Raw genomic sequence first — 40,641 nt, forward strand, 5'->3', positions numbered from 1 at the left:
ATGGTCACCGCCGTCGAGCGCCGCTTCGGCACGACCAAAGTCCCGCATGCCGTCGAATGGCTGTCAGACAACGGCAGCGCCTATATCGCGAAGGACACCGCCGACACTGCCAGGGCTCTCGGCCTGATTCTGCTCTTCACGCCCGTGCGTAGCCCGGAGTCGAACGGCATGTCCGAGGCCTTCGTCAAAACTCTGAAACGGGACTACGCCAGCATCACCGTCCTGCCCGACGCCGCCACCATCCTCGCCTTGCTCCCCGACTGGATCGAGGATTATTGCGAAGTCCACCCGCACTCAGGCCTGAAGTTCCGCTCGCCTCGCGAGTTCATCAGGCTCAGGGCCTAAACCCAACCGCCGCCTGTCCGGTGAAACGGGGTCCACTCCAGCTGGCAATCGCGCAGGTCACGGCGATTAGGTGGGACGTCCCGCCGAAGAAAGAAGTCCATTTCCCAGACGCGCTCGCATCGAGGAAGGGCGGATCCGGCAGGATTTTGATTTTATCCAGACGCCGAGCGTAACAGAACTGAGCTATGTAAGAGAATCCGCTTGCCAGACCCGCTGCGAACACGCCGGACACAAACCAGAGCACAACTGCCGAGAAGGCGGCAGCTTGTGCAGGCGATTTTTGATAGATGGCACCAGTGAGAACTAGAGAGGCGACGGTGGCGCCGCCGTTGATTAAGGCTGAGGTGCGTATTGCCTCGACACCGAACATGATGACCGATTTGAACGTTTCAAGCTTGAATGAAACAAGCATGTCGTAGGTGCGTCTGACCGCCTCGGCATTCGCATCGTTTGCAACTACGTCAGGCGCTATCGTCTCGCTCTCTTCGGCTGTTACCATCTTGCACGCTCCACGCTCCAAAGCGCTTTCTAAAGTCATCTACCGAAGGCCGATCGTCTGTGCGCCGCTCGTCACAGCTGACGAAATCGATCGCCTCGCTCGGTGATTTCGAACATTGCGCCGGGACGGACAAGGGTGGCCTGCTTCTCCAGGCTTTCCCAGACCGCCAGTACACGCATGAACTGACGATGCATCGGTTTTTGGTAGACGGACTTGCTCAGGAAGAAACCGATCAGGCCAGACGATTTGAAGGCTTGCATCTCCGCCTTATTACGCGTGATGCGCCTATCAGCTGACAAGACGATCCATTCACCATCGTCGCTCAGCGATTTAATCCAGGTCAGATCCTTCACACCTGGGCCAAAATGGTCCCGTATATTGGCGACCTGATGGTCAACGGCGAAGAGTTCCCGAAGAGCACGGGCGAGGTATGGCGAAATACACTCGTCGACCATGACCTTCACGCGGCGAGCAAATCCTCTTCGAAGTGGACGGCATCGCGCACAACGGCCACCGGGACGTCGTAGAGACGAGCGGCGCGGGCTATGCTGCCCTCCGCCTTCGCAGCGTCCGACAAGACCGTTGTTGGTATGCCGAAGCTCGCTGCGATTGGTTGACCGAACGACCGCGTCGGATCGATCACGATCGAGGCCTTGCCCTTGTACGGCCGCCAACGCACGACTGCATCATCCTCAATATCCAGATCCTTGAAGCTTCTCTCGAAAACCTGATTGAAGACGTACTGACGGCTTCTCAGATCGATAAGCTTGGGCTCGTCGCTGCCTTCAAACGTCTGGAGAAAAATCGATCGACCATCCGTTCGAAACCGTTGGGTCGACAGGGGATGATCATCTTCTACGCACTCGCGAGCGCGCTCCAGACAGTTGCGCACTGCGACGAGACCAACCCCTGCCGCTAAGAAAGCCTTGACGAAGCGAAGCTCTACGAGATCGCGAAAGCCGATCTCGAGGTGATCGTTGATCATCGCCAACTGCGGCGTCCAGAGAGGAGGGGAATGCCGACGCTTCTCCTTTGGTCCATGATCGTAGCCCTGCATCCAGCGGCGGATATTCAAGGCCGGAGTGCGCAGCAGACGCGCCGCTTCAACCGCGGTGTAAGAGCCAACGTCTAAGGGAATCGCGGAATGGGTGGCAGCTGCCTGATTCATTGAGACGCAACGTACTCGAAGCTCGAACATCGACAAGACGCAAAAACGCATTGTTGAGATCGCCTGAGGATAGACGATAGCTTCTCGCTGGGCCGCGGTAGGTGCCGGCTCAGGCCCACGAGAGAGAATGGCCTATGGAAGAACCAACTCCACAAGCCTCTTGAGAAGTGCTCCGGTTGCCGCACCTGCCAAGAAGATGCTCGCTGATCCAGCTTTCGCTCTCGCGGCCTGCCATCGGGTAAGAGGCCATTGCGATTGCGGGTAGATCGCGCTGCCTCCCGCATAACCGACAAGGGCTTCGCGGGCCGTCACTTCGAGATGCCGAGCAAGAGTGTTGCTCGCCGCCTGACCGGCAGCGTTGATTTGACTCGATTCACCGAACGCAGCTGCCCCAACGGACCGATCGTTCGCGTACAGAACGAGACCCTTCGTAAAGAAGGCGATTGCATTTGCAGCACGCGGAACTAGCATTTCCGGTCGAAGCGCCTTCGCCCGACAAATCTCCAGAACGTAGGTCCAGCTCTGGTCGACCGCGGCCTTGGTGACATCAGTGAGGTCAGCGAACTCCAGCACGATAGATCGGGAGTTTCCGACTGGACGACCGGCGCGGAGCTCCACCGTTTCGCGCATTACCCGCACCCAGGACTGCTCTATTCGGTACTCAATGTCCGTAACGATCTGACCGTAATCGAGCTTTCGGACGCCTGCCGGCGGTCTTAGGGAGAACCTAGACTTATCCACAAAGCCTCCACACAAGAACCCCATCGGAACCCTGACCCGACAAAGCTCACGTCGATCACTTCGAAGCCAGTGTTTAACTCAGCAAAAACAACTGGTTAGTGGTGAGCGCGGTGGGACTCGAACCCACGACCACATGATTAAAAGTCACGTGCTCTACCAACTGAGCTACGCGCTCTCACCTGCAGCGAGTCATGCTGTGCGATGGCGCGGACCATAGAAAGGGAGTATGGGCCGGTCAACCACAATCGCTCCGCCGGAAACCGGGTGCGGGGCGATGACGCAAGTCGGGAAGCGATCGGGAAGGAGACGCCGCGGGATGATCGAACTGTCCTATACGACGGCGCTCCTCGCCGGCGCGCTGTCGTTTCTGTCGCCCTGCGTTCTGCCGCTCGTTCCTCCCTATCTCTGCTACATGGCCGGCGTTTCGGTCGACGATCTGCGCGGCCAACGGCCGATGCCGGCGCAGGGCTACAGCCGGTTGGTGCTGACGGCGCTGGTCTTCGTGCTCGGCTTCGCGACCGTCTTCGTGGCGCTCGGCGCGGGCGCCTCGACGATCGGGCAGGTGCTTCGGCGCAATCTCGACTGGCTCGGCATTCTCGCCGGCTTAGCGATCATCGTGATGGGCCTCAACTTCCTCGGCGTCTTCCGGGTCGCGTTCCTGTCGCGCGAGGCGCGGATCCGCGCGCCGGATCGACCGCGCTCGATGGGCGGCGCCTATCTCATGGGCCTCGCCTTCGCCTTCGGCTGGACGCCCTGCATCGGGCCCGTGCTCGGCGCGATCCTTGGGCTCGCGGGCACGCGCGCGAGCGTCGGCGAGGGGGCGACGATGTTGGCCTTCTATTCGGCCGGGCTCGGCATTCCCTTCCTGCTCGCGGCGGCCTTCTCGGGTGCCTTCCTGCGCGGCCTCGCCCGGTTCCGCCGGCATTTCGGCGCGGTCGAGAAGGTGATGGGCGGGTTTCTCGTCGTCACCGGCATCCTGTTCCTCACCGGTGGCATGCAGGCGATGTCGTTCTGGCTGCTCGAAACCTTCCCGGCGTTCCAGCGCATTGGATAGGACGGTTGCGCCGGCGGGTTTGCGCCGCTAAGCGCCGGTTCATCGTTCCATCGGGGTGCCGATCCATGTCCAGAACCTGCCTTTCGATCGTGCTGGCCGCCGGCGAGGGCACGCGGATGAAATCCGGCCGCGCTAAGGTGCTGCACGAGGTGGCGGGCCTGCCGATCGTGCTGCATGCCGCGAAGGCGGCGGTGGACGCGGGATCGCAGAAGCTGGCTCTGGTGGTGGGGCGCGACGCCGAGGCCGTGGTCGCGTGCGTGGGCGCGCAGTTTCCGTCGTCCCGTGCCTTCCCTCAGGCGGAGCGGCTGGGAACGGCCCATGCCGTGCTGGCGGCGCGCGCCGCCATTGCGCAAGGCTTCGACGACGTTCTCGTGCTGTTCGGCGACACGCCGCTGGTGAAGCCGGAAACGCTCGTCCGAGCGCGGGCAGAGGTGGCGGCGGGAGCGGCGGTCTGCGTCGTCGGGTTCCGCACCCAGCGCCCCACGGGCTATGGCCGCCTGCTGATGCAGGGTGCCGATCTCGCGGCGATCCGCGAGGAGAAGGACGCGAGCAACGAGGAGCGCCGGGTCGATCTCTGCAACGGCGGGGTGATGGCGTTGGCCGGGAGCGAGGCTCTGGCGCTGCTCGACGAGATCGGAAACGCGAATGCCAAAGGCGAGTTCTACCTGACCGACATCGTCGAGATCGCGCGGGCGCGCGGCCTTGCGGTGCGCGTGGTGGAGGCCGACGAGACCGAGGTGTTGGGGGTCAACACGCGGGTCGAACTCGCGGCCGCGGAAGCGATCTGGCAGGGGCGCCGGCGACGCCAGACGATGCTGGCGGGCGTCACGCTGGTGGCGCCCGACACGGTCTTCTTCGCCCACGACACGCGGATCGAGGCCGATGTCATCGTCGAGCCGAACGTCGTGTTCGGCTCTGGCGTTAGAATCGCCACGGGCGCGGTAATCCATGCGTTCAGCCATCTCGAAGGCGCCGACGTCGGTGCCTGCGCGTCGGTCGGGCCGTTCGCACGGCTGCGGCCGGGAACGCGCCTCGGCGAGGGTGCGAAGGTCGGAAACTTCGTGGAGACGAAGAACGCGGCAGTGGGCGCTGGCGCGAAGGTCAGCCACCTCACCTATCTCGGCGATGCCGTGATCGGCGCGGAAAGCAACATTGGCGCCGGCACGATCACCTGCAACTACGACGGCTACAACAAGTACCGGACGGAGATCGGCGCCTCCGTCTTCATCGGCTCGAACTCCTCGCTCGTGGCTCCCATCCACATTGGCGACGGCGCCTATGTCGGTTCGGGGAGTGTCGTGACCGAGGACGTGCCGCCCGACGCGCTGGCGCTCGGGCGGGCGCGTCAGGTGGTCAAGGCGGGGCGCGGGCGTGAGATCAACGAGCGCAACGCCGCGCGCAAGCGCTCGAAACCGGCCTGAACGCGTCTCGCCTCATGCTTTCTGCGTCGGAAGGCTTCCGTCACCTTCTGCTGGTAGAACCCGGCGACCCCCTGCGCAACGGAGAGTACCCATGTGCGGCATCATCGGCATCATCGGTCGTGAAACCGTGGCCCCGCGTCTGGTGGACGCACTGAAGCGGCTGGAATATCGAGGCTACGATTCCGCCGGCATCGCGACGCTGGAGAACGGGCAACTCGACCGGCGACGCGCCGAGGGCAAGCTGCGCAATCTCGAAGCCCGGCTCGGCGAAGATCCGCTGCCGGGAACGATCGGCATCGGCCACACCCGCTGGGCGACCCATGGCGTGCCCAACGAGGCGAACGCCCACCCCCACGCCACCGCGCGGCTCGCCGTCGTGCACAACGGCATCATCGAGAACTTCCGCGACCTGAAGGCCGACCTCGCCGCCGACGGCTACACGTTCGAGAGCGAGACGGATTCGGAGGTCGTCGCCGTCTACGTCACGCGGCAGATGGACCGTGGCCTCGGTGCGCGCGACGCCGTCTCCTCCACGCTGAAACGGCTGGAGGGTGCGTTCTCCCTTGCGTTCCTCTTCACGGGCGACGAAACGCTGCTCATCGGCGCCCGGCGCGGCAGCCCGCTGGCGATCGGCGAAGGCCGGGGCGAGATGTTCCTCGGCTCCGATGCCATCGCCCTGTCGCCATTCACCGACGCGGTCCGCTACCTCGAAGACGGCGACTGGACGGTGGTGACGCGCGACGGCGCCGAGATCTTCGACGCGCTGGATCGTCCGGTGGAACGTCCGATCCGGCGTTCGGTGGGCAAGGCCTTCTATGTCGACAAGGGCAACCATCGCCACTTCATGCAGAAGGAAATCTACGAGCAGCCGGAAGTGCTGGCGCACACGCTCGGCTCCTTCGTCGACATGACGACCGGGCGCACCCGCCTGCCGCAGGGCCAAGTGCTGGATTTCTCCGGCGTACGCCGGATCGCAATCTCGGCCTGCGGGACCGGCTACTACGCGGCGCTCGTGGGGCGCTACTATTTCGAGCGCTACGCGCGGATCGCCTGCGACCTCGATGTCGCCTCCGAGTTCCGCTACCGCGAAAGTCCGCTCGCCGACGTCGATCTCGCACTCTTCGTCTCACAGTCGGGCGAGACGGCCGACACGCTGGCCTCGCTGCGCTATGCCAAGGAGCAGGGGCTGAAGACGGCCGCGGTCGTCAACGTCCAGGAGTCCACGATCGCCCGCGAGGCGGACGTGGTGTTCCCGACGTTGGCCGGTCCGGAGATCGGCGTGGCCTCGACAAAGGCCTTCACATGCCAGCTCATCGCCTTGGCCGCGTTGGCGATTCGCGCCGGCGTCGATCGCGGCGTGATCGACGGCGAGGGCGAGCTGGAGCTGACCAAGGCGCTCGCCGAGGCGCCGCGCCTCGTCAACGCGGCGCTGCATGCCGAGGGCGCGATCGAGCTTCTGGCGCGGGACATGGCGACCCATCGCCATGCGCTGTTCCTCGGCCGCGGCTTCTCGTATCCGCTGGCCATGGAAGGCGCGCTGAAGCTGAAGGAGATCAGCTACATCCACGCCGAGGGCTATGCGGCCGGCGAACTCAAGCACGGGCCGATCGCCCTGATCGACGAGACGATGCCGGTGGTGGTGATCGCGCCGCACGACCGGGTGTTCGAGAAGACGGTGTCGAACATGCAGGAAGTGGCGGCGCGCGGCGGCAAGATCGTGCTGTTCACCGACGAATCGGGCGCCGCCGCCGGCGCTGTGAAGACGACGCATTCGATCGTGCTGCCGGACATGCCGGAGATCCTGACGCCGATCGTCTATGCCGTGCCGCTGCAGCTGCTGGCCTACCACACGGCCGTGCAGATGGGCACGGACGTCGATCAGCCGCGCAATCTCGCTAAGTCCGTGACCGTCGAATAGCCACTCAGCCCGATCGCAGAAGGCGGATCGCGTCGTCCTTGCCGAAGAGGTAGAGGAGGGCGCGCACCGCCTCGCCCCGCGGCGATTCCAGCTTCGGGTCCGTGGCGAGCAGCAGGCGCGCGTCGTCGCGCGCGATCTCCAGAAGATCGGCATGCGCTTCGAGGTCGGCGATGCGGAAGCTCTGCAGGCCGGACTGACGGGTGCCGAGGAGATCGCCTTCGCCGCGCAGCTTGAGGTCTTCCTCGGCAATGCGGAAGCCGTCCTCGGTCTCGCGCATCACGGCGAGCCGCGCCTTCGCGGTTTCGCCGAGCGGCGCACGGTAGAGGAGGACGCAGGACGAGGCCTTGTCGCCACGCCCCACCCGCCCGCGCAGCTGGTGAAGCTGCGACAGGCCGAAGCGCTCGGCATGCTCGATGACGATGATCGAGGCGTCGGGCACGTCGACGCCGACCTCGATGACGGTGGTGGCGACGACGATGCGGGTGCGGCCGGACTTGAAGTCGGCCATCGCATTGTCCTTCTCGGTGCCGGTCATGCGCCCGTGCACCAGACCGACGCGATCCCCGAAGAACTGCCGCAGCACGTCGGCGCGCTCCTGCGCGGCGGTGAGATCGCTGTTCTCGGTCTCTTCCACCAGCGGGCAGACCCAGTAGAGCTTGTCGCCCTCATCGATGGCGCGCCCGGCGCGCGCGACGATCTCGTCCAGCCGGTCGAACGGCACCGCCACCGTCGCGATCGGCTTGCGCCCGGCCGGCTTGCCGTAGAGGCGCGAGACGTCCATGTCGCCGAAGGCCGCGAGCACCAGCGTGCGGGGAATGGGCGTTGCGGTCATCACGAGGAGGTCGGGCGCCTTGCCCTTTCGGGTGAGCGCCAGGCGCTGGTGCACGCCGAAGCGGTGCTGCTCGTCCACCACGACGAGGCCGAGATCGTGATAGGCGACGTCGTCCTGAAAGAGCGCATGGGTGCCGACGACGATATCCATGTCGCCGTTTGCGATCGCCTCCAGCTTGGCGGCGCGCACCCGGCCGTTGTCGCGCCCGGTCAGGAGCACGATCGTCAGCCCCGCGGCCTCGCAGAAGCGCGACAGGCCGGCGAAGTGTTGGCGCGCGAGGATTTCGGTCGGGGCCAGCAGCGCCGATTGGGCGCCGGACTCCTTGGCCGCCGCCATCGCCAGCAACGCCACCACCGTCTTGCCGGCGCCGACGTCGCCCTGCAGCAGGCGCAGCATCCGGTCGGGCCGCGCCATGTCGGCGTGGATCTCGGTGAGCGCGCCGCGCTGTCCGTCGGTCAGGGTGAAGGGCAGGGCGGCCTCGGCCTTCCGCCGCAGGCCGCCGTCGCCGCCGAGAACGCGACCCGGCTGGCGCTTCGCCCTCTGGCGGGCGAGGGCCAGCGCCATCTGCCCGGCCAGGAACTCGTCATAGGCGAGGCGTCGATAGGCCGGCTTTGCCGGATCGAGGTCGAGCGGATCGGCGGGGTGATGCAGCGCCCGAAGTGCGGCGTCGAAAGGGGGAAACGCCTCGCGCCCGGCGACGCCCGGCTCGATCCATTCGGCCAGCGCCGGCAATCGCTCCAGCGCGCTGTCGATGCCCCGGCGCAGCACCTTGCCCGACAGGCCGGCCGTCATCGGATAGACGGGCTCGATCAACGGGCGGGCGAGGGCCTCCTCCAGCGTGCCCACGAAGTCGGGATGCACCATCTGCGGCCGGCCGTTGAACCACTCGACCTTGCCGGAGACGAGCAGCGTCTCGCCGAGCGGGAACAGCTTCTCGAGCCATTGCGGCTGGGCGCGGAAATAGGTGAGGGCGATCTCGCCGGTGGCGTCCTGCGCCATCACGCGCGCCGGCTGGCTGCGCGCTTCGCGGGACGGCATCACGAACCGATCGATGCGGACCTCCAGCGTCGCGAGCACGCCCTCGGGGGCCGTCGCGATCTCCTCGCGCCGACGTCGGTCCACCACGCCGCTCGGCAGGTGGAACAGAAGATCGCGGACCTTGGCGCCGTCCTCGGCGCCCGGCGGCGCCACCAGCCCGGCGAGGAGCGTGGACACTTTGGGGCCGACGCCGTTGAGCGTCGAGACGGAGGCGAAGAGCGGGTCGAGGGCGGAGGGTCGCATAAGGCTTCGTTTATCGTCTGTTCCCGGCGCGGCAAAGGCTGACAGCCCCTCCGGCGCCGACTATATACCGCAGACGGGAAGGCCGGCGGAACGGCGCTGGTTTTCGGCACGAGCGATCCGTCGTCTCGACACGCCCGGGCGCAACCAGCGGAGAGATCGCGATGACCGGAACCACACGATCGTCGAGCGACCTCGACCCGCGCCGGCGCAAGGCGCTGTTCCGCTCGTGGCACCGGGGCACGCGCGAGATGGATCTGGTGCTCGGACGCTTCGCCGATGCCGAGATCGACAAGCTCGACGACGGCGAGATGGAGATCTTCGAGCTCCTGATGGAAGCGCCCGACCGCGACCTCTTCACCTGGTTGACGGGATCGGCCGAGACCCCGGCGAACTACGACACGCCGGTGTTCCGGCGCATCCGATCCTTCTACGAGCTGCACGGAACCGACGTCGCATGAGCAGTCCTGCCATCCTGAAGAAAGCGCTGGAGAAGGGCGCGGGCCTGCGGATCGGCAACGTCCTCGACGGCTACGAGGCCTTCCTCCTCGCCGACATCGCGCGCCATCGCGGCCGCGACAAGCCGATCGTCTTCGTGATGCGCGACGGCAACCGGATGGGCGAACTGGAAGACGCGCTGCGCTTCGTGGCGCCCGATCTGCCGGTGCTCACCCTGCCGGCCTGGGACTGCCTGCCCTACGACCGCGTCGGCCCCTCCAACGAGGCGGCGGCACGCCGGCTTTCGGCGATGTCGGCGATCGGCGCGCTGCGGCGCGACCCGCACCGCGCGATCATCCTGACCAGCGCCAACGCACTTCTGCAGAAGATGCCGCCGCTGAAGGTGCTCGAAGAGGAGACGATCTCGGCCAAGGTCAGCGGGCGCATCTCGATGGACCACATCGTGCGCGCGCTCCAGCGCGGCGGCTTCGAGCGCGTGACGACAGTGCGCGAGCGCGGCGAGTTCGCGGTGCGCGGCGGCATCCTCGATCTCTTCGCGCCCGGCGACGAAGAGCCGCTGCGGCTCGACTTCTTCGGCGACACGCTGGAATCGATCCGCGCCTTCGATCCCGCCACGCAGCGCACGAGCGGCCAGCGCAAGAGCTTCGAGCTGGCGCCGGTGTCGGAGGTGACGCTGAAGGACGAGACGATCTCGCGCTTCCGCACCAACTACGTGAAGCGGTTCGGCGCGCCCTCGCGCGACGACGCTCTCTACACGTCGATCAGCGACGGACGCCGGTTCTCGGGCATGGAGCACTGGCTGCCGCTCTTCTACGAGACGCTCGACACGCTGTTCGACTACGTCACCGGCTTCCCGGTCGTGCTCGACCATCTCGTGGTCGAGGCGGTGGGCGAGCGTCGCAAGCTGGTGACGGACTATTACGAGGCGCGCCGGCGGGGCGTCGCCGAAAAGAGCGCCGAGGCGGTGCCCTACAATCCGCTGGGACCGCACGAACTCTATCTCGGCGACGACGAACTCGACGGGGCCATCGCCAGCGCCGATCCGATCCGCCTCTCGTCCTACGCGATCACGGATGCGGGCTTCCAGGCCGAGATCGTCAATCTCGACGTGCATCGCGGGCGCAACTTCGCGGCCGAGCGGCAGGCCGGCGACGTCAACGTCTTCGGCGCGGCGGTGGACCACATCTCGCGGTTGCGCGCCGGCGGCAAGCAGGTGGTTCTCGCGGCGTGGTCGGAAGGCTCGCGCGAGCGTCTGACGCAGGTCGTCGAGGAGCACGGGCTCGGCAACGTCAAGCCGGTGGAATCGCTGAAGGCGGCGCTCGAGGTCGGCAAGAACATCGTCGCGACGGTCGTGCTCGGCATTGAGGCCGGCTTCGAGACCGATCGCATGGCGGTGGTCGCCGAGCAGGACATTCTCGGCGATCGCCTCGTGCGGCGTGGCCGGCGCAAGAAACGCGGCTCGGACTTCATCACCGAAGCGACCGGCCTCGACGAGGGCGACATCGTCGTCCATGTCGATCATGGCATCGGGCGGTTCGTCGGCCTGCGCACCATCGAGGCGATGGGCGCGCCGCACGACTGCCTCGAGCTGCGCTATGCCAACGACGACCGGCTGTTCCTGCCGGTCGAGAACATCGAGCTTCTGTCGCGCTATGGCGGCGAGGGCTCGGAGGCGATGCTCGACCGGCTCGGCGGCGGCGCCTGGCAGGCGCGCAAGGCCAAGCTGAAGAAGCGGCTGCTCGACATGGCCGGCGGTCTCATCCGCATCGCGGCCGAACGCGCGACGCGCGGTGCGCCCAAGCTCCTGCCGCCCGACGGGCTCTGGGGCGAGTTCCAGGCGCGCTTCCCCTATGAGGAGACCGAGGACCAGCTGACGGCCATCGATTCCATCGCCGACGATCTGGCGGCCGGGCGGCCGATGGACCGCCTGGTCTGCGGCGACGTCGGCTTCGGCAAGACGGAGGTGGCGCTGCGCGCGGCGTTCATCGCGGCGATGAACGGGCTGCAGGTGGCCGTCGTCGTGCCGACGACGCTGCTGGCGCGCCAGCACTTCAAGACCTTCTCCGAGCGCTTCCGCGGCCTGCCGCTTAACGTGGCGCAGGCTTCGCGCCTCGTCACCGCCAAGGATCTGGCGGCCACGAAGAAGGGCCTGACCGACGCCACGGTGGATATCGTGGTCGGCACCCACGCGCTGCTCGGCAAGGGCGTCACCTTCGGCCGGCTCGGCCTGCTCATCATCGACGAGGAGCAGCATTTCGGCGTGAAGCACAAGGAGCGGCTGAAGGACCTGAAGTCCGACATCCATGTGCTGACCCTTTCTGCGACCCCTATTCCGCGCACGCTTCAGCTGGCGCTGACCGGCGTTCGCGAGCTCTCGCTGATCACGACGCCGCCGGTGGACCGCATGGCCGTGCGCACCTTCGTGGCACCGTTCGATCCGCTGGTTGTGCGCGAGACGCTCTTGCGCGAGCGCTATCGCGGCGGCCAGAGCTTCTACGTTGCGCCGCGGCTGTCGGATCTCGCGGGCATCAAGACCTTTCTCGACGAGCAGGTGCCGGAACTGAAGGTCGCCATCGCCCATGGGCAGATGGCGGCGGGCGAGCTCGACGACATTATGAACGCCTTTTATGAGGGCCAGTACGACGTGCTGCTCTCGACCACGATCGTGGAGTCCGGCCTCGACATTCCCTCGGCCAACACGATGATCGTGCATCGCGCCGACATGTTCGGTCTGGCGCAGCTCTACCAGCTGCGCGGGCGCGTCGGCCGCTCCAAGCAGCGCGCCTATGCGCTGATGACGATCCCCGCCAACAAGACGCCGACCGCCGGGGCCGACCGACGGCTCAAGGTGCTGCAGTCCCTCGACAAGCTCGGCGCCGGCTTCGAACTGGCGAGTCACGATCTCGACCAGCGCGGCGCCGGCAACCTGCTGGGCGACGAGCAGTCCGGTCACATCAAGGAGGTCGGCTTCGAGCTCTACCAGCAGATGCTGGAAGAGGCGGTGGCCGAGATGAAGGGTGTCGAGGTGGAGAGCGACGGCTCGTGGTCGCCGACGATCGCGCTCGGCACGGCGGTGATGATCCCCGAGAGCTACGTGCCCGACCTGCAGCTTCGCATGACACTTTACCGGCGCTTGGCCGACCTGCAGGACGCTCGCGAGATCGACGCGTTCGGCGCCGAGCTGATCGACCGGTTCGGGCCGATGCCGAAGGAGGTGGAGCATCTCCTGAAGGTCGTGTTCATCAAGGCGCTGTGCCGCAAGGCCAACATCGAGAAGCTCGACGCCGGACCGAAGGGCCTCGTCATTAGCTTCCGCGAGAAGAACTTCGCCAATCCCGGCGCGCTCGTGCGCTTCATCGGCGAGCAGGGGCCGGCCGCCAAGATCCGGCCGGATCAGTCGGTGGTTCTGATGCGCGACTGGGAGAAGCCGGAGCAGCGGCTGAACGGCGCCGCCGTGATCGCGACACAGCTCGCCCGCTTCGTCGACGAGGTGCAGAAGAAGGCGGCCTGAACGCCGCCTTCGGCGCGCCTCCTTAGTTCGCGGGGTCGCGCCAGAAGGCGGGCAGGTAATAGCCGGTGATCGGCGTCGCGTCGGGGTGGCGGATGAAGCTCCAGCGCGCCAGCCACTGCTCGCCGATGTAGTAGAGCGGCACCACGTAGTGGCCGCTGATCAGCACCCGGTCGTAGGCATGGACGGCCGAGACGAAGTCCTCGCGCGAGCGGGCCGACACCATGGCGGCGATCATCGCATCGACCGCCGGGCTGGCGACGCCGGCGTAGTTGAACGAGCCCGGCCGATCGCGCGCGGCCGAGCCCCAGCGGTTGAGCTGCTCGGCCCCCGGCGAGAGCGTGCCCGAAAATGCCGAAATCAGCACGTCGTAGTCGAAGGCCGACTTGCGCTTCTGGTACTGTGCGTCGTCCACCTGCCGCACCTTTGCGGTGACGCCGATGCGCGAGAGCGTGCGCGACCAGCCGAGTGCGATCCGCTGCTGCTCGAGCGACTGGACGAGGATTTCGAAGGCGAGGGGCCGCCCTTCGGCATCGACGAGTCGAGAGCCTTCGAAACGGTAGCCGGCGGCCTGGAGAAGCGCGAGCCCCTTGCGCAGGATGGTGCGGTCGCTGCCCGACCCGTCGCTGACCGGCGGCTTCCAGTCTCCGTCGAGCACCGCTGGATCGAGCTGATCGCGATAGGGAGCGAGAAGCGCGCGCTCGCGAGCGTCCTCCGGCAGGCTGAGGCTGGAGAGTTCGGAATTGTCGAAGAAGCCGCCAAGACGGCGATAGGCGCCATAGTAGAGGTTGGCGTTCGCCCATTCGAAGTCGAACAGCATCGCCAGCGCTTCGCGGACCCGCCCATCCGCGAAGGTCTCTCGCCGCGTGTTGAAGAAGAAGGCGGCGAGATTGGCCGGACGCCGGGTCTGGAAGACCTCCTTGATCACGCGACCGTCCGCGACGGCAGGAAAATCGTAGGCGGTGCGCCAGTGGCGCGGGTTGGGCTGCGCGTAGGGATAGACGTAGGTCAGCCCCTTCTTGAACGCCTCGAACTGGGCGTTCTGGTCGCGGTAGTACTCGACGGTGATTTCGTCGTAATTGTCGAGCCCCCGCTTCGTCGGCAGGTCTCTGGCCCAATAGTCCGGGTTGCGGCGATAGACGATGCGTTGTCCCGGCTCCACCCGCTCGATCAGGTAGGGGCCGGAGCCCACCAGCGGCTTGGTCGTGGTGTCGGCGATCGTCTTTTCGGTGAAGTCTCCGGCCGGCAGCACCGGCAGTCCGGCGAGCAGAAGCGGCAGTTCACGGTCGGCTTTCTCGTTGAAGGTGAAGCGGACGCCGCGCTCGCCTGTTTTTTCGACCCTGGCGACCTTCGATAGCCAGTTCGAGTATTGCGGACGCACCGTGCCCTGGACGCGCAGGAGTTCCACCGTCGCCGTCACGTCCTCGGGCCGGATCGGGCGACCGTCCGAGAATTTCGCGCGCGGATCGAGCTGGAATTCGACGAACGTGCGGTCCGCGTCCGTCTCGACGCTTTCGGCGACGAGACCGTAGTAGGTGAACGCTTCGTCGGCGGAGCGCTGCATCAGCGGCTCGAAGACGAGATTGCCGAACTCCGGGTCGGCAAAGATTCCGCGCGCCGTCGTCAGGGCGCCGCGCACGCTGACCGGGTTCAAATTGTCGAAATCGCCGAAGACGCCGTAGACCATGCGGCCGCCCTTCGGGGCCGCCGGATTGGCGTAGGGGAAGTGATCGAAGCCTGCCGGCAAGTTCGGCTCGCCCTGCATCGCGATCCCGTGAGCGGGCGCGGCCTCGGCGCCCGAGACGACGTGCATCGCCATCAGAAGCGCGAAAGAAGCCGCCCCCGCGCTGCGGCGCAAGGCTCGGGACAGGTTGGACGAGGGCATTCGCAGGGTCACTCCATTCGCATTCCCGGCGAAATCTATCGAATCCTCCGGCACTTGCCTACCGCCCGCGGTGCCTCCTCCAGCTTCGCGCAGGTCTTCAAACGGCCGTATTTGCAGAAGACCGCGGAGGTGGTTATGCAGTCGGCGACCCTCGATCAGAGCCGATGCCGTAGAGAAGGATTCCCGTCCCGTGACAAACCGTTTCAAGACCATCGAGCGCACCGCGGCTGTCGTCGGGTTGGCCGCGGTCGCGAGCCTGCTGCCGGTCGCCGGCAGCGCGATGGCGCAGCAGGTGCCCGCCGAATGGTTCAAGGTTTGCTCCCCGCAGGCCGACAACAACATCTGCAACACGCAGTACACGATGATCGCCGACACCCGTCAGCTCATCACGGCGGTGAACCTCATCAACGTGACGGGCAAGGTGAACCAGAAGGTGCTTCAGGCCGTGGTGCCGACGGGCCGCGTCGTGCCGGCCGGCGTGCAGCTGCAGATCGACGAGAACAAGCCACAGACGCTGAACTACTCGGTCTGCTTCCCCGACCGCTGCATCGCCGAGGCCGAGCTTTCCGATGCGCTGATCGCGTCGATGAAGAAGGGCAAGGTTCTGAAGGTCACCTCGGTCAACTTTCAGCGCCAGCCGAACCCGATCAACGTCTCGCTCTCGGGCTTCACGCAGGCCTATGACGGCCCGGCCCGCGCCCAGCCCGAGCTCGCCGAGCGTCAGCAGAAGCTGGACGACGCCCTGAAGAGCCAGGCGGACGCACGTCGCCAGCGCTTCGAGGACGCCCAGAACAAGGCGAAGGCCGAGCCCGCCGCCGCGCAGTAAAGCGCCAGAGCGATAGCGGTGGTGAACGGCGGCTTCGGCCGCCGTTTTCGTTCGGCGCTGCCGGCGGTGTCAGTTTCGACGTTCGCCGCGCAGCTGGTAGGCACCGCCGACCGGGCCGACGAAGATCTCCGCGATCTGCGGGTGGCGCACCGCCTGACCGGACTCGTCGGGAACGAGGTTCTGCTCCGAGACGTAGGCGATGTACTCGCTGTCGGCATTCTCGGCGAACAGATGGTAGAAGGGCTGATCCTTACGCGGCCGAACGTCGGCAGGGATCGACTGATACCACTCCTCGGTGTTGTCGAACTCGGGATCGACGTCGAAGATCACCCCCCTGAACGGGAACAGGCGGTGGCGGACGATCTGCCCGATGAAGAATCGAGCGGTCTGGGATGTGGAAGCGTTCATCCCTTCGATCTACCTCTCCGGCCGTCCGCATCGCAAGACGCCCCGTGCTGCATCGCGATAGACGAGCCGCGTCGCCAGCTCAAACGCCGTCGCGACCGGGGGATATCGACCGGCCATTGCCGAACGGGCGGCGAAAGCCGAGACCGGGACCGGTTCCCTCCCGCATGACCAGACGCCGCAGCGCGCTCGACGACGACAACAGACCGAGGCCGACGTTTCGGAGCGCCTGCACCGGCAGGAACCCGGTGAGGAGCGAGCGGTTCAGCAGATCGACGGCCACGGTGCGCGAGGCGACGTCCGCGCGTCGCCGCGTCTCGTACTCGCGCAGCATGGTCGCCGACCCCGGATCGTCGCGGTGTTGCGCGGCGATCGCGACGAGATCGGCGGCGTCGCGCAGGCCGAGATTGAGGCCTTGTGCGCCGATGGGCGGAAAGACGTGTGCGGCCTCTCCGACGAGCGCCGATCGTTGCCCGCTCATGCGCGCGACCGTCGCTCCGCTCAGCGGAAAGCGCTGGATACCGTCCTCGACCTCGACGGCCCCGAGGATCGAATGCATCCGCTCCTCGACCATGCACGACAGACGACCGCGGTGAACGTCCACCAGGAGGTCCGCAGTCGCGGGCTCCTCGACCCAGACGAGCGAGGAGCGGCGACCGGGCAGGGGCACCTGCGTGAACGGACCGGTGCGGGTGTGGAACTCGGTGGAAGTCGAATGGTGGTCGCGGTCGTGCATGAAGTTCAGCACCACGGCGCTCTGCGGGTAGGCCCACGTCTTGAGGGCGATGGCGGCAGACTGCCGAATCACTGAGTTGCGCCCATCGGCGCCCACTGCGAGATCGGCCCGCACCTCGAGCCCCGCCGACCGGAGCACCACGGCGCCCTGAGTCGGCGTTACATCGAGGATCGGGTCTTCGACCACCGTCAGTCGATCTCCGAGCTGGGCCGCACGCTCCCGCAGCAAGCGCATCAGATCGGCGTTCATCACGTTGACGCCAAACGCGTCGCGCCCGATCTCGCTCGCGCGAAACTCCACGGTCGGCGCCCGCAGCAGCCGGCGCGTGTCGTCGACGAGGCGCATCGTCGTCATGGCTTGTCCGACCGAGCGCAGGTCCGTCCCGAGGCCGAGGCCTTCGATGAAATCGACCGATGGTCCGATCAAGGCCGTGGAGCGTCTGTCGGCGGCGTGGGATGGGGCGAACAGCACGGTGTCGAAGCCGGCCTGCGCGAAGCCGACTGCCGTCGCCCAGCCGGTCAGCCCGCCACCGACGACCGCCACTTCGCGCCTGATCCCGCTCATGTCTTCACTCTCGTGTCATCCATCGGTCACAGACCGACGGCGCCGTGGTCACTCTGGTCTTGCCGTTTCAGATACGGCAACGACAATGGATGGCAATGACGGACCGCCTGCGATACTCACGGAGCGGAACGGGTTCAGGATCAGGCAGGCGACGTGACATCGAATTTCCGGCAGTGGCGGGCCTTCTCCGTCCATCTGCTGACGGCCAGCGGCGCCTTCTGGGCCTTCATGTCCATCATCGCGGCTGCCGACCAGCATTGGGTCCACATGTTCGCGTGGCTAGGCCTCGCGCTGTTCGTGGACGGCATCGACGGGCCGCTCGCCCGGCGCGCGGACGTGAAGACGGTGCTGCCGAACTGGTCCGGCGACATGCTGGACGCCATCATCGATTATTCGACCTACGTGCTGATTCCCGCCTTCGCGCTCTACCAATCCGGCATGATCGGCCGCCCGTGGTCCTTCGTCGCAGCCGGCCTCATCGTCATCACCAGCGCCGTCTACTACGCGGACATGCGCATGAAGACGAAGGACAACTTCTTCCGCGGTTTCCCCGTGACCTGGAACATGGTGGTCTTCACCCTCTTCGCGACCCGGCCCAACGAATGGACGGCGTTCCTCTTCGTGGCCTTCTGCTCGGCCGCCACCTTCCTGCCGATCAAGTTCCTGCACCCCGTGCGCGTCAGCCGGTGGCGCCCGCTCAACCTCGCGATCTTCGCCGTCTGGTCCGTGTGCAGCATCATCGCCCTGCTCGCGAACTTCGAGCCGGCCCCATGGGTGCGGACGGCGATCCTCGTCTCCGGCGTCTACCTCTTCTCGATCGGCGGCATCCTGCAACTCGCCGACCGCATTCGCGGTCGAGGCCCCATCAGCGAACCGAAGGGACATTGAGCATGGCCAACGCAATCGTCGTGGAGCGCCTGGGCGGGCCCGAAGTGCTCGAATGGAAGCCGATGGACAGCCGCGCGCTGGCATCCGGTGAAATCCGCGTCCGCCAGTTCGCCGCCGGGATCAACTTCATCGACGTCTACTTCCGCAACGGCACCTACAAGGCTGCGCAGCTGCCCTTCGTGCCGGGCAAGGAGGGCGTCGGCGAGATCGTCGAGATCGGCCCCGACATCACCGATCTCGGACTTGGCGACCGCGTCGCCTACAACGGCGCCGACGGCGCCTATGCCGAAGAGATCGTGATCGCCGCCGCACTGGTGGCGCGCGTTCCGGACGGGATCTCCAACGAGGTCGCGGCCGCGATCATGCTGAAGGGCATGACGGCCGAGTATCTCCTGCGGCGCACCTTCGCGGTCGGGCCGGGCCATACGATCCTGATCCACGCGGCCGCCGGCGGCGTCGGACTGATCGCGGGGCAGTGGGCCAAGCATCTCGGCGCGACGGTGATCGGCACCGCCGGATCGGCCGAGAAGCGCGCCCTGGCGCTCGAGCACGGCTACGACCACGTCATCAACTACCGGGACGAGGATTTCCCGCGCCGCGTCGCCGAGCTGACCGATGGGCGCAAATGCGACGTCGTCTACGATTCGGTGGGGCAGGACACGTTTCCGGCCAGCCTCGACTGCATCCGGCGCCTCGGCCTCTTCGTCAGCTTCGGGCAGTCGTCCGGCACGATCAAGAATTTCGAGCTGGCTCTCCTCAACCAGAAGGGATCGCTCTTCGCCACCCGGCCGAGCCTGATGGGCTACAACGCCACGAGGGCGGAGTTCGAAGCGTCGGCGGCGGCGCTGTTCGACGTCGTCGGGTCTGGCGCAGTGAAGGTGCGGGTCGATCAGCGCTACGATCTCAAGGATGCCGCGCAGGCGCATCGCGACCTCGAAGCACGCAAGACCACTGGCACGTCGATCCTGACGATCTAAACGACAAGCATGAGCTCGACCGACACCGACGAGCGGGCGGCCAGGCCGGGCGGCGCTTCGATCTTCGACGGCCCGGTCGCGACGGCCGCGAGTCGAGCGGACGGACGCCGCAATCGGAACCTGCAATGGCTGCGCGCCTTCGCGGCGCTCAGCGTGGTGCTCTACCACGCGAGCGTCTATCTCGACCGCTTCGTCGGCGACGACCGCTTCCTGCGCCTGTTCGACGGGCGCTTCGGCCTGCTCGGCGTTGCGATCTTCTTCGCCATCTCCGGTTACCTGATGGCGGAGATCCTGCCGCGAACCGATCCCTGGTCGTTCCTCACGCATCGCGTCGTCCGCATCTATCCGATCTTCCTGATCGTCCTGGGATCGCTGATCGTCGCGCGGGGCAAGTTCGCCGAGTTCGATCTGTGGGCCATGACGCTGGTTCCGGTGGGGGAAGGGCGCATCTACTATCTCGGCGTCGAGTGGACGCTGCTCTTCGAGACGAGTTTCTACGTCTTCCTGTTCGTCTGCTCGCTCATCGGCCTGAAGCGCCATCTCGACGTCGTCGCGCTGATTTGGCTCGGCAGTCTTTCCGTCGCTCCCTTCATAGTTCCGCTCGATCAGACCATCCTGACACCCACAGCCGCGCAGCTGCCGTTCATGGCCGTCAACGCTGCCTTCGCGGGCGGCCTCCTGCTGCCGCGTCTCATTCGTCTGGGGCTGGTGCAGCCGGCCTTGGCGGTGATCGCCGTCGGCTCCATGCTGCTGTCGGGCGCGTTTTCGTTCGGAGGCGACCGCTGGGTCGCCGCCGCGACGGCGGTCTTCCTAGTCGGGTTCGCCGTCGCCTACGATCGTACGTTTCCCGTTCATGATGGGGTCGTCGCTCGCTCGCTCGATCGGTTGGGCGACTGGAGCTACGCCCTTTACCTATGCCACGCGCCCCTGATCATCGGGCTGATGATCTCCCGTCCGCCCATCCCCGCGGAGCTCCTCTGGGTGGCGGGCGTACTCGGACCGCTCTGCGTCGCCATTCCCTACGGAATCATCGACATCCGCCTCTATGCCATCCTGAAGCGGGGCATCGACACGGCGCCCGGACTGGTTCGGATCGCGATCGCCTCGGTCTATGTCGCCGCATTTCTCGCGGTCGCCGGCTTCGCCGCGATCCGGGGAACGGGTGCGACGGCACAGGCCCCCATCGCGCAGCCGGTCGCCGCTCCGCGAGTGCCCTCGACGGAGCCGACCGCACCGACCCTCGTGCCGGTGCCAACGGTGCCCGTCCCGCCACCATTGCGACTGCCGTGACGACCCCTTGCACAAGCCCAACCCCTCGCTTAGAGCGAATGCGCCGGATGGGTGGCCGAGTGGTTTAAGGCAGCGGTCTTGAAAACCGCCGTGCGGGGAACCGTACCGTGAGTTCGAATCTCACCCCATCCGCCAACGACTCCACGATCTCGGTCACGTTTGCGAAGGCCGTGCATGCGCCGGCGGGCGATCGTGTATAGGTGGTGGTTCCCGTTCTCCGTGCGATCGAGTTGCTGATGCCCCGTCTTCCCCAGAACCGTCGGTCCGGGTCTCTCTGGGCCATCGTCACAGCCATCGCGATTCTCGTGGTCCTCTATTTCATGTTCTTCAGCAGCCGCGAGGGGGCGGCGCCGTCCGCCTCGGGTCCGGTGGCGCCGAACGAGACACCAGAGGCGGGATCGCGTGCTCCCGTCCCGTCCGGAGGCGGCGCACCGTCGGGCAACTGAGGCCATCCTCCGGACGTCGGCGATGCGGGAGGTGGCCGACCTCCGCCTCGAGACGCGAACGTCTCGCCGAGCAAGGCGCGCCGTCGACGATCGTTGGTCTGGGGTTCCACGCGATCAAGGACACGCGTGGCGCGTCGGTCACACCCGCTTCCGTAAACGGTGGGAGACGACGTTTTGGCGTGACCGGCGGCATTTTTATCTGTTCGTAATGTTTTTTCGCGAGGAGTAGCGCGTGAGACTCATGCGCCGACCAGTGAAGAGGAACGAACGAATGAAATGGATCGGGGGATCGTTTCGTCGTCCAGCTCAGGTCGCCGCCGTCGTCCTTTGCGCCGCTGCCACGCTGAGCGGCTGCCAGTCCAGTTCCTCGTCGACCCATCAGGGCGAAGAGCTCGCGCCGGAAGGCGACGCTCCGTTCTTCACCTCCGCCATCTTCGGCGTGAAGGCGAGCCCGCGCATGACGCGCTCGAAGGTCGTGCCGAAGGGCGGCGGGCGTGACCAGCTCGGCAAGCCCTATGTCGTGCGGGGCAAGTGGTACTATCCGAAGGAAGAGCCCGGCTACGTGAAAACCGGGACGGCCTCCTGGTACGGCGCCAACTTTCACGGTCGGCTGACCGCGAACGGCGAGATCTACGACATGTATCATCTCTCCGCCGCGCACCCGACCTTTCCGCTGCCATCCTACGCGCGGGTGACCAACCGCAAGAACGGCAGTTCGGTGCTGGTGCGCGTCAACGACCGCGGGCCCTACATGCACGACCGCGTCCTCGACGTGTCGTCGAAGGCAGCCGAGCTTCTGGGGTTCCAGAATGCCGGGGTGGCGGACGTGAAGGTCGAGTATGTCGGGCGGGCGCCCGTCGAAGGCGACGACACGCGGATGCTCATGGCCTCCTATCGCCCCCCGACGGCGCGTGCGGTCGACGACGGGCTCGCATCTGGCGTGATGATCGCCTCGCGGTCCACCAAGTCGCAGTCCATCCTGTCGGCGACCGCCTTCCGGACGCCGTCCAAGGTGCCGTCGCTTCCCGGGGTCAATCCGCGCCCAGCGTCCGTGTCGATCGAGTCGCTCATCGACACCTACGATGTCGGCTCGGCTGCTCCGCCGGCCCGTGTTTCGAAGTCAGCTCTGTCCTATGCACCCGCGGCCGAGCAGGGCGGTTCGGTCGTCGCGCTAGCGGCCATCGTCGCGAATGAGGCGCCGTCACGCCCCTCCAACCGCATCGAAATCGGCGCTCTCGACGACGCCCGTCTCGTGACGGCGATCCGCGATCTCGCCAAGGGTCGGGGCGAACTGAAGGAAGAGCGGGTCGCAGGCGTCCGGTCGTTCTCGCTCGACGTTCAGACCGGCGAAGACGTCGATGGCATGCTGCTGCGTCTTTGGGATGCGGGAGCCGGCAACGCCTTCGTGCTGCGCGACTGATCACGGCTCGCTGGCGGCGTTCATCGCTGCGGCCGATCGCGCGCTCTGATAGAATGGCCGCGACGGGTTGCGCGGGCCGGGCAAGGCGATGATTCTGACGAGGCGAGACTTCTGGGCGACGATGGGCCTGACCGCATGGCTGGTCGCGGCATCGACGGGGCATGGCTTCGCACAGGAGGCAAAGTCCCCCTTCGCGATTGAGACATCGGCCCGCCAGGTGTTCATGATCGACGCCGACACGGGCTCGGTTCTCTACGAGAAGGAAGCCGATACGCCGTTTCCCCCGGCATCGCTCGCCAAGTTGATGACGATCGAGGTCGTTCTCGACGCGCTGGCGACCGGCGAGATTACGTCCGAGACCCCGTATCCGGTGACGAATCACGCTTGGCGCACCGGCGGTGCGCCGTCGCGAACCTCGACCATGTTTGCGGCCGTACGCTCCAGCGTTCCCGTCGATGCGCTCGTGCGGGGGGTGGTGATTCAGGCCGCCAACGACGGGGCGATCGTGCTGGCGGAAGGGCTGGCGGGATCGGAAGAGGCGTTCGCCGCGCGCATGAACGAACGCGCGAAGGCGCTGGGACTGACGAACAGCCATTTCGTCAATCCGACCGGCCTTCCGGCCGAGGGGGCGAATGTATCCGTTCGCGACATGGCGACCCTCGCCCGCCATTTCGCGACGACCTATTCGGACGCGTATCGGCTCTACCGCGAACCGCAGTTCGAGTGGAACAAGATCCTGCAGCGCAATCGCAATCCGCTTCTCGGCCGCGACATCGGCGCGACGGGCATGGCGCTCGGTTTTACCGAGGGGCTCGGCTACTCGATCGTCGGCGTGACCGAGCGGGACGGACGGCGTACGGTTCTGGCGGCTGCCGGCTTCGAGACGGATACGGCCCGGACCACCGAGGCCGTGCGGCTTCTCGCTTGGGCCGAGACGAGCTTCGAACGCCGCACGCTCTTCACCGCCGATACACCGATCGGCACCGCACAGGTGTTCGGCGGGATCGCCTCGACCCTTCCGGTCGTGCTGGGCGGTGACCTTGTCGCCACCGTGCCGGTCGATCCGAGCGTGCTCGGCGCCGCGCTCGTCTACGACGGACCGCTGCGCGCGCCGGTGGCCAAGGGCGACCGCATCGGCCGACTGGATATCCTGATCGACGGCAAGCCCTCGATCTCGCGTCCGTTGCTCGCAGGGAAGGCCGTGGCGGAAGGAACGTTCTCGTCGCGCGCGCTCGACGCCGCGCATGAACTGGCGTTCGGCTGGATCCGAAACCTCTGATGAGCAGTCTTTCGGAAACGGCGGCTCGAGGGCGGTTCATCACCTTCGAAGGGGGCGAGGGCAGCGGGAAGACGACTCAGATCGCGTTGCTGGCGACGCGGCTGCGGGAGGCCGGGCATGAGGTCGTGGCGACCCGCGAGCCCGGCGGTACGCCCGGCGCCAATGCGCTGCGTCACATTATTCTCTCGGGAACCGTCGAGGCGCTCGGCAACGAGATGGAAGCGATCCTCTTCGCAGCGGCGCGGCTCGACCACCTGCAATCGCTGATCCAGCCCGCGCTCGAACGCGGAGCGGTGGTGCTGTGCGACCGGTTCCACGATTCGACGCGGGCTTATCAAGGGTCGCGCCCGGGCGCGGATACGGACTTCCTGAGCGTTCTCGAGACGGCGACGCTCGAAACCGGCCGACCCGATCTGACCTTCGTGCTCGACATTCCCGCCGAAGCCGGGCTCCAGCGGGCTGCGGGAAGGCGCGGGGCCGGCAAGGCCGACCGCTTCGAGAAAGAAGACGTCGCCCTGCACGAGGCGCGCCGCCAAGCCTTTCTCGACATCGCCGCGGACGAGCCCGGGCGCTGCGCGATCGTCGATGCGCGCGGCGACGTCGGCAGCGTGGCGGCGGCCATCGCCGACGCCCTGTCGGCACGTCTGCCCTCGCTGTTGCTCCCAGCGCCGGTCTCGCCGTGACGATCGAGACGCTTCCCGCGCACGACGATCTCGACGACGTTCCGCCGCCATCCGCGACGCTGCGGCTGCGCGGGCGCTCGGTGGAATGGGGCGAACTCGACGATGCCTTCCGGTCGGGCCGCATGCATCATGCCTGGCTGCTGCAGGGGCCGCGCGGCATCGGAAAGGCCAGCACCGCCTTCGCCTTCGCACGCGGCGTTCTGGGCGCAGCGCAGGTCGCGGAGACGGGCGATCCGGCCTTCGACGAGGCGGACCCGACGGTTCGCCAGATCGCGCAGGGAAGCCATCCCAATCTCCTGCATCTCGACCGCCCCCCCGTGGATCGCGGCGAGGGGTTTCGCACGCAGATCACGGTGGACGAGATCCGTCGCCTCAACCAGTTCTTCCGGGCGACGGCGGGCGGCGGCTGGCGCGTGGCGATCGTCGATCCCGCCGACGATCTCAACCGCAGCGCCGCCAACGCTCTCCTGAAGACGCTGGAAGAGCCGCCGGAGCGCTCGATCTTCCTCATCGTCAACCACGCGCCGGGGCGCCTGCTTCCGACCATCCGCTCGCGCTGCCGGGTGCTGCGGTTCACGCCGCTGGCCGATCAGGTGGTGGGCGAGGGGATCGTCGATCTCCTGCCGGCCACCGCGCCGGACGAGATCCACGCGGCCGTCGCGCTGGCGCATGGAAGCCTGCGCGACGCCTTGCTGATGCTCACCAGCGGGGGGCTCGAAGTCGAAACGCAGGCGGCTCGACTGTTCGACCAAGCGACGCCGGACTGGACGGCGATCCAGTCTGTGGCGGATGCGCTGATGCAGAAGGGACGCGAGGCCGCTTGGCTGCTCCTTTGCGAGGCGCTCATGAACAGGCTCGCGACCGAAGCGGCGCGTCGCCTGCAGGCGGGCGACCGCGCCGCAGCCGACGCGATGGCGGGGCTCTGGCAATCGGAGCAAGCCCGATGGCGCGAGGCGGCGGCATTTAATCTCGATCGCAAGCAGACGCTGCTGACCTTCTTCGCGCGGCTTGGCGAGACGCGTTCGCGGCTTGGCACTTGAACGCGACGAGGAAGGTGCGTTGAGGCGGGCGGGCCGATAGGCTATTCCCCGTGCGACCCTTCTCCAGCTTGCAAGACAGTCGACATGGCCGAGCGCTTCTATCTGACGACCGCGATCTCCTATCCGAACGGTCGCCCGCATATCGGTCACGCCTACGAGCTCATCGCCACCGACGTCATCGCCCGCTTCAAGCGGCTCGACGGCTACGACGTCTTGTTCCTCACCGGAACCGACGAACACGGCATCAAGATGCTGCAGACCGCGCGCGCGCTTGGCATCGAGCCGGCGGAACTCGCGGCACGCAATTCCGGCGAGTTCCAAGAGATGGGCCGGCGCGTCGGCAGCTCGAACGACGACTTCATCCGCACCACCGAGGAGCGCCACAAGCGGGCGAGTCAGGAAATCTGGCGGCGGATGGCGGAGGCCGGCCACATCTACAAGGACTCCTATGCCGGCTGGTATTCGGTCCGCGACGAGGCCTATTACGCCGAGGACGAGACGCGGCTGACGGAGGAGGGCGCCCGCGTCGGCCCGCAGGGTACGCCGGTGGAGTGGGTGGAGGAGGAGAGCTACTTCTTCCGCCTGTCGGCCTTCGGCGACAAGCTGATGGCGCATTACGAGGCCCATCCCGATTTCATCGGCCCGGCCGAGCGGCGCAACGAGATCCTGTCCTTCGTTCGCTCGGGCCTGCGCGATCTCTCGATCTCCCGCACCACCTTCGACTGGGGCATTCCCGTGCCGGGCGACGAGCGGCACGTCATGTATGTCTGGGTCGATGCCCTCACGAACTACCTGACGGCGACGGGCTACCTCGAAGACGGCGAGCGCAAGGCCTTCTGGCCGGCCGACCTGCACGTGATCGGCAAGGACATCGTTCGCTTCCACACCGTCTACTGGCCGGCCTTCCTCATGTCGGCGGGCATCGAGTTGCCGAAGCGGGTCTTCGTCCACGGCTTCCTCTTCAACCGCGGGGAGAAGATGTCGAAGTCGGTCGGCAACGTCATCGACCCGCTGGCGCTCATCGACGTCTACGGGCTTGACGCCTTCCGCTATTTCCTCCTGCGCGAGGTGCCGTTCGGCCAGGACGGCAACTATTCGCACGAGGCGATCGTGGCGCGGATGAACTCCGAACTCGCCAACGACCTCGGCAATCTGGCGCAGCGCTCGCTGTCGATGATCGCCAAGAACTGCGAGGGGCGGGTGCCCCAGCCCGGCGAGTTCACTGATGCCGACCACGCCATTCTCGAAGCCAGCGGCGCATTGCTGGAGCGCTGCCGCGCCGCGATCGACCGGCAGGAGTTGCATGGCATGCTGCAGGCGGTGATGGCGGTGGTCTCGGAGACCAACCGCTATTTCGCAGCGCAGGAGCCCTGGGTGCTGCGCAAGACCGACCCGGCGCGGATGGGCACCGTGCTCTACGTGACCGCCGAAGTCGTGCGACGCTTCGCGATCCTGCTTCAGCCGGTGATGCCGGACTCCTGTGCAAAGCTCCTCGACGTCCTGTCGGTGCCCTCGGAGTCCCGATCCTTCATCGAACTGGCGCAGGGCCGCGTGCTCGAGCCGGGTCGCGAACTGCCGGCGCCGACCGGCGTGTTTCCGCGCTTCGTCGAGCCGGAAGCGACGCCGGCATGACGGCGGCGCCGTTCCTCGTCGACAGCCACTGCCATCTCGACTTCGCCAATTTCGACGGTGAGAGTGATGCGCTGATCGCCCGCGCCGGCGAGAACGGCGTTGGTCTCATGGTGACGATCTCCACCTTCGTGGCGAAGCTGCCGACGCTGGTCGTGCTGACGCGGCGCTACGACCAAGTCTATGCCTCGGTCGGCACCCATCCACTCAATGCCGGCGAGGAGCCGGACGTCGCAGTGGAGGAACTGGTTCGTCTCAGCGCGGACGAGAAGGTCGTGGCGATCGGCGAGGCGGGTCTCGATTACTTCTACGACAGGGCACCGCGCGACGTGCAGCAGGCGGTGTTTCGGCGTCACATCGAGGTGGCGCGGCAAACTCAGTTGCCGCTGGTGATCCACGCTCGAGCGGCGGACGACGACATGGAGACGATCCTGCGCGAGGAGACGGCAAAAGGGCCGTTTCCCTTCATCCTGCACTGCTTCTCGTCCGGCCGGGGCCTTGCGATGGCCGGCGTCGAGCTCGGCGGTTTCGTGTCGTTTTCAGGCATCCTGACCTTCAACAAATCCGCCGACCTGCGCGCGATCGCAGCTGACATTCCGATGGATCGCCTGCTCGTCGAGACCGACGCGCCGTATCTCGCGCCGACACCGTTTCGCGGCAAGCGCAACGAACCGGCCTACGTGCGGCACACCGCCGAAACCCTGGCCGGCGTGAAGGGCACCGATCTCGCCGGCATCGCCCAGGCGACGAGCGACAACTTCTTCCGCCTGTTCCGGAAAGTTCCGGATCCCCGCAGATCCGCCTGACCGCCATGACGGATACGCTGCGACTGACCATTCTCGGCTGCGGCTCGTCGCCCGGCGTGCCGCGCATCAACGGCGACTGGGGCGCGTGCGACCCATCCGAGCCGCGCAACCGGCGGACGCGTTGCGCGGCGCTGGTGGAGCGAATCTCGGCGGCGGGACGCACGGTCGTTGCGATCGACTGCGGGCCGGATTTTCGAGAGCAGATGCTGACGGCGGAGGTGCACCACCTCGATGCCGTGCTCGTCACGCATCCGCATGCCGACCACATTCACGGCGTCGACGACATCCGCGGCTTCTATCTCGATACGCATCGGCTGGTCGATCTCTTCGCCGACCGGGACACGTTCGAGCGGCTGTTCGAGGCCTTCGGCTATTGCTTCCGCACGCCGGCAGGAAGCGCCTATCCGCCGATCCTGCGCCACCGGGAGATCTGGCCGGAGACGGCCTTCACGGTCGAGGGCGCCGGCGGTCCGATCGAGATCGAGCCGTTCCGGCAGATCCACGGCCGCATCCACTCGCTCGGCTTCCGCATCGGGCCGTTCGCCTATTGCTCGGACGTCAGCGACTTTCCGGCCGAGGCCCAAGCCCGCATCGCCGGTGCCGAACTGCTGGTCATCGGCGCACTCCAGCATAAGACGCATCCCAGCCATCTGTCGCTTGCTCAAGCCCTGGGGTGGATCGATCGGCTCAGCGTCGGTCGAGCATTGCTGACCCACATGCACACGCCGCTCGACTACGCGACGCTCTGCCGCGACCTGCCCGCGCATATTCGTCCAGCCCATGATGGTCTGCAGATCGAGTTTCCCCTGAACTGACGACGCACGCATCGCGGTCTGCGACCGCGAGCGCTGGACGTTCAGTGGCGAACCCGTAGGGGGCTGCGAAACACCTGCCAAATGCCGAACGTCATCGGTCACTCCACGCCAGCATCCATCATACAATATGTTCCATAATCCATATTATGCCATCTCTGTTGACGGCTTGGCGGAGCGGGCGCCTTGGGCGGCGCAGCACACCCCTCCTCCTATGCCACCAGAGGTATTCGCGCCGTCTCTCTCTCTCGACCCTCGCACAGCCTGTCCATTTGCGAAGATGTGTCGCGATCGTCCAGGGGGCGCGATGGCTGTGAGGCAGCTCTGCGACGGATTGGTCGGCGGCTTGCCCGTGCGTCCGGGTCGCGACACATTGGTTGCGCGCGCACGCCGCACGCTGGAACTCGTGGAGAGCCGTCATGAAGCGAATGGCATGGGCATTCATCGTTGGCATCGCGCTGGCAGCAGGATCAGCGCCCGCGCGCGCCGACGACGCGTCGGACGCGCGCGCGGTGATCTCGGGTCAACTCGATGCCTTCAAGGCGCAGGACGGCGCGCAGGCCTACGGCTTTGCCGCCCCGAACATCCGGCAGATGTTCTCGAGCCCCGAGATCTTCATGACGATGGTCGAGCGCGGGTATCCGCCGGTCTACCGTTCGAGCAACGCGACGTTTGGCCCATTGAAGCCCGAAGGCGCCGGGCTGCGCCAGGAAGTCTTCCTGTCCGACCAGAACGGCCAGAGCTGGATCGCAACTTATACGTTGCAGCGCCAGCCGGACGGCAGCCTCAAGATCACCGGATGTCAGGTCCGCAAGGGCGATGACGTCGGGGCTTGATCGGCCTCAGGCGACCGCGGCCTTGCGTTGGGCTTCGCCCCTGGCCCAGCGCTCAGCCGTGACGGCTGCGAAGTCGGCGAAACGCCCGGCTTCGATCGCCACGCGCATCTCGGCCATGAGCATCTGGTAGTAGGCCAGATTGTTCCAGGTGAGCAGCATACCCGCCAAGGCTTCGTCGGAGCGCACGAGATGATGCAGGTAGGCGCGCGCATAGTCGCGGGTCGCCGGGCAATCCGACGTGTCGTCGAGCGGCCGGGCATCTTCCGCGTGGCGGGCGTTCTTGAGATTGACGCGGCCGTCCCGCGTGAAGGCCAAGCCGTGGCGCCCGGCGCGGGTCGGCATCACGCAGTCGAACATGTCGATCCCGCGCGCAACTGACTGCAGGATGTCATCGGGCGTGCCGACGCCCATCAGGTAGCGTGGCTTGGTTTCGGGCAGGCTCGGCAGCGTCTCGGACAGCGTTTCGAGCATGACCGACTGCGGCTCGCCCACTGCGAGCCCACCGACCGCATATCCCTTGAGAGCCATGGCCGTCAGGCGCTCGGCGGAGCGAATGCGCAGGTCCGGCAGGTCGCCGCCCTGGACGATGCCGAACATCGCCTTGCCCGGCTGCTCGCCGAAGGCGGCGGCGGATCGCTCCGCCCAGCGCAGCGACAACTCCATGGCGCGCTCGATCTCGGCGCGTTCGGCCGGAAGGCGGATGCATTCGTCGAGCTGCATCTGGATGTCGCTGTCGAGAAGCCCCTGGATCTCGATCGAACGCTCGGGCGTCAGCTCGTGGACGGAGCCATCGACATGCGAGCGAAAGGTGACGCCGGTCTCGCTCATCTTGCGAAGGCTGGCCAACGACATGATCTGGAAGCCGCCGGAGTCGGTGAGGATGGGATAGGGCCAGCGCGCGAACTCATGCAGCCCGCCGAGCCGCGCCACGCGCTCGGCGCCGGGTCGCAGCATCAGGTGGTAGGTGTTGCCGAGGATGATGTCCGAGCCGAGATCGCGCACCTGGTCGAGATACATCGCCTTGACCGTGCCCGCAGTGCCCACCGGCATGAAGGCCGGGGTGCGAATCGTGCCGCGCGGCATCGTGATCTCGCCGCGCCGGGCCCCGCCGTCCTGCGCCAGCAGCCGGAACGTGAACTCAGGGCTGCTCATGCGGTGGTGTCCGTGCGTTCGAGAAGCGACGCGTCGCCGTAGGAATAGAAGCGATAGCCGGTGGCGATCGCATGGGCGTAGGCGTCGCGCATCCGATCGAGACCGCAGAAGGCCGAGACGAGCATGAACAGCGTCGAGCGCGGCAGATGGAAATTGGTCATCAGCGCGTCGACGGCTCGGAACCGGTAGCCTGGCGTGATGAAGATGCTCGTCGGCTCGTGGAACGCGCGAAGGATGCCATCGTCGCCGGCCGCACTTTCCAGAAGCCGAAGCGAGGTCGTGCCGACCGCGACGATCCGCCGACCCTCGGCCCGGGCTTGGTTCAGACGCTCGGCCGTCGCCTCGTCGAGCGAGCCGAATTCGGCATGCATCCTGTGAGCCGCCGTGTCCTCGGCCTTTACCGGCAGGAACGTCCCTGCCCCGACATGCAGCGTGAGATACTCGAACGAGACCCCCGCCGCCTCCAGACGAGCCACGAGATCGGGTGTGAAGTGGAGACCTGCCGTCGGTGCCGCGACAGCGCCGTCGTTGCGGGCATAGATCGTCTGATAGTCGCGGCGATCCCGCTCGTCCTCGGCGCGCTTCGAGGCGATGTAGGGCGGCAGCGGCAGATGACCGACCGTCGCCACGGCGCTGTCGAGACGCGGTCCGGATCGATCGAAGGCGAGAACCACCTCGCCGCCTTCGCCCTTTTCGATCACGTCGGCCTCAAGCGTCGCACCGTCCGTCTCGTGGCGCGAGGCGAAGACGATGCGGTCTCCGAGACGGACGCGCTTGGCGGGTCGAAGGAACGCCCGCCAGCGGTCGGCGGCCTCGCGAAGATGCAGCGTCACCTCGATGGACGCGACGCCCTCGCCCTCGCGCTGCCCTTCCCGGCGGCGCTGGCCATCGAGCCGGGCGGGAATGACGCGCGTATCGTTGAAGACGAGCACATCGTCGGGCCGCAACAGGTCCGGCAGATCACGCACATGGTTGTCGACGAGCCGGCCCGCCGCCATGAGATGCAGCAGGCGGGCCGATTCGCGCGGAAGAGCGGGCCGCAGTGCGATCCGCTCTTCCGGAAGCTCGAAGTCGAAGAGATCGACCTGCACGCCGTCAATCGTTCCTAGAGATCGGCGGCGACGCGCAGCGTGGTGATGGAATCGGGATCGCGCACGGGCTCGCCGCGCTTGATCTGATCGATCACCTCCATGCCCTCGACGACCTCGCCCCAGACCGAATATTGCTTGTCGAGCCACGGCGCGCGCTCGAAGCAGATGAAGAACTGAGAGTTGGCCGAGTTCGGATTGGCGGTGCGTGCGGCCGAAACCGTGCCGCGCTTGTGGGACTCGGACGAGAATTCGGCCTTGAGGTCCGGCTTGCTGGAGCCGCCGGTGCCGGTGCCCGTGGGGTCGCCGGTCTGCGCCATGAAGCCGTCGATGACGCGGTGGAAGACCACGCCGTCGTAGAAGTTCTCGCGCGCCAGCTCCTTGACGCGAGCGACGTGGCCGGGCGCCAGATCCGGCCGCAGCTTGATCACCACACGGCCCTTCGTGGTCTCGAGGACGAGCGTGTCTTCCGGGTTCTCGAAGGTCATGACCTTCCTCCTGGCTCTGGAAACGATAGATGGTCCGGACGGGCCGGACCATCGAATGCGCAGTCAATGGCCGAAGGCCGATCGGGTTGCAAGGGTTGAACGGCTTACTGGGCGCCCGGCGCCAGCTTGACGCTCAGCATCTTGTCGGGATCGTCGACCTGACCGTTGTTGCTCTCGCTGCCCTTCTTGATCGCGTCGACGACGTCCATGCCCTTCGAGACCTGCCCGACCACCGTGTACTGGCCGTTCAGGAAGTCGCCGTCCGCCAGCATGATGAAGAACTGCGAGTTGGCGGAGTTGGGGTCGGAGGCCCGCGCCATGCCCACGGTGCCGCGCTTGAAGGGCTCCTTGGAGAACTCGGCCTTGAGGTCGGGACGCTTCGAACCACCGGTACCCGTGCCGGTGGGATCGCCGGTCTGCGCCATGAAGCCTGGGATGACGCGGTGGAAGACCACGCCGTCGTAGAAGCCTTCCTTGGCCAGCGCCTCGATCTGCTCGACATGCTTGGGTGCGAGGTCCGGGCGCAACGCGACGTCGATCTCGCCCTTGTCGGTGGTGATCACCAGCGTGGGCGCCTTGGCCGCCTGGGCAAAGGCTGCGGGTGCGAAAGCAGCCGTCGCCATCGAGGCGGCGAGTCCGAGAACCGCGATCATCTTCATATGGAGAGTCTCCCCGATCGGCTCAGCGCCGACCCAGTTTCGTTTCGAGGGCGTGTGCGACGAGGTCGGGCACGAAGGGCGCGACGTCACCGCCCATTTTGGCGATCTGACGGACCAATGTGGCGGTAATGGGCCTCGTCGCGGGTGTGGCCGGCACGAAGACCGTCTGAATCTGAGGGGCGATCTCGGCGTTCATGCCCGCCATCTGCATCTCGTAGTCGAGGTCGGTTCCATCGCGAATGCCTCGAATCAGCAGCGTCGCGCCCTGCCGTTTCCCCTCCGACACGACGAGATCGTCGAAGAACGTGACCCTCACCCGACCCGCCCAATCCCGACGCGCCTCGACGATCCGTAGTAGCAGAGCGGAGCGCTCTTCGGCGGTGAACAGCGGCGTCTTGCCGGGGTGGACCCCGATCGCGACCACGACGGACCCGGCCATCAGCAGGCTCGCTTCGAGCACGCCGAGATGGCCGTTCGTCGGTGGATCGAAGGAGCCGGGATACAGCGCGACGGGCGACGTTTCCGTTCGGTTCACCACGTTTGGAGGCACCTTCTCAGAGCGAGGGATCGCGAAGTTCGGTTAAGCCTTCCGCCAGATCGAGGCAACACAATGGAGCAGCGAACCGCTGAACCGGACCAAAACGACGCGGACGGTTCAAGTGATCGGAACGAATTCAACAGTGCTTCCGTTGGGATGGCACAATGTCGGAGGTCACAAATGCTCGTTTTCGCTCTTGCGCTTACCATGGTGGCCTCGCTGATCACGGCCACCGCGATCGCTCTTCACAACGAGGCTGAAAAGTCCCGTGCCAAGGTGGTCGCTCGTCATCACCGCATCATGCGTTAAACGCACATCGGGACGTAGACTCTACGTCCCGACTTTCTACTCGGGTTTCAGACCTCCGGTGTCGTGTCGTCTACGTCCGAAACATCATTCTCGACTTCGGCCAGCACCTCTTCGCCCTGATCCGGGATCCGCTCGACCGAAACCACGCGTTCCCCATCGGCCGTATTGAAGATCGTGACACCTTTCGTCGCGCGTCCGGCGATGCGGATTCCTTCGACGGGGACGCGGATCATCTGCCCCCGGTCCGAAATCAGGAGAATCTGATCACCCGGCTCGACGGGGAAGCCCGCAACGAGTTGACCGATGTCTCCCGATCGCGCGATGTCGGTGGCGCGAATGCCCTTTCCGCCGCGACCGCTCGTTCGGAAGTCGTAGGACGAGGAGCGCTTGCCGAAGCCGAACTCACTGAGCGTCAACACAAATTCCTCGCGAGCACCGAGATAGGCGTAACGCTCGGAGTCCAGCGACACGTCCTCTTGAAGGTCCTCGTCGAGCTCTTCGGCGACTTCGCCCTCGACCGCACGGCGCTTGCGCAGGTAATCGGCCCGCTCGGCCGGGGTCGCGTCGACATGGCGCAGAATCGCCATCGAGATGAGCCGATCTCCATCGCCGAGCGCCATGCCGCGAACGCCGATCGAGTTTCGTCCGGCGAAGACGCGGACGTCCGTCGTCGGGAACCGGATGCAGAGACCGGACGACGACACCAGCAGCACGTCGTCCTCTTCCGAGCACGTCGCGACCGCGAGGATCTCGTCCTCCGCCTCTTCCAGCTTCATCGCGATCTTGCCGTTGCGATTGACCTGAAGGAAATCCGACAGCTTGTTGCGGCGGACCGTGCCCTTCGTCGTCGCGAACATGACGTTCAGGTCGCCGGCGACGGCCTCGTCGTTGGGCAGGGGCAGGATCGACGTGATGCGCTCGCCCTTTTCCAGCGGCAGCATGTTGACCAGCGCCTTGCCGCGAGACTGCGGAGTCGCCAGCGGAAGCCGCCAGACCTTCTCCTTGTAGACGATGCCACGCGAGGAGAAGAAAAGGACCGGGGTATGCGTGTTGGCGACGAAGAGACGGGTGACCGAATCCTCCTCACCCTTCAGCGCCATGCCAGAACGCCCCTTCCCGCCCCGTCGCTGGGCCCGGTAGGTGGCGAGCGGCACGCGCTTGATGTAGCCGCCATGGCTGACGGTGACGACCATCTCCTCGCGCGGGATTAGATCCTCGTCGTCCAGATCGGCCGCGCCTTCGAGAAGCTCGGTGCGTCGGGGCGTCGCGAACTCGGCCCGCGCCGCCGCTAGCTCTTCCTTGATGATCTCGCGCATGCGCACGCGCGACGACAGGATCTCCAGATACTCGCGGATCTCCTCGCCGATCTTGTTCAGCTCGTCGGCGATTTCGTCGCGGCCGAGCGCCGTCAGGCGTTGCAGCCGCAGATCGAGAATGGCGCGGGCCTGCGTCTCCGACAGCCGGTAGGTGCCGGCGTCGCTGATGCGATGGCGCGGATCGTCGATCAGCCGGATGAGCGGCGCGACGTCCTTGGCCTCCCACTCGCGCTCCATCAACTGCTCGCGCGCCGAGGTCGGATCCGGCGCGTGGCGGATGAGCTTGATGATCTCGTCGATATTGGCGACGGCGATGGCAAGGCCGACGAGGACATGCGCCCGCTCGCGCGCCTTGCGCAGCAGATACTTGGTGCGGCGCTGGACCACCTCCTCGCGGAAGGCGACGAAGGCCGACAGCATGTCGAGCAGCGTCATCTGCTCGGGGCGGCCACCATTCAGCGCCACCATGTTGGCGCCGAAGGTCGTCTGCAGCGGCGTGAACCGGTAGAGCTGGTTCAGCACGACGTCGGCGGCGGCATCGCGCTTGAGCTCGATGACGACGCGGTAGCCTTCCCGGTCGCTTTCGTCGCGAATGTCGGAAATGCCCTCGATCCGCTTGTCGCGAACGAGATCTGCCATCTTCTCGATCATCGAGGCCTTGTTGACCTGATAGGGAACCTCCGTGATCGCGATCAACTCACGGTCGCCGCGCATCTGCTCGATGGCAACCTTACCCCGCATGAGGATCGACCCACGACCGGTCGCGTAGGCCGACAGGATGCCGGCGCGGCCGATGACGATGCCACCGGTCGGAAAGTCCGGGCCGGGAATGATCTCCATCAACTCGTCGAGCCCGATGGCGGGATTGTCGATGAGTGCGATGCAGCCGTCGATGAGTTCGCCGAGATTGTGCGGCGGGATGTTGGTGGCCATGCCGACGGCAATGCCGCCCGAGCCGTTGAGCAGGAGGTTCGGCACGCGCGCCGGCAGAACCACGGGCTCCTGCTCGCGGCCGTCGTAATTGTCCTGGAAGTCGACCGTTTCCTTGTCGATGTCGGTGAGGATCGCCTCCGACACCTTCTGCAGCCGGCATTCGGTGTAGCGCATGGCCGCCGGCGGATCGCCGTCGATCGAGCCGAAATTGCCTTGCCCGTTGATCAGCGGGGCGCGGAGCGAGAAGTCCTGCGCCATGCGCACGAGTGCGTCGTAGATCGACGCGTCGCCATGCGGGTGGAACTTGCCCATCACCTCACCGACCACGCCGGCGGACTTGCGGAACGATTTGTTCCAGACGAGGCCCATCTCGTGCATTGCGAAGAGCACGCGCCGGTGCACGGGCTTCAATCCGTCGCGCACGTCGGGCAACGCTCGACTGACGATGACGCTCATCGCATAGTCGAGATAGGATCGCTGCATCTCCTCGATGATGGAAACGGGCTCGATCCCGCTCGGGCTCGCCGGCGGCGTAGAATCGTTGGTCGTGTCGGACAAGTCAGGCCATCCCCGTCTGCTGCTGTGATCTTATAGCGCGCCAAGCGCCGAGTTTGCAAATTTCAAATGACGAAAACCATCATTCCGAACAATGGCTTGGGATGGTTTTGAAAGAATGCGACTAGGGATGCCGGTGTTCGCGAGCGGAAAAGCCTTCGACGGGTCTTTGCTCGGCATGGAATCTCTGCAACGACGGCCTGAAGCGCGTAGCCAAATTGATGCGTCACGGCCTCTTCCGATCTCCAACAACCCGTTTCGACGGATGGAACACGTCATGTTCGAAACGCTGCTGAACGGCTTCGTCACCCTCTTCGTCATCATCGATCCGCTGGGGCTGGCGCCGCTGTTTCTGGGGCTGACCGCCGGACTTTCCATGACGGCGCGCCGGCGTCTGGCCTTGAAGGCCTCGCTCATCGCGTTCGCCATTCTGTCGGTCTTCGGACTGGTCGGCCTCGCGGTGCTGCAGGCGCTCGGCATTTCGCTTGGCGCGTTTCGCGTAGCGGGGGGACTGTTCCTATTCTGGATCGCCTTCGAGCTCGTGTTCGAAAAGCGCAAGACCCGTAAGGAGAAGGACGCCCAGACAGCCATGAGCGAGCACGAGGCGTCCGAGATCGCTGCCGTGCCGCTGGCCATCCCGCTGATGGCCGGACCGGGCGCGATCTCGGCCGTCATCCTCCTCTCGGGCGATCTGCCAGGCGTCGCCGGACAGGCTGCCCTTCTTCTGGTGATCGCTGCCGTGCTGCTGGCGACGTACGCCATGCTGGCGATCGCCAACCGCTTCGATCGACTGATCGGCCAGACGGGTCGTGCCGTCATCACACGGCTGCTGGGCGTGCTCCTGGCCGCGCTGGCCGTGCAGTTCGTCGCCGATGGTGTCGGCGCCCTCGTCTCGCAGTGGCATCGATAGACAAGAGCCGCCCTCGCCTTCGCTCGCCTGCCTCTATTTCACGTCGTCGTGATGAATGGGGAGCTGAGATGACCGAGACCCACGCCGAGGACGGCAGCCGCAAAACCGTGCTGGCCGCGATCGGCTCCAATCTGGCGATCGCCGTCACCAAGTTCGTCGCCGCGTTCTTCACGGGATCGGCGAGCATGCTGGCGGAGGGCATCCATTCGCTCGTCGATACGACGAACGAGGGCTTCCTCCTTCTCGGCCTGCACCGCTCGAAACGTCCGGCCGACGCGGTCCACCCGTTCGGCTACGGCACGGAGCTGTATTTCTGGGCCTTCGTCATCGCAATCCTGATCTTCGCGCTCGGATCGGGCTTCTCGCTCTATGACGGGATCGGCAAGATCGTCTCAGGCGAGCGCGAGCCGATCGAGAAGCCGGCGGTCGCGCTCGGCGTGCTCGCGCTCTCCTTCGTGTTCGAAAGCGTCTCCTGGCGCATCGCCTACGGGGAGTTCCAGAAGACGCGACGCGGGCGCGGACTGCTGCAGGACTTCCGCGACATGAAGGACCCCTCGATCTTCATCGTCCTGTGCGAGGACAGCGCGGCGTTGCTGGGCATCCTCATCGCCGCGGGCGGCATCGGCCTATCGCTCGTGACGGGCAACCCACTCTTCGATGCCGCGGGGTCGGTGGTGATCGGCTTCCTGCTCGCGGCCACGGCCTGGGTGCTCGCGGTCGAGGTGAAGGGTCTGCTGATCGGCGAGGCGGCCTCGCCCGACCTCGTCGAAGCCGTGCGGGAGGGGGTCGGGCGACGGCCGGAGATCGCCGGCGTCAACGAGATCCGCACCCTGCATCGCGGACCGAGCGACGTCCTGCTGACGATGAGCGTCGATTTCGAGGACGACATTCTCTCGCAGGACATCGAAGCCGCCATCAGCGAGATCGAAAGCCGCATTCGCCAGCGATTTCCCATCGTCCGCCGCATCTACATCGAGGTGCAGTCGAAGGCCGGGCACCGCTCGGCGGCGCGCCAGCTCGATGCGGCTCCTTCAGCGGAAAGCGACTGAGATCGTCGCGGCACCGGTGGTCGCGGACGCCTTCCCCAACGCCAAGCCAGGATCAGAACGAGTACCTATGGGCTGGCATGTAAACTGTGGGTGTCAAAGGCATTCGCATCGCCGACCTCGCGGTCGAGGCACGACGCTCGGCGATCGAAAATCGACCTTTTAGCGCCCTTCTGAGCCGCCTATCGCTGCGGGTGCGGTAGGGGGGCGCTCGCGGCTCGCCACGGCTCAGAACCCAGCCGACGCCGACTGCATGGACATCGCGTGTGACGACGCCGAGCGCGGCGTTGTGCCTCAAGCGCGCCTTCGACACGACGATGCGGCAGTTCCAATCCGTGAAGCTGCGCGTCGACTGACACGTCTCGTCCGGGGCCGGCAGGCTCCGAAGCCGAACATCGAGGAAATCCGAACACGGTCAGAATCGCAGCTCTTGGCGCCGGGCGCATCGGCAAGATCCGCGCCGCCAGCGTCGCGGCGAACCCCAAGGCGAAGCTCGTCGCCGTGGCCGAGCCCTTCGCCAATGCCGCCCAGCTGGTCGCGGAGGCTTACGGCGCGGAGCCGATGACGGACGCGATGGCGGCCATTGCACGCCCGGACGTCGATGCCGTCGTCATCGGCACGCCGACCGACACGCATGTCGGCTTGATGATGAGGGCCGTCGAACTCGGCAATCTGACCACGCCCATCGGCCGCTTCGGCGGCGTGCTGTCGTCGCTCGGCACGCACATCGCCGGCTAGCAGCGCAGAATACACCGCGCCATCTGGCTTTGAGATCACTGACTGAACGTGTCTATGTTGGTAAACTGCGACGCCTCAACTGCGGAGCGGAAATGTAACGAAACGCAATCTGGAGAAATTGCCTAACCTACTCTTCAGTCATGAAAAAAGGCGCTTGGTTACAAACCGACTAGATGTTTGATCCCGGGCTTTGATGGTGCACTATTTTCCAGCGGATGGAAGGAGGCACTATGGGTCAGGTTCACCATGGGAGCGCCACGACGACTGCGGCAGTCCGTCGAGCGATACAGCATAGTCAAGAGAGCCTGAGGGCACTGGCCAGCCACTACGGCATCAACCAGAAGACGGTCGCAAAGTGGAAGAAGCGGACGTCGACAGCCGACCGCAAGACAGGCCCGTCCGAGCCGAGGTCCACGGTGCTGTCGATTGAAGACGAGGCCGTCATTGTCGCCTTCCGCCGTCATACGCTGCTGCCGCTTGACGATTGCCTCTACGCGCTCCAGCCGACGATCCCGCATCTGACGCGATCATCACTGCATCGCTGTCTCCAGCGCCATGACATCTCAAGGCTGCCCGATGTCCAAGGAGACAAGCCGGTCAAGCAGAGGTTCAAGAGCTATCCGATCCCTTGCCGGCAGGCGATGCGGAGCATCGCCGAGAGGGGCTATTTCCATGTCGACATCGCCGAAGTGCAAACCGTCGAGGGGAAGCTCTATCTCTTTGTAGCGATTGACCGAACGTCTAAGTTTGCCTTTGCCGAGCTTCATCCCAGAGCCACGAAGATGGTAGCGGCGCAGTTTCTGCGCGATCTGATCGCGGCGCTGCCCTACGCCATCCATACGGTGCTCACCGACAATGGCATTCAGTTCACCAATCGAGCTTGTGACCGATATGCCTTCCATCACATCTTCGACCGGGTCTGCGAAGCAAACGGCATTGAGCATCGTCTCACCAAGGTGAAGCATTCGTGGACCAATGGGCAGGTCGAACGGATGAACCGGACGATCAAGGATGCGACCGTCAAGCGCTTTCACTACGACGATCACCCACAACTGCGTCGCCACCTCGTTGGACTTGCCCCGGGAAAGTGGAGAGCTCTTCTGAAGGAAAGAGGAGCATTTCATGGGCAAGCCGCAGCGCCGGTTCGGGAAGGAGTTTGAAGCG

General features: G+C 66.0%; 36 protein-coding genes, 2 tRNA genes and 1 pseudogene. 24 read left to right on the forward strand and 15 right to left on the reverse strand.

What is annotated here, in order from left to right:
- On the forward strand, nucleotides 1–345 hold a 345-nt coding region (locus GGR04_RS21835; protein ID WP_183202459.1), incomplete at its 5' end, for an integrase core domain-containing protein.
- On the opposite strand, the gene GGR04_RS21840 is transcribed toward GGR04_RS21835, so the two are convergent.
- The 5 genes from GGR04_RS21840 to GGR04_RS21860 form a co-directional block, all read right to left on the reverse strand.
- A complete protein-coding gene (locus GGR04_RS21840) occupies nucleotides 335–844 on the reverse strand; it encodes a hypothetical protein (RefSeq protein ID WP_183202460.1) in 510 nt (169 codons plus the stop codon). The genes GGR04_RS21835 and GGR04_RS21840 overlap by 11 nt on opposite strands.
- A 71-nt stretch (nucleotides 845–915) precedes the next feature.
- Nucleotides 916–1,299 carry a PIN-like domain-containing protein gene (locus GGR04_RS21845; protein ID WP_210291924.1) on the reverse strand — a complete coding sequence of 128 codons (384 nt, stop codon included), beginning with the start codon at nucleotides 1,297–1,299 and terminating at the stop codon, nucleotides 916–918.
- Nucleotides 1,300–1,304: 5 nt separating this feature from the next.
- Nucleotides 1,305–2,042, reverse strand: coding sequence for a hypothetical protein (locus tag GGR04_RS21850; RefSeq protein ID WP_246393533.1), 738 nt, complete (start codon nucleotides 2,040–2,042; stop codon nucleotides 1,305–1,307).
- Between the two features lie 102 nt (nucleotides 2,043–2,144).
- Nucleotides 2,145–2,585: a hypothetical protein gene (locus GGR04_RS21855; protein WP_183202464.1), complete on the reverse strand. Its 441-nt coding sequence runs from the start codon at nucleotides 2,583–2,585 to the stop codon at nucleotides 2,145–2,147.
- Nucleotides 2,586–2,852: 267 nt separating this feature from the next.
- Nucleotides 2,853–2,928 (reverse strand) — tRNA-Lys (locus tag GGR04_RS21860).
- A 141-nt stretch (nucleotides 2,929–3,069) separates the two neighbouring features.
- Between GGR04_RS21860 and GGR04_RS21865 the strand changes: the two genes are divergently transcribed.
- From GGR04_RS21865 to glmS, 3 genes are all read left to right on the forward strand, one after another.
- Nucleotides 3,070–3,807 (forward strand): cytochrome c biogenesis CcdA family protein, encoded by a 738-nt coding sequence (locus GGR04_RS21865; RefSeq protein ID WP_183202466.1) that lies wholly within the window; start codon nucleotides 3,070–3,072, stop codon nucleotides 3,805–3,807.
- A gap of 65 nt (nucleotides 3,808–3,872) precedes the next feature.
- Entirely contained in the window at nucleotides 3,873–5,228 is a 1,356-nt protein-coding gene (gene glmU, locus GGR04_RS21870; RefSeq protein ID WP_183202468.1) for a bifunctional UDP-N-acetylglucosamine diphosphorylase/glucosamine-1-phosphate N-acetyltransferase GlmU, read from the forward strand.
- Nucleotides 5,229–5,319: 91 nt separating this feature from the next.
- Nucleotides 5,320–7,146 (forward strand): glutamine--fructose-6-phosphate transaminase (isomerizing), encoded by a 1,827-nt coding sequence (gene glmS, locus GGR04_RS21875; protein ID WP_183202470.1) that lies wholly within the window; start codon nucleotides 5,320–5,322, stop codon nucleotides 7,144–7,146.
- A 4-nt stretch (nucleotides 7,147–7,150) separates the two neighbouring features.
- Here glmS and recG read toward each other — a convergent pair whose 3' ends face one another.
- Nucleotides 7,151–9,259 (reverse strand): ATP-dependent DNA helicase RecG, encoded by a 2,109-nt coding sequence (gene recG, locus GGR04_RS21880; protein ID WP_183202472.1) that lies wholly within the window; start codon nucleotides 9,257–9,259, stop codon nucleotides 7,151–7,153.
- A gap of 161 nt (nucleotides 9,260–9,420) precedes the next feature.
- Between recG and GGR04_RS21885 the strand changes: the two genes are divergently transcribed.
- Complete coding sequence (locus tag GGR04_RS21885) at nucleotides 9,421–9,717, forward strand: FAD assembly factor SdhE (RefSeq protein ID WP_183202473.1); 297 nt, start codon at nucleotides 9,421–9,423, stop codon at nucleotides 9,715–9,717.
- Nucleotides 9,714–13,226 (forward strand): transcription-repair coupling factor, encoded by a 3,513-nt coding sequence (mfd, locus tag GGR04_RS21890; RefSeq protein ID WP_183202475.1) that lies wholly within the window; start codon nucleotides 9,714–9,716, stop codon nucleotides 13,224–13,226. The genes GGR04_RS21885 and mfd overlap by 4 nt, the downstream gene beginning before the upstream one ends.
- 22 nt (nucleotides 13,227–13,248) lie before the next feature.
- Here the strand turns inward: mfd and GGR04_RS21895 are convergent, their stop codons facing one another.
- A complete protein-coding gene (locus GGR04_RS21895; RefSeq protein ID WP_376769886.1) occupies nucleotides 13,249–15,108 on the reverse strand; it encodes an extracellular solute-binding protein in 1,860 nt (619 codons plus the stop codon).
- A 190-nt stretch (nucleotides 15,109–15,298) separates the two neighbouring features.
- Between GGR04_RS21895 and GGR04_RS21900 the strand changes: the two genes are divergently transcribed.
- Nucleotides 15,299–15,934 (forward strand): invasion associated locus B family protein, encoded by a 636-nt coding sequence (locus GGR04_RS21900; RefSeq protein WP_312857507.1) that lies wholly within the window; start codon nucleotides 15,299–15,301, stop codon nucleotides 15,932–15,934.
- Between the two features lie 69 nt (nucleotides 15,935–16,003).
- Here the strand turns inward: GGR04_RS21900 and hspQ are convergent, their stop codons facing one another.
- Both hspQ and GGR04_RS21910 read right to left on the reverse strand, forming a co-directional pair.
- Nucleotides 16,004–16,342, reverse strand: a complete 339-nt coding sequence (gene hspQ / locus GGR04_RS21905; protein ID WP_183202477.1) for a heat shock protein HspQ — start codon at nucleotides 16,340–16,342, stop codon at nucleotides 16,004–16,006.
- Nucleotides 16,343–16,421: 79 nt separating this feature from the next.
- The gene (locus GGR04_RS21910) at nucleotides 16,422–17,639 is read right to left on the reverse strand and encodes a UbiH/UbiF family hydroxylase (protein WP_210291923.1); all 1,218 of its coding nucleotides are present in this window, start codon (nucleotides 17,637–17,639) and stop codon (nucleotides 16,422–16,424) included.
- Nucleotides 17,640–17,792: 153 nt separating this feature from the next.
- On the opposite strand from GGR04_RS21910, the gene pcsA reads away from it, so the two are divergent.
- The 13 genes from pcsA to GGR04_RS21975 all read left to right on the forward strand — a co-directional run bounded on the left by pcsA (nucleotide 17,793) and on the right by GGR04_RS21975 (nucleotide 29,745).
- Nucleotides 17,793–18,527, forward strand: coding sequence for a phosphatidylcholine synthase (pcsA, locus tag GGR04_RS21915; protein ID WP_312857508.1), 735 nt, complete (start codon nucleotides 17,793–17,795; stop codon nucleotides 18,525–18,527).
- 2 nt (nucleotides 18,528–18,529) lie between these two features.
- Nucleotides 18,530–19,504, forward strand: coding sequence for a quinone oxidoreductase family protein (locus GGR04_RS21920; RefSeq protein WP_183202479.1), 975 nt, complete (start codon nucleotides 18,530–18,532; stop codon nucleotides 19,502–19,504).
- 9 nt (nucleotides 19,505–19,513) lie between these two features.
- A complete protein-coding gene (locus GGR04_RS21925; protein WP_183202481.1) occupies nucleotides 19,514–20,794 on the forward strand; it encodes an acyltransferase family protein in 1,281 nt (426 codons plus the stop codon).
- Nucleotides 20,795–20,839: 45 nt separating this feature from the next.
- Nucleotides 20,840–20,929: transfer RNA gene (locus GGR04_RS21930), tRNA-Ser, on the forward strand.
- Between the two features lie 101 nt (nucleotides 20,930–21,030).
- Nucleotides 21,031–21,240, forward strand: coding sequence for a hypothetical protein (locus GGR04_RS21935; RefSeq protein ID WP_183202483.1), 210 nt, complete (start codon nucleotides 21,031–21,033; stop codon nucleotides 21,238–21,240).
- Nucleotides 21,241–21,511: 271 nt separating this feature from the next.
- Complete coding sequence (locus GGR04_RS21940; protein WP_183202484.1) at nucleotides 21,512–22,660, forward strand: septal ring lytic transglycosylase RlpA family protein; 1,149 nt, start codon at nucleotides 21,512–21,514, stop codon at nucleotides 22,658–22,660.
- Between the two features lie 88 nt (nucleotides 22,661–22,748).
- Nucleotides 22,749–23,939, forward strand: coding sequence for a D-alanyl-D-alanine carboxypeptidase family protein (locus tag GGR04_RS21945; RefSeq protein WP_246393534.1), 1,191 nt, complete (start codon nucleotides 22,749–22,751; stop codon nucleotides 23,937–23,939).
- Nucleotides 23,939–24,622: a dTMP kinase gene (gene tmk, locus GGR04_RS21950; protein WP_183202488.1), complete on the forward strand. Its 684-nt coding sequence runs from the start codon at nucleotides 23,939–23,941 to the stop codon at nucleotides 24,620–24,622. Before GGR04_RS21945 ends, tmk begins: the two co-directional genes overlap by 1 nt.
- On the forward strand, nucleotides 24,619–25,662 hold the full coding sequence (locus GGR04_RS21955) for a DNA polymerase III subunit delta' (RefSeq protein WP_183202490.1): 1,044 nt from the start codon (nucleotides 24,619–24,621) through the stop codon (nucleotides 25,660–25,662). Before tmk ends, GGR04_RS21955 begins: the two co-directional genes overlap by 4 nt.
- Nucleotides 25,663–25,746: 84 nt before the next feature.
- Nucleotides 25,747–27,294, forward strand: a complete 1,548-nt coding sequence (gene metG, locus GGR04_RS21960; protein WP_183202493.1) for a methionine--tRNA ligase — start codon at nucleotides 25,747–25,749, stop codon at nucleotides 27,292–27,294.
- Entirely contained in the window at nucleotides 27,291–28,097 is an 807-nt protein-coding gene (locus tag GGR04_RS21965; protein ID WP_183202495.1) for a TatD family hydrolase, read from the forward strand. Before metG ends, GGR04_RS21965 begins: the two co-directional genes overlap by 4 nt.
- 5 nt (nucleotides 28,098–28,102) lie before the next feature.
- Nucleotides 28,103–28,912: an MBL fold metallo-hydrolase gene (locus tag GGR04_RS21970; RefSeq protein ID WP_183202497.1), complete on the forward strand. Its 810-nt coding sequence runs from the start codon at nucleotides 28,103–28,105 to the stop codon at nucleotides 28,910–28,912.
- Nucleotides 28,913–29,286: 374 nt separating this feature from the next.
- A complete protein-coding gene (locus GGR04_RS21975; protein ID WP_246393536.1) occupies nucleotides 29,287–29,745 on the forward strand; it encodes a DUF4864 domain-containing protein in 459 nt (152 codons plus the stop codon).
- A gap of 6 nt (nucleotides 29,746–29,751) precedes the next feature.
- On the opposite strand, the gene tgt is transcribed toward GGR04_RS21975, so the two are convergent.
- From tgt to gyrA, 6 genes are all read right to left on the reverse strand, one after another.
- Nucleotides 29,752–30,897, reverse strand: coding sequence for a tRNA guanosine(34) transglycosylase Tgt (gene tgt / locus GGR04_RS21980; protein ID WP_183202499.1), 1,146 nt, complete (start codon nucleotides 30,895–30,897; stop codon nucleotides 29,752–29,754).
- On the reverse strand, nucleotides 30,894–31,988 hold the full coding sequence (gene queA / locus GGR04_RS21985) for a tRNA preQ1(34) S-adenosylmethionine ribosyltransferase-isomerase QueA (protein WP_183202501.1): 1,095 nt from the start codon (nucleotides 31,986–31,988) through the stop codon (nucleotides 30,894–30,896). Before queA ends, tgt begins: the two co-directional genes overlap by 4 nt.
- A gap of 14 nt (nucleotides 31,989–32,002) precedes the next feature.
- On the reverse strand, nucleotides 32,003–32,473 hold the full coding sequence (locus GGR04_RS21990; protein ID WP_183202504.1) for a peptidylprolyl isomerase: 471 nt from the start codon (nucleotides 32,471–32,473) through the stop codon (nucleotides 32,003–32,005).
- Nucleotides 32,474–32,577: 104 nt separating this feature from the next.
- Complete coding sequence (locus GGR04_RS21995; protein ID WP_183202506.1) at nucleotides 32,578–33,132, reverse strand: peptidylprolyl isomerase; 555 nt, start codon at nucleotides 33,130–33,132, stop codon at nucleotides 32,578–32,580.
- A 22-nt stretch (nucleotides 33,133–33,154) separates the two neighbouring features.
- Complete coding sequence (gene coaD, locus GGR04_RS22000; RefSeq protein ID WP_183202524.1) at nucleotides 33,155–33,667, reverse strand: pantetheine-phosphate adenylyltransferase; 513 nt, start codon at nucleotides 33,665–33,667, stop codon at nucleotides 33,155–33,157.
- Between the two features lie 359 nt (nucleotides 33,668–34,026).
- On the reverse strand, nucleotides 34,027–36,711 hold the full coding sequence (gene gyrA, locus GGR04_RS22005) for a DNA gyrase subunit A (protein ID WP_246393546.1): 2,685 nt from the start codon (nucleotides 36,709–36,711) through the stop codon (nucleotides 34,027–34,029).
- Nucleotides 36,712–37,060: 349 nt separating this feature from the next.
- On the opposite strand from gyrA, the gene GGR04_RS22010 reads away from it, so the two are divergent.
- The 4 genes and pseudogenes from GGR04_RS22010 to GGR04_RS22025 all read left to right on the forward strand — a co-directional run.
- Complete coding sequence (locus GGR04_RS22010; RefSeq protein WP_183202525.1) at nucleotides 37,061–37,693, forward strand: MarC family protein; 633 nt, start codon at nucleotides 37,061–37,063, stop codon at nucleotides 37,691–37,693.
- A 68-nt stretch (nucleotides 37,694–37,761) separates the two neighbouring features.
- The gene (locus tag GGR04_RS22015; protein ID WP_183202510.1) at nucleotides 37,762–38,742 is read left to right on the forward strand and encodes a cation diffusion facilitator family transporter; all 981 of its coding nucleotides are present in this window, start codon (nucleotides 37,762–37,764) and stop codon (nucleotides 38,740–38,742) included.
- Nucleotides 38,743–39,159: 417 nt separating this feature from the next.
- Complete coding sequence (locus GGR04_RS22020; RefSeq protein WP_183202527.1) at nucleotides 39,160–39,477, forward strand: Gfo/Idh/MocA family oxidoreductase; 318 nt, start codon at nucleotides 39,160–39,162, stop codon at nucleotides 39,475–39,477.
- A gap of 230 nt (nucleotides 39,478–39,707) precedes the next feature.
- Nucleotides 39,708–40,544: pseudogene (locus GGR04_RS22025) on the forward strand (IS481 family transposase); the annotation flags it as partial.
- Between the last annotated feature and the right edge of the window lie 97 nt (nucleotides 40,545–40,641).

Origin of the sequence: Aureimonas pseudogalii, from assembly GCF_014196835.1 — a bacterium.
Taxonomy (GTDB): domain Bacteria; phylum Pseudomonadota; class Alphaproteobacteria; order Rhizobiales; family Rhizobiaceae; genus Aureimonas; species Aureimonas pseudogalii.

What these genes read in the sequence shown, in the direction of transcription:
- GGR04_RS21895 (WP_376769886.1), bottom strand. Translation starts at nt 15,108, where the DNA reads ATGCCCTCGTCCAACCTGTCCCGAGCCTTGCGCCGCAGCGCGGGGGCG.
- GGR04_RS21945 (WP_246393534.1), top strand. Translation starts at nt 22,749, where the DNA reads ATGATTCTGACGAGGCGAGACTTCTGGGCGACGATGGGCCTGACCGCA.
- GGR04_RS21845 (WP_210291924.1), bottom strand. Translation starts at nt 1,299, where the DNA reads ATGGTCGACGAGTGTATTTCGCCATACCTCGCCCGTGCTCTTCGGGAA.
- gyrA (WP_246393546.1), bottom strand. Translation starts at nt 36,711, where the DNA reads ATGCAGCGATCCTATCTCGACTATGCGATGAGCGTCATCGTCAGTCGA.
- GGR04_RS21920 (WP_183202479.1), top strand. Translation starts at nt 18,530, where the DNA reads ATGGCCAACGCAATCGTCGTGGAGCGCCTGGGCGGGCCCGAAGTGCTC.
- GGR04_RS21910 (WP_210291923.1), bottom strand. Translation starts at nt 17,639, where the DNA reads ATGAGCGGGATCAGGCGCGAAGTGGCGGTCGTCGGTGGCGGGCTGACC.
- glmU (WP_183202468.1), top strand. Translation starts at nt 3,873, where the DNA reads ATGTCCAGAACCTGCCTTTCGATCGTGCTGGCCGCCGGCGAGGGCACG.
- GGR04_RS21940 (WP_183202484.1), top strand. Translation starts at nt 21,512, where the DNA reads ATGAAATGGATCGGGGGATCGTTTCGTCGTCCAGCTCAGGTCGCCGCC.
- glmS (WP_183202470.1), top strand. Translation starts at nt 5,320, where the DNA reads ATGTGCGGCATCATCGGCATCATCGGTCGTGAAACCGTGGCCCCGCGT.
- GGR04_RS21965 (WP_183202495.1), top strand. Translation starts at nt 27,291, where the DNA reads ATGACGGCGGCGCCGTTCCTCGTCGACAGCCACTGCCATCTCGACTTC.
- tmk (WP_183202488.1), top strand. Translation starts at nt 23,939, where the DNA reads ATGAGCAGTCTTTCGGAAACGGCGGCTCGAGGGCGGTTCATCACCTTC.
- hspQ (WP_183202477.1), bottom strand. Translation starts at nt 16,342, where the DNA reads ATGAACGCTTCCACATCCCAGACCGCTCGATTCTTCATCGGGCAGATC.
- GGR04_RS21990 (WP_183202504.1), bottom strand. Translation starts at nt 32,473, where the DNA reads ATGACCTTCGAGAACCCGGAAGACACGCTCGTCCTCGAGACCACGAAG.
- metG (WP_183202493.1), top strand. Translation starts at nt 25,747, where the DNA reads ATGGCCGAGCGCTTCTATCTGACGACCGCGATCTCCTATCCGAACGGT.
- mfd (WP_183202475.1), top strand. Translation starts at nt 9,714, where the DNA reads ATGAGCAGTCCTGCCATCCTGAAGAAAGCGCTGGAGAAGGGCGCGGGC.
- GGR04_RS21865 (WP_183202466.1), top strand. Translation starts at nt 3,070, where the DNA reads ATGATCGAACTGTCCTATACGACGGCGCTCCTCGCCGGCGCGCTGTCG.
- GGR04_RS21995 (WP_183202506.1), bottom strand. Translation starts at nt 33,132, where the DNA reads ATGAAGATGATCGCGGTTCTCGGACTCGCCGCCTCGATGGCGACGGCT.
- GGR04_RS22010 (WP_183202525.1), top strand. Translation starts at nt 37,061, where the DNA reads ATGTTCGAAACGCTGCTGAACGGCTTCGTCACCCTCTTCGTCATCATC.
- GGR04_RS21850 (WP_246393533.1), bottom strand. Translation starts at nt 2,042, where the DNA reads ATGTTCGAGCTTCGAGTACGTTGCGTCTCAATGAATCAGGCAGCTGCC.
- tgt (WP_183202499.1), bottom strand. Translation starts at nt 30,897, where the DNA reads ATGAGCAGCCCTGAGTTCACGTTCCGGCTGCTGGCGCAGGACGGCGGG.
- GGR04_RS21885 (WP_183202473.1), top strand. Translation starts at nt 9,421, where the DNA reads ATGACCGGAACCACACGATCGTCGAGCGACCTCGACCCGCGCCGGCGC.
- GGR04_RS22015 (WP_183202510.1), top strand. Translation starts at nt 37,762, where the DNA reads ATGACCGAGACCCACGCCGAGGACGGCAGCCGCAAAACCGTGCTGGCC.
- GGR04_RS21840 (WP_183202460.1), bottom strand. Translation starts at nt 844, where the DNA reads ATGGTAACAGCCGAAGAGAGCGAGACGATAGCGCCTGACGTAGTTGCA.
- GGR04_RS21935 (WP_183202483.1), top strand. Translation starts at nt 21,031, where the DNA reads ATGCCCCGTCTTCCCCAGAACCGTCGGTCCGGGTCTCTCTGGGCCATC.
- GGR04_RS21925 (WP_183202481.1), top strand. Translation starts at nt 19,514, where the DNA reads ATGAGCTCGACCGACACCGACGAGCGGGCGGCCAGGCCGGGCGGCGCT.
- GGR04_RS21970 (WP_183202497.1), top strand. Translation starts at nt 28,103, where the DNA reads ATGACGGATACGCTGCGACTGACCATTCTCGGCTGCGGCTCGTCGCCC.
- recG (WP_183202472.1), bottom strand. Translation starts at nt 9,259, where the DNA reads ATGCGACCCTCCGCCCTCGACCCGCTCTTCGCCTCCGTCTCGACGCTC.